The following is a 46,291-nucleotide window of genomic DNA, read 5'->3' as shown; positions in this document are numbered from 1 at the left end:
TCCAGCAGTGGACACACCCCGCGAGGCGGTCCGTCGAGTAGAAGGTCAGACACCCTCCCGCGCCACACCACCATTCTCAATGTCGAGTAGCCCCGCCAGGGGCGTATCGAGACCCGCCGTCACCAGCAGGGCGGGTCTGCAGACTCAGGTGCAGACGGTGATGGATCTCGATACGCCCGCTGCGCGGGCTACTCGATCAGCATGGTTTTTCCATACCTATGAGGTGATCTTTCCTAGGAGACCCGGCGTGAGCAGCCGCGCCTCCACCGAGGTGCTGGCGACGTGGATCTCGATACGCCCGCGAGGCGGGCTCCTCGATCAGCATGCAGTGACCGCTCCGCGGGCTACTCGGTCTGCATGATGTGCCCGCTCCGCGGGCTGCGCGATCAGGCGCCGGCCGCCTACTGCTCACGACGGCCCTCTCCGTCGGGCTGCTCGCCCTGCGCGCCGGCCGACCGCTTCCGGCGGGACGACCGCGGACTCCTCCGGCTCACGCGGCTCGTCCTCCCGGCGGCTCAGCCAGCCGGGTCCGTCCCGGCGCAGCCGCTCGACGTCCGCGCTCGGCGACACGGGCGCGCGCCGCCGCCGCCGGACGAGACCGATCTGCTTGACGACGCCCACGACGACTCCGGTGCCGAAGAACGGCAGCCCGATCCCCGCCACCAGCCACAGCGGAGCGTGCCGGCGGCCCCCGCCGACGACCGCGGCCGGGTCCCAGCCCACGTCCGCGGCGAGCACGACGATCATCGCCACGAACACGCTGCTGAGCACGGCCAGCGTCCACGGCCGGGCGAGGAGCAGCGCCTGCGCGCGCTCCCACATCCTCCGCCTTGCCATTCCGCGAGCCTAGGCGCCGGTCTGCCGCGCCGGCGATGCCGTCGGGTGGTACCTCTGGACACGATCTCGGCCGTGCGGGAAGCTGGGGGCGATCGTGAGACCCGGCCCCCGTCTCGTCCGACTCTCGGGCGATCGCGCGCACGCGCCGCTCGAGAGGTGGAATCCGCCCTCCGGTCTCATGACCCGCCACAGACCGGTTGCGTCGCCTGGATTCCGCGGGTCGGGGTCGGGCCCGGCCTCGCCCCCTCCCCCGGGCGCCGCCTACGACCTCGGACTCGCGGACCGCGATGGGATCGCGCGCCACGCGCCTGGGGGGAGCGGGTCGAGGTGGAGGCTCGACGTGCCGGCCCGGTCGGCGCTCGTCCGCTCGAACTCGACGGTCCGCGCCGGGTCGATCCCGGCCGGCGTGTCGATGACGTAGCTCGCGAGGACGAGGCTCTCTCTGCAGCCGATCCCCTCCGGATCCGACTGCAGCCTCATCTCGACGCGCAAGCGGTCCGGAGCGAGTACCTCCAGCAGGACCGGCTCGTTCAGGCACTGCCCGCTCCCTCCCGTGGTGATCACGAACGAGCGGCCGTCGTCCCGCCACTGGATCGGCAGCGCCGTCGTCGGATCCTCGATGGGGCCCCAGTAGCCGTGGCGGTAGGTCGCGCCGTTCGGTGAGAACGTCGGGTCGACGGCGGGTGCGGAGGCGGCCGGGGTCGCCGCGGACCACACCTCGGCGTAGTCCGCGAGCACCCACAGCCCGACGCCGAGCGCGACGATCGACGCCACGATGCGCAGAGCCTTCCTCTTTCCGCGATGAGAAGGGGGACGTCGCATCGGGTGACGAGGAGGAGTCATCGGGCTCGGACCCGTCGCCAGAACTCGGCCTCCCAGGCGGCGGGGTCCTGGTCGTAGTCGTCCGCGGCCGCCCGGTACCGGTCGTACGCACGGCGCGCGCGTGCTTCGTTCCACTCCCGGATCGCGACGTCGTTGAGGAGCTGCCCGCCGAAGTGCACGATCTCGTCGCGGTATCCGCCCATCGCGTCCAGCATCCAGTCGCTGTGGTCGGCGGCCGGCGCTCGGGTGCGCAGGTAGTCGGTCCATCATGCGTCGAGCTGGGCTCGATGCGGATCCACCGGGCGGTCGTGAGAAGGGGGCTGCTCCATGGCGGGAACCCTACGACTCCGTCCGGAGCCGCCCGAGGGCTGTCGCATCCCGGTGAGACGAAAGCGGCGCCTCGGACGTTGCCAGTGAGAGTGTTCAGCGGGGCGGGCGGGGTGGGTGTCCCTCTCGGTCGGGGTATGGAGCGGGTCAGCTCTTCGAGCCGGTCAGCGCGAGCGTGCCGCCGAGGCCGATCATCATCACGCCGCCGGTGCCGGTGAGGGTCGACATCCGCTTCGGGGACGACGCGAACCACGAGCGCGCGGTGCCCGCGGCCAGGGCCCAGACGCTGTCGCAGATCAGCGCGAGGGCCTGGAAGGTGAAGCCGAGCAGCAGCAGCTGCGCCCAGACGGGGCCGGCGGCCGGGTCCACGAACTGGGGGAGGACTGCGACGAAGAAGGCGACCGTCTTGGGGTTCGTCAGGCCGACGACGAAGCCCTGGCGCAGGAGGGTCCACGACGACGCCGGGGCGGTGGCGGCCGTGCCGGCGCGCGCGTGGCGGTGGCGGATCGCCTGCACGCCGAGCCACACCAGGTACACGGCTCCTGCGAGCTTGAGGACGGTGAAGGCGACGACCGAGGCTGCGACGACGGCGCCCACCCCGAAGGCCACGGCGAGGATGGCCGGCATGATGCCGAGCGCGTTCCCGAGCAGACTCAGCACCCCTGCCCGGCGGCCGTAGGCGATCGACCGGCTGATCGTGAAGAGGACGCTCGGCCCGGGGATCACGATCAGGGCCACCGACGCGAGCGCGAACGCCAGGAAGTGCTCGGGGGAGATCATGCCGGAACAGTAGCGCCGCGCCGTCCCGAACGGGGATCGGCCGCGTCAGTGCTCGCCGAGGTCGTCGCCCGGCTCGACGTCCGCCAGCCGGAAGGGGCCCTCGTGGAGAGGGCCGCGGCTCCACATCGCGACCGTGGCCCAGCCGAGGTCGGCGTGGGCGACGCTCCCCTCGGGGATGCTGCGGGTGAACAGGGCGTAGTCGACGCCGTCGAGGGGGAGCGCGGTGACGTCCCAGGCGTCCCGGTCGCGGGCGAGAGCCTGCGCTCGATCCTCCGTCGCCCTCATCGCGGCGCGCGCCTCGTGCGTCGGCAGGTCGGTGGGCAGCACGTCCAGGAGCAGGGAGCCGACGGCCAGGCTCGCGGTCGCGACCGAGTCAGTCACCGTCCCGTGGACGGAGCCCCGAGGTCCCAGCCGGGTGCCGGTGCGCCGCATCGTGCGGATCGTGAAGCGGTGCTCCGCCGTTCCCCGGTCGACGGCGATCAGCACCTCGTCGAGCGGACCGTCGTCGGTGCGGCCCAGACCCGTGACCGTCCACGGCTCCGAGATCGGCGGGAGGAGAGTCAGCATTCTGCCATCCAACTCGGCAGCCGTCGTCCTGCCAAGGCCGTGGCGCGCATCGAGGACCCGTTGCGGAGAGTGCAGGTCCGCAGGTCCCCTGTGGGGGCGTACTCCGGCTCGTGAATTGCGCTCGGGCTCGCTGGAAATGCGCGGAACGACGTGCCGGAGGGCGGATCGCGTGCCCGAGGTGGTGGCGGTTGTGCTTCGGCTCGTGGAGTGCGCTCGGGCTCGTGGGATTCGGTCGGATCGACGTGCCGGAGGGCGGATCGCGTGCCCGAGGTGGTGGCGGTTGTGCTTCGGCTCGTGGAGTGCGCTCGGGCTCGTGGGATTCGGTCGGATCGACGTGCCGGAGGGCGGATCGCGTGCCCGAGGTGGTGGCGGTTGTGCTTCGGCTCGTGGAGTGCGCTCGGGCTCGTGGGATTCGGTCGGATCGACGTGCCGGAGGGCGGATCGCGTGCCCGAGGTGGTGGCGGTTGTGCTTCGGCTCGTGGAGTGCGCTCGGGCTCGTGGGATTCGCGCGGAACGACGTGCCAGAGGGCGGATCGCGTGCCCGAGGTAGTGGGCGGGTGCGCTCCGGCTCGTGTAATGCGCTCGGGCTCGCTCAAAACGCCTGGAACGACGAGCCGGAGGGGATTCCACGAGCCGGAGGTGCGCCGCCGGGAGCGCCGTCGGGTCAGCCCCGCTCGACCAGCGCCCGCAGCGCGTCGCGGACGAAGCGGGCGCCGGTCGCCCCGCCGTAGTGCGCGGCGAAGCGCTCGTCGGCGACGTACATCTCGCCGAGGCCGAGCAGGTACTCGTCGCTCGGGGCGCCGGACGCGTCGCGGGGTGTGCCCGGCACGTCGGCGAGCCATGCGCGCTGCCGCTCGGCGAGCGCGAGCGCCTCCTCGCCGGCCGGGTCCGCGCCGCTCGCCGCCGCGGCGGTCCAGGCGCCGGCGAGGTCCGCCTGCCGCCGGAGCCACTGCTCCCGCTCCTCCGCGGTCATCGAGCGCCACCAGCGGTCGCCGTCGGCGTAGGCCGGCGCGCCCCAGCGGCGCTCCACCTCCTCGCGATGCTCCGCGTGGTCGAACCCGTCGAACATCTCCTCGGCCATCGGCCCGTTCCCTTCTCTCATCGCCGAGACGGTCCCGGCGACCGCGCGGATGCGGCGCTCGAGCCGCCGGCGCTCCTCCCGCAGCACGTCGAGGTGCCGCTCGAGGGCGACCGCCGGCTCGGTGTCGCGGCGCAGGATCCGCCCGATCTCGGACAGCCCGACACCGAGGTCGCGCAGCAGCAGGATCCGCTGCAGCGTCACCAGCGCGGCCGCGTCGTAGTAGCGGTACCCGTTCGCGCCCAGCCGGCTCGGCGGCAGCAGCCCCTCGGCGCCGTAGTGCCGCAGCGTCCGGCTGGTCGTGCCGGCCAGCCGCGCCACCTCGTGCGCGGACCACTCCTGCTCCACCGAGTCCTCCCTCTCCGCCTCCCGGAACGTCCGGGTGGATGAAGGCGACGGTAATGGTTGACGGCGCGTCAGAGTCAAGGCCGGAAGTGCCCGATCTCGCCGTCCGGTGGAGGGGGATCCGCCCGCTGTTCACCCGGCGGCTCTACTCTCCCGACCGTGGCGATGACGAGGACCGTGCCCGTCCGGTCCGAGAGGCGGCGGTCGATCCTGCTGGCCGTGCTCGCGGTGGCGGTCGGTGTCCTGCTGATGACCCATGCGGCGGTGCAGGGGATCGGCGCGGCGAGCTTCTGGGCGCCCTGCTGGTCCGAGGGGTTCGAGAGCGCGGCGTGCGACTTCCTGCAGTACGAGGCGCCCTCGCCGGCGTGGCTCCTGCCGTACTGGGTGTGGTTCGTGGAGGTGCTGCTCGCGCTCGCCGTCATCGCCGCCTCCGTCGCGGCGGGGAGGCGTCTCGGCACCGCGGGCCTCGCGTTGGTCGCGGTGCTGGCGTCGAGTGCGCTGATCGACTCCGTCTTCGCCCCGATGGTCAACGGCGGTCACACCTCGGCGGACGACCCGCCGGGCTTCGGGCTGATCGGCGCCGCCTTCCTCGCCGTCGCGGGAGCGCTGATGCTCCGCGTCGCGACCCCGTACCGCCGACCGCTCCGCTGACCTCTCCGCTGGCGAGGGGTCCGCGTCCTCCGCTCCGCCCTCGTGCGGGTCCGAGCCCACGGAACGCGAGGGTCGGTTCGTACAGTGGAGGCATGAGTGTGATGAAGGAGACGGGCACCGCGCGGCGGACCGGACGCGGGTGGACACGGGCGTCGCTCGTGCTGGGTGTTCTCGCCGTCGTGTCGTACGCGATCGGATACCTGGCGGTGGCCCATGTCTGGCGGGGCGATCCCCTGGTGATCGGGATCGCGACCACGCTGCAGTACGTCCTCCCGCTGGCCGGCGTCGTCGTCGGCCACGTGGCGCGACGACGCGAGGGTCCTCGCCGCGAGTCGACGGTGGGGCTGGTGCTGTCCTACCTCCTGCTGGCCGTCGCGGTGGTGCCGGTCGTCATCGGGACGTTCGGGCTGCTGGCGCGCTGAGGCTGAGCGGGAGGGGTGCCCCGGCGATGCCGGGCCACCAGCCGGAATCGCGCGGTGCCGTCGCCGTCGAAAGCTTCGGGGACGGCAGGGTCGAGCTGCTCCGCCGGCGAGGGGAGTCGTGCGGGAGCGGCTGTCGTCGCCGAAGGGCCGGTGCAGCCGTTCGGATACGATCGAGCACCGTGCCTCGCCGTTCTCCCGCCGCCCTCAGCGCGAGCATCCGCGCGGCGGGGGAGCGGCTGTTCCGGGAGCGCGGCTACTCGCGGGTCACCGTCCGCGAGATCGCGGCGGAGGCGCAGGTGGATCCCGCCGTCGTCGTCCGCCGGTTCGGGTCGAAGGAGGCGCTGTTCCTCGACGTGATGCAGGTGAGCATCCAGGACCGCCCGGAGCTGGACGTGCCGCTGCGGGACTTCGGGCGCAGCTTCGTCGCCTCCCTGCTCGCGGACGAGCGCGACACGCAGGCCGTGTTCCTCGCGCTGGTGCGCGGGGGGAGCGAGCCCGCGATCGGCGCCCGGCTGCACGCCGTGCACGAGGAGGCGTTCGTGGCTCCGCTGCGGGCCCGCATGACGGGGCCGGACGCGGACCTGCGCGCACGCCTGGCCGCGGCGCTCGTCGGCGGACTGCTGCACTCGATGTGGGTGGTCGGCGACGAGGTGCTCCTCGCCACCGACCACGAGCAGATCGTCGAGCGCTACGGCGACGCGCTGCAGGGCCTGCTCACTCCCGCGGACCGGTCCGGCACGCCGGCGTCCGCCTGACTACTGCACGGACCAGCCGCCGTCGCTGGGCAGGATCGCCCCGTTGATGTTCACGCCGTCGTCGCTGAGCAGGAAGGTGATCGACGCCGCCAGCTGCTCCGCGGAGGCGACGGAGGGGATCGCGCTCTGGAACGGGGCGAGCCGGGCGCTGCCGGTCTCGGAGACGTTCGGCGGGAACGGGATGCCGGTGGCGACGCCGCCGGGCGCGACGGCGTTCACGCGGATCCCGCTGCCCGCGTACATGAACGCGGCGCTCCTGGTGAGACCGACGACGCCGTGCTTGGAGACCGTGTAGGCGTTGCCGGACGCGTTGCCGCGCAGGCCTGCCTCGGAGGCGACGTTGACGATCGATCCGGCTGCGGCCGCGAGCATCGCGGGGAGCACGGCTCGGGAGAGCTTGAAGCCGCCGGTGAGGTTGATGGCGATCACCCGGTCCCACACCGCGTCCGACGTCTCGTGGGCGGGGGAGAAGTCGTCGTTGATCCCCGCGATGTTGGCGAGGCCGTCGATCCGCTCGCCGGCCGCCGCGACGATCGCGTCGATGTCGTCCTGCTTCGTGATGTCGCCGGCGACGGGCACGATCTCGGCGTCCGGCAGCGAGGCCGCGAACTCCTGGAGCCGCTCGGCCGAGATGTCCACGGCGACGACCCGGCCGCCCTCGCGGGCGATGCGGGAGGCGGTGGCGCGGCCGATCCCGGACGCCGCGCCGGTCACGATCACGGTCCTCCCCGCGAAGCGGCCGGGGGTGACGCTCTCGCGCCAGCCCGTGCTCTCCACGGCCTCGGGCACGACGCCGCCGTTCGCCCGCAGAACCAGATCGTCGACGACGCTCTGCGGGAGCTGCCCCTGACTCAGCGCGACCAGCTGCTGCAGCGGCAGCGAGCGCACCGGCGCCAGCTTCGCCTCGTCGAAGCCGCCGGCGGCGCCGCCGAGCACGTCGCGGATGAGCGCGGAGCCTTCGGGGTGGTTCAGCCATTCCCCGATCGAGCTCTGGGCGGTGAGTGGGGCGGTCGTGGACATGCGTCCTCCTTCAGGGTGGTCGAGCAGTGAAGTCAACTTAGTTGACTTCACGCGTCCCGGCCACTGCTCGCCCCGGCCGCTGCTTCTGAGGGCGCCGTGACGACCCGGCGGCGGCGTGGGCGAATCGCACAGGACACCGCTAAAGGTGCTAATCGGAGACTGTTCTTAGTAGCTTTCGACGGCTCTCCCGCCGGCCGCCGTCCCCTCGTCGACGCGCGCCGGGCCCCGCCGTGGGCCCGCATCTGGTTCCATGGACGTGCGCGTGCGTCCGTCCGGTCGCACTGCTCCTCCCGTGAAAGGTCGTCGGATCCGTGGTCTCCCAGGTCGTGCTCGTGGACGATCTCACCGGTGCGCCCATCGCCGCCGGGCGCGGCGGGACGGTGTCCTTCTCCGTCGGGGACGACGCGTACGAGATCGACCTGTCGGCGGCGAACATCGGGCACCTGCACCGCGCGCTCGCGCCGTTCGTGGACGCGGCCCGGCCGCTGTCCGAGGCGCCGGCCCGCTCCCGGGTGACGTCGATCGCCGCGAGCGCCGGGCGCAAGAGCCCCGAGATGCTCGCCGCGATCCGGCACTGGGCGCGGCGGCACGGCTACGAGGTTCCGCGCTCCGGCCGGGTGCCCGCGGACGTGCAGGCCGCGTACGACGCGGCGCACTGACGCGGCGCACTGACGCGGCGCACTGACGCGGACGCGTCCGGCGCCTGAGGAGCCTGCTTCACTGGCGACGGTGGATCTCGATACGCCCCCCCTGCGGGGCTGCTCGACCAGCATGTCTGCGGGCGTCTCTTCCAAGGAGATCCACCCCCGCCGGAGCCCGGGCGCGAGCGGCACGTTCATCAGCCGGGAGCAGGCGCTGCCCTTCCGCTGAGCCGGCCACCTCGGCGGCGGTGGTCGCCCTTCGACCCGCCCCGGGTGTACGGTCGTCGCATCTGAGGTAAAACGCAGGCCGGTCCGGTCTGCAGGCGCACGCGGCATCGAGAGATCCGCCACTTCTTCCCTGTGAAGGAGTGCGCCCATGGTGCTCGACACCCCCCGATCCGCCCCGCGAGACACGGCTCCCCGCCGCTTGCGCGACGCCTGGATCGCCCTCGCCGGCCTCTCGGCCGTCTTCCTCTTCGAGATGCTCGACAACTCGGTCCTGAACGTCGCCCTGCCGACGCTCGGTCGCGAGCTGCACGCGTCGACCGCGGGCCTGCAGTGGGTGACCGGCGCCTACTCGGTCGCGTTCGGCGGCCTCATGCTCCTCTTCGGCGCGATCGCCGACCGCTTCGGACGCCGCAGGGTGATGCTCGCCGGCCTGGTGCTGCTCGCCGCCGCGAGCCTGACGACCGCGGCCGTGACGACGACGGAGCAGCTCATCGCCGTCCGCGCCGTGATGGGGATCGCGGCGGCGATGACGACGCCCGGATCGATGGCGCTCGCCTTCCGCTTGTTCGGGACCGACGAGCTCCGGGTCCGGGCGCTGACCGTCGTCTCGACCGCCGGGCTCGTCGGCCTCGCGATCGGCCCCACCGCCGGTGGTCTCGTGCTGGCGGTCGCGCCGTGGCAGGTGCTCCTGCTGGCGAACGTGCCGATCGCGGTGCTCGCGCTGATCGGCATCCGCCTGGGCGTGCCGGCCGATGCCCCGGGCGAGCTGCACCGCGACCCGATCGACGTCGTCGGCGCGCTGCTCGGCACGGTGACGATCGCGGCCGCCCTCGTCGCGCCGACGCTGTTCGTGGGCACCGGGTCCGTGGGCGCCGACGGCGCCGGGTCCGGGCCGTGGGCGCCGTGGGTGGTCGTGGCGACAGCGGCCCTCGCGGGAGCGGGTTTCGTGCTCCGCCAGCGCAGCGCCCGGCACCCGCTGCTGGACCTGCACCTCGTGGCCCTGCCGCTCGTCTCCAGCGGACTGGCGTTCAAGGCCGCGACCGGTCTCGCCGTCGGCGGGCTCTCCTACCTGGTCACAATCCAGCTGCAGCTCGCCTGGGGCTGGAGCCCGGCCGCCGCGGCGCTCGGCCTGCTCCCGCAGGTCGTGGTCCTCCTCGCCGGCGGTCGCTTCGTCGGCCCCTTCGTCACGCGCGTCGGCCTCGAGCGCGCCGCCGCGATGAGCGCGGGCGCCGTGGTCGCCGGGCTCGCGGTGTTCGGGCTGCTCGGCCGCCTCGGCTACGGCTGGGTGCTGGTCGCCCTCGTGCTCGTCGCGGCGGGGATGCGCGTGGTCGGCGTCGTCGCCGGGACGAACGTGCTCCGCGGGCTCCCGGCCGAGCGCACGTCCGTCGGCGCGGCCCTCGTGGACACGGCGAGCGAGCTCGCGACCGCGGTCGGCATCGCCGCCGGCGGCACGATCCTCAGCGCGCTCGTCGCCGGCAGCATCACGAGCGCCCGGGCGACGGCGGCCGGGGCCGAGCAGCTCTCCGGCGCGGTCGGCGTCGCCGGGCTCGTCCTGGCCGGCCTCGCTGCGGCGCTCGTCGCCCTCGGCGTCCTCCGGGCGCGCACGTCGCCGTCGGAGCGGTGACGTCGATGCCGAGCACGACGCCGGCCGGCACTCCCCGCGGAGCGCCGGCCGGCGTCGGTGCCGTTCCTGACCGGTCGGGTCAGCGCTGGACGAGCGGGATCGCGATGTCGGTGACGTCCGCGCCGATCGTGCCGAGGCGGGTGGCCGTGCCGTTGAGCACGCCCACCTCGTAGAGCGAGCCGTTCACCGCGGCCAGGCCGATCGAGCCGATCGAGCCGCCGTTGCGCAGGACGGAGTAGATGTCGAAGCCGGTGACACCCGCGGCGTCGACGCCGAGCTTCCCGGTCGGCGCCAGCGTGCCGGCGTTGGCGGGGGACTGGATCGCGATCTGGTCGAGCGCCGTGTCGAGGACGAAGAGGGTCGTCGCCGTGTTCGGGTCGAGATCGTTGTTCGTGTACGCGGCCCCGTTGACGCCGGTCGCGACGGCGGGCGCGGCGTAGCTCAGCGCGCCGTCGGCCACGGTCGCGGCACCCGGGGTCGCGAACGGCTGGCGGAGGTTCTGGCCGGTGTCGCTGATCACGCGGAGGGCGTTGGCGGCGGGGTTGAAGTCGACGCCGAAGGCGGTGCCGCTCAGCGCCACGGTGAGGCGGGTGACCGGGGTGGCCACGCCGGTGGTCGCGTCGATGGAGTAGACGCCGGCGCTCGCCGCGGTGTTCCCGACGCCGTAGAGCTTGCCGTCCTGGACGCGGTAGTCGATGCCGATGAGCGCGGTGTCGCCGCCGGTCAGACCGGTGACGGCGACGCTGCCGGAGACCGTGCCGGGCTTGAGGGGGTTGAACTGCACGAGCGACGTGCCCTCGTCGGCGAGACCGACGACGCGCAGCTTGGCGGCCACCGAGCGGGCGGCGCTGACCAGAGCGCTGCTGGCATCGCTGGTCGCGGCGGCGGGAGCGACAGTGCTCGCGCCGGCCAGCATGGGGGCGACGGCCATCACGCTCGCGACGGCGACAGCGGTGATGCCGACTTTCAAGGTCCTGCTCATCATGAACTCCTCGAGACTTCCGGTCGCCGCAGATCGGCGACTCGAAGAGGGGTACTGCGCGGCCCCCGCGAGCGTTCATCCGCGCCGCGAGATTCTTCGCGGATCGGTGTGCGGGAGGTCGGGTCGCGGGCCGGAGGGCGCGCTCGGGCTCGCGGAACGGGCTCGGGCTCGCTGGCTTCGCGCGGAACGGCGTGCCGGAGGTCGAATCACGTGCCGGAGGTGGCGGCAGGCGCGCTCGGGCTCGCGGAACGGGCCTGGGCTCGCTTGATTCGCGCGGAACGGCGTGCCGGAGGTCGAATCGCGTGCCGGAGGTGGCGGCAGACGTGCTTGGGCTCGTGGAACGGGCCTGGGCTCGCTTGATTCGCGTGGGATGGCGAGCCGGGGTTCGGATCGCGTGCCGGAGGTGGCGGCAGGCGCGCTCGGGCTCGCGGAACGGGCCCGGGCTCGCTGGCTTCGCGCGGAACGGCGTGCCGGAGGTCGAATCACGTGCCGGAGGTGGTGGCGGGCGTGCTTCGGGTCGCGGGACAGGCCTGGGCTCGCCGTAATCGCTCGGGTGAATGCGTGCTGATCGAGTAGCCCGCGGAGCGGGCGTATCGAGATCCGTCAGCGTCAGAAGGGGAGTCTGCAGACACGCCCTGCTGATCGACGGCGGGTCTCGATACGCCCCCGCGGGGCTGCTCGACCAGCATGTGTGCGGGTGTCTCTTCCAAGTAGATCCACCAGCGTCAGAAGGGGAGTCTGAAGACCGCCCTGCTGATCGCGGCGGGTCTCGATACGCCCCTGCGGGGCTGCTCGACCACCATGAGGCAGCGTGCGGGCTGCGATCGTCAGTCGGCTGGCGCGTCGGCCTTGTAGACCTTCCGGAAGGCGTCCTTGCGGGCGATCCTGCCGCCGCGGAACTCGTAGATGTCGCAGCCGCGGGTGACCTGGGGCTCGCCGTCGGGGCCGGTCCCGGTGAAGGACCAGGTGGCCGCGCCGCGCGTGCCGGCGATGAGGGGCTCGCCCTCGTCGTGCCGCTCCTGGCCGGTGTCGAAGGCGAGCATCAGCGCGAAGCCCTCGCGGACCTGCTCCTTCCCGGACCAGGTCCGGCCGGGCTCGGGACCGACGGACGCGCCGTAGACGCAGTCGTCCGTGACGTGGCTCATCAGCGCCTCGAGGTCGTGGCGGGACCAGGCGTCGCTGAACGCCGCCAGCACCTCGGGCGTCATCTCGCTCGTGGGGTGATCGGTCGACAGGGAATCGCTCATCGGTGAACTCCGGTCCTTCGAGTCGTGGACCGTCATCGGTCGCTCTGCGACAGTGGCAGGGTCCGGAGGGAGGAGGCAACGTCCTCTAGCGGTCATGTCCGGAATCGGACGATCGGCGGTCGGCGAGGGGCGGTCGTCCTCCGGCGGGCCGGTGACGTGGCGGCCGTCGGAGACCGCGGCGCGATCACTGCAGGACGAGTCCGACCAGCGGGGGCAGGATCAGCGTCGCCAGGCCCACGAGGACGCCGTGCGCCCCGACGCCCAGGGCGATCGCGGCGAGGATCCGCGGGCGTCCCTGCCGGACCACGCCGGCGACGCCGAGCCCGGTGGTGGCGGCGGCGAGGAGCAGCTGAACGAGGGCGATGCCCGTGAACAGCGCGCCGATGCTCGTCGCGTCGATGCCGTTGCCGTAGGCGAGCACCGGTAGCGCGGTGGTGACCCCGGCGAGCAGGATCTGCGTCAGCGTCTGGAGGACCGCGAGCAGGAAGCCGATCAGCCCGACCGTGTTGCGAGGACGCCCCGGCGCGTCAGTGCGTGTCATCGTCGAAGCGTAGGGCGGAGCGGGCTCACGGGTCGATCCCCGAGGGCGAGGGCTGGTGCTCCCGGCCGCAGTCCCCCGATGCGGCCGAGAGCACCTCGGCACCGACGTCCGCGTCGGTCTGCCCCGCGGCGTCGCCGGAGCCCCCACTCCTCGACCGCCCCTCCACAGTAGGTTTCCGACGCGCTATTCGCCATCTGTCGTTTTGCGTCAGCGGGCCACTACCGCTCCTCCCTTCGTGCCCGCACACTGGGAGGAGGCTCGCGGAGAGCAGGCACGGTGAAGCGGCCTCCGGCGGGGCCGTGCTGCGAAGGAGCGTCCGATGATCGTGCGAGGTCCGCGATGAAGCCCGGTCGTGCGTGCGCTCTCGGCGGGGTGGCCGTCCTCCTCGCCGTCGGGATCGCGGGCTGCACGGCGTCGAGTCCGGAGGGCACCGCTCCGGACGGCACCGCTGCCGGCGGCACCGCGTCCGCCGGCCCCGTTCCGAGCGGCACCGCGAGCGCGACGACCACGCCCTCGGCGGTCGCCGAGGAGTGCGCGCTCGCCGCCACGTCCACCTTCGAGGTGCAGGACACGGTGACGGTGATCGTGGAGCTGACCGACGCGGGCACCGGCACCTGCGTGCTGCAGGGCACTCCGGAGGTGACCTTCCTCGACGACGCCGGCTCCCCGGTGGACACCGTGGTCCAGGCGAGTTCCGGCGAGCAGTTCTCGGGGGAGCCGGTCACGGTCGAGCCGGGCGGGCACGCCTACCTCACGTTCCTCACCGACACCACCGGCTCGTGCCCGCCGACGGCCGCGACCGTCATGGTGCTCGCGGTCCCCGGCGCTCCGGGCACCACGCAGGTCGATCTCGGCTCGACGTCCTTCTGCCCGACCGCGGTCGACCTCCCGCCGCTGTCCTACCCCGTGACGCTGCAGCCCACGACGCTGGCCTGACCGCCGCCCGCGGCCGGCGTCAGACCGCGGCGAGGACCGCGCGGGCCGTCACCGCGTCGGTGACCAGCGCGTTGATCAGGGAGCCGCGGACCGCGCCGAGGATGCTCGGGGCCTTGTCGACGCCGACGGCGACGCCGACCGCGTGGGGGAGGGCGGCGAGGTCGGCGCGGGAGACGCGGACCATGCGCTCGCTGCCGGGGAACTCGACGGCCGAGCCGTCGGCGCGGAAGAAGTTGAGACAGACGTCGCCGGCGGCCTCGTCGAAGAGGTGCCGGTCGCTGGGCAGGCCGGAGGAGAGCTCGTGGCGGGTGGCGGTCGGGGCGCCGATGCCGAGGAGGGCGCCCTTGGCGCTGCTCCAGAGGTCCATCACCTGGAGGAACGCGGGGTCGGCCTCGAGGCCGGAGCGCATCGCCGGGCTGGGCAGGGCCTGCGCGAAGAGGAAGCTGGAGCGGGCGCCGGTCGCGGCGGCGGCCATCCGGGTGATCTCGTTGGTCTGGAACCAGGACTGCGGCTCGGCCTGGCCGCCGACGGCGGGGACGATCGTCACTCCGGGCAGCGGCGGCAGCATCCCCGAGCTGGCCAGGTCGTGCACGGTGCGGCCGAGCGACATCAGCAGGGCGTCGCCGACGCCGAGCTGCATGTCGGCAAGGGCGGCGGCGACCGGGACGGCGAGGTCGCGGCCGAGGGTGGCCGCGTGCGTCACGGGGGCGAGGTGCACGGCGTTCAGGCCGAGTGCCTCGCGGAGGGCGTCGGCGAGGCCGGTGTTCTCGTCGACGAAGGGGTCGATCACGCTGATCTGGACGAGGCCCAGGCGCCGGGCCTCGGCGATGAGGCGGCTGACCGTCGGCCGCGAGACGTCGAGCCGCGCGGCGATCTCGACCTGCGTCGCGTCCTCGAGGTAGTACATCCGCGCCGCCTGGTAGACGACGTCGAGGGGGAACCTGACGGTGTCGGAGCGCCGGGGGGCGCTGGGCGGCGGAGTCACGTGCGTCATTGTGCCCTCTTCCTCGGCGTCGTGCAGGTCCCCTCCCCCTCCGCGAGATGCCACTTGTGAGCGCGACACGCCGTGGAAGGCGTACGCAAGTGGCATCTCGCGGAGAGGGGAGAGACGGGCGGGTTACTCGGAGAGGGTGAAGGGCGCCGTCATCTTGTCGACGTTGTCCTTCGTGATGAGGATGCAGTCGAAGGCCTGCTTCTCCTCCGAGGCGCCGGTCTCGCCTGTGCGAATGAAGGAGTCGGCCTGCTGGACGGCCTCCTTCGCGAAGGTCGCGACGGGCTGGAGCACGGTGTACTGCAGCTCGCCGGCCTTGATGGCGTCGACCGCGTCGGGCGAGCCGTCGAAGCCGCCGACCTTGACCTGCTCGAGCTTGCCGGCCTCCTTCAGCGCCGCGATCGCGCCGAGCGCCATCTCGTCGTTGCCGGAGATGACGCCGGTGACGTCCGGGTTGGCCTGCAGGATCGACTGCATCTTGTCGTGGCCCTCGGTCCGGTTCCAGTTGCCGACCTGGTTCGCGACCTCGACGAGGCCCGGGTACTGCGAGATCACCGTCGCGTAGCCGTTGGAGCGGGTCTGCGCGTTGTTGTCGGAGGGGGATCCGAACAGCTCCGCATAGTTCGCGGTGTCGCCGACGTCGGCCACCCACTGCTGCGCGCCGAGGGCCGCGCCCTGGGCGTTGTTGGAGACGAGCTGCGCCTTCGCGAGGCCGGTCTCGTTGATCTCGGCGTTGACCAGGATCACGGGGATGCCCGCCGCGTCGGCCTTCTTCACGGCGCCGACCGAGCCGGAGGCGTTGGCCGGGTCGAGGATGATCGCGACCGACTTGTTGGTGATCGCGGTGTCGATCAGGGTGCTCTCGGTGTTGGTGTCGCCCTTCGAGGCGCCCACGTTGGCCGTGTAGCCGAGCGCCTCGGCCTCGGCCGACGCGACGTCGCCCTCGGTCTGCCAGTAGGGGTTGGCCGGGTCGTTGACGATGATCGAGATGAGGCCGCCCTCGGAGGCGCCGGGGGTGCCGGCGGCCTCTCCCGCGGTCCCCGCGTCGGAGGAGCATCCGGACAGGACGAGGGTGAGCCCCGCGCCCGCGGCGAGCACCGTTGCCAGCTTGCGGTTCATTGGTCTGTTCCTTTCACTGTGGTCCGATCGGCGGTGGCCGACCGAGGTCTTCTCTCGGGAGGCCGGCCTAGGCGGCCGGAGCACCCGATGTCTGGGGGACGGGCGCCGGAGCGCCCGCGTCGGAGGTGGGCCGCGGGCCGGAGCCGCCGCCGCCCTTGCGCGGCTTGCCGCGGTACTGCACCGCGTTCAGCAGGACCGCGAAGACGATCACCGCGCCGGTGAAGACGGTCTGCCAGTACGACGAGACGCCGATGATGACGAGGCCGTCGGAGAGGAAGCCGATGACGAACGCGCCGAGCAGCGTGCCGCGGACGGTGCCGACTCCGCCGGTGAGGGCCGCGCCGCCGATGACGACGGCGGCGATCGCGGTGAGCTCGTAGGAGCTGCCGGCGGTGGGGCTGGCGCTGGTGAGCTCGGAGGAGAGGATGAGGCCGGCGATCGAGGCGAACAGGCCCGAGAGCACGTAGACGCGGACCTTGACCCGCTTGACCGGAACGCCGGAGAGCTCCGAGGCGCGCTCGTTGCCGCCCGAGGCGTACAGCCAGCGGCCGAACACGGTGCGGTTGAGCAGGAGGCTGACCACGATCGCGACGACGATCATGATCACGACGCCGATCGGCAGGCCGAGCAGGCGGTTGAAGCCGAGCCAGTCGAAGCCGGTGTTGCCGAGCTCGGGCTGCCCCGCGAGGTCGTTGTAGGTGAGGCCGTTGGTCATCAGCAGCCCGACGCCGCGGACGACGTAGAGCATGCCGAGGGTCGCGACGAACGGGGCGACCTTGAACCGGGCGACCAGGATCCCGTTGATCAGGCCGATCAGGGCGCCGGCCGCGCAGGAGAGCACGACCACGACCCAGAGCGCGGGGTAGAGGGTGCTCCCGCCGATCTGCACGCCCTGCATCAGGAAGCCGGCGATCACTCCCGAGAAGCCCAGCGTCGAGCCGACCGAGAGGTCGATGCCGCCGTTGAGGATGACCAGCAGCATGCCGATCGCGAGGATCGCGTAGACCGCCACGTGCGAGGACATCGTGAGGATGTTGCCGACGGTGAAGTAGTTGGGCGAGAGGATCGAGAACACGACGATGATCGCGATCAGCGCGAAGAACGCGCGCCCCTGCAGCAGCAGGCGGCCGAGGTCGAAACCGTCCTTGAAGAGCGCGGGGCGTCGCTGCCCGGTCGCGGTGGAGGTCATTGAGGGCTTCCGTTCCGTAGTGGTCACGAGATCACGGCCTCACCGGAGGCGGCCATGATGTCTTCTTTGGAGACGTCCGAGCCGAACTCGGCCGCGATCCGGCCTCGGCTCAGCACGATGATGCGGTGGGCGATGCTGAGGCACTCGCCGACCTCGGAGGTCGTGTAGACGACGGCCAGGCCGTCGCGGGCGCGCTCGGAGAGCAGTCGGAAGACCTCGGCCTTGGCGCCGATGTCGATGCCGCGGCTGGGCTCGTCGAGCAGGATCACGTCCGGCCGCGTGGCCAGCATCTTGCCGATGACGACCTTCTGCTGGTTGCCGCCGGAGAGCGAGCCGATCATCGCCTCGCCGCCCGCCGTCTTCACGTGCACGGTGCGGATCGAGTCGGTGACGAGGTCGACCTCGCGGCGGGGGGAGAGGAACAGCCCCTTCACGAAGGAGCCGATGCTCGCGAGCGAGAGGTTCCGGCCGACGGTCATGGTCTGCACCAGGCCGTCGCGCTGGCGGTCCTCGGGGACGAGGCCGAGGCCCGCGCCGATCCGCTCGGCGATCGACATCCCGGCCAGGTCGCGGCCGCTCTTCGAGATCGTGCCGGCGGTGACGGCGGTGCGGCCGGCGATCGCCTCGAGCAGCTCGGTGCGGCCGGCGCCCATCAGCCCGTAGAGGCAGACGATCTCGCCCTCGCGGACGTCGAGGTCGATGCGGTCGACCACGTCGCGGCCGGGGATCGACGGATCCGCGACGCTGACGCCGCGCACCGAGAGGGCGACGTCGCCGAACGGGTAGCCGGTGGGCGGGGAGCCGAGGTCGAAGCCCTCGCCGACCATCGCGCGGACGACCCAGGCGAGGTCGATGTCGGCGGCGACGGCGGTCGCGGTGACCGAGCCGTCGCGGAGGACGACGGCGTGGTCGGTGATCTCCAGCGCCTCCTCCAGGTGGTGCGAGATGTAGACGATGGAGACGCCGCGGGCGGTGAGGTCGTGGATGACGGTGAAGAGCACCTCGACCTCGGCGGCGCTGAGCGCGCTGGTCGGCTCGTCCATGATCAGGATCCGCGCGTCGACGGAGAGGGCGCGGGCGATCTCGATCAGCTGCTGCTGGCCGAGCCGCAGGTCGGCGACGAGGGTCAGCGGGTCGATGTCCTCGCCGAGCTCCTCGAGCACCGCGCGGGCCTGGCGCGCCTCCTCGGCGTAGTCGACGCCGGAGGGGCCGGTGATCTCGCGGCCGAGGAAGATGTTGTCGCGCACCGAGAGGTTCGGGGCGAGGCTCAGCTCCTGGTGGATGATCGAGACGCCGTGCTCGCGGGCGTCGACGGTGTCCTCGAAGGCGACCGCGGTGCCGTTCAGCACGATCTCGCCCGAGGTGGGCTGCTCGACCCCGGACAGGATCTTCATCAGCGTCGACTTGCCGGCGCCGTTCTCGCCGAAGAGCGTGGTGACCTGGCCGCGGTGCACCGAGAAGCCGACGCCCTTGAGTGCGCGGGTGGCGCCGTAGGTCTTGACCACGTCGACGGCCTCGAGGACGACCTCGCCGATGCCGGCGACCGGGGCCTCCGCGGTGCTCACTGGACCACCAGCTCGGACGGCGTGACGAGCCAGCCGGCCGGGTTGATCAGCTGGAACGCGCCGGTGACCTGGATCGTCTTCCCCTCGAGCGCCGTGGTGTCGACCGCGCCGAGCACGGTGGTCTTCAGCTGCTCGTTGAGGGCGCTCGCCGCGTCCTGGTAGTCGATCTGGTTGGTGAACTGGCCGAACTCGACGGTGCCGGTGGCGTCGCGGAGGTCGGTGCCGTTGATCGCGGGGCCGGTCTGCACGCGGATCAGGACGTCGCCGGGGACGCCCTCGACGGTCACGGGGTAGATGCCGTTCTGGCCGGCCCCGACGGTGCCGGTGAAGGTGGTGGCGAACTCGGGGCCGGTGCCGCCGGGGACGCCGTACTCGGTCGCGGCGCCCGCGCTGTCGGCGGCGATCGCGGTGGCGAGGGTGGCGGCGTCGACCGCGCGGTCGGCGATGCCCTCCTGGATGACGGGGAAGTTCTCGGCGGCCCAGGACTCGGCCGAGAACTCGGCGGGTCCGGCGCCCAGGTCGGAGTCGGCGCCGACGACCTTGGTGCTGAACGCCATCGCGGCGAGGACGACCACGACGACCGCGGCGAGGATCAGGCGCTTCCGGGAGGCGCCGATCGGGGGCCTGCTCGTGGTGGGAGGGAGTGCACGCGTCATCGCGGTGTCCGTTCGCTGGTCGGGAGTGCTGGTCGTGGTGGTGCTCGTGACGGCGTCCCCGGGGGCGGCTCCGTCGCTGCGGGAGGTGGGCGAACCCGCCTCCGGAGAAGAAATTATGTTCAACACAGAATTTCCGCAAGGGCTGCGACGACATTGGCGGCGGATCGACCAGCCGCCGTCGAGAACAGAAATTCTGTTCTTGACAAGTGTTCTGGACGGGGTAGGTTCGGGAAGGCCGCGACGAAGCGGCCCCGCGAACCCCTCGGAGGCTTCCCATGACCATCACCACTCCTTCCCCGCAGACGGCCGCGCAGACGTCGCAGTCCGGCGGCTCCGACGTGCCCGAGTCCATGCGCGCGGTCGTCGTGCACGGCCCGGAGGACTACCGCCTCGAGACCGTGCCCGTGCCGGTCCCCGCCGCCGGCGAGCTGCTGCTGCGCGTCGACGCGGTCGGCGTCTGCGCGAGCGACCTGAAGTGCTACCACGGCGCCGCCAAGTTCTGGGGCGACGAGAACCGCCCCGCCTGGGCCGAGCGCGACCGGATCGCTGGCCACGAGTTCGTCGGCACCGTCGTGGCCGGCGACGACGCGGCGCTCGCCAAGCGCGGCGTCGCGCTGGGCGACCGCATCGCCTGCGAGCAGATCGTCCCGTGCTGGGAGTGCCGCTACTGCCTGATGGGCGCCTACTGGATGTGCGGACCGCACGACATGTTCGGCTTCAAGGGCTTCGACGGCGCGATGGCCGAGTACGTGCTGGTCCCGACCCGCGCGCTCACCCACCCCGTCAGCCGCGACCTCGCCCCGCAGGTCGCCGCGTTCAGCGAGCCGCTGTCCTGCGCCATGCACGCGGTCGAGCGCGGGAGCATCCAGTTCGACGACGTCGTGGTCATCGCGGGTGCCGGCCCGATCGGCCTCGGTGCGATCGCGGGCACCCGTCAGAAGAACCCGAAGATGGTCATCGCGCTCGACATGAGCGACGAGAAGCTCGCGCTCGCCACCAAGGCCGGCGCCGACCTCGTCATCAACATCACGAAGCAGGACGCGGTCGCCGTCGTCAAGGAGCTCACCGGCGGCTACGGCGCCGACGTCTACATCGAGGCCACCGGCCACCCGTCCGCGGTCTCGCAGGGCCTCAACATCCTGCGCAAGCTCGGCACCTACGTCGAGTACTCCGTCTTCGGCTCGAACGCGTCGGTCGACTGGTCGATCATCAGCGACGACAAGGAGCTCAACGTCCTCGGCGCCCACCTCGGCCCGAACTGCTGGCCGGCCGCGATCAAGCTGCTCGAGAGCGGGATCCTGCCGATGGACGAGATCTGCACGCACCAGTTCCCGCTCGAGCAGTTCCAGGAGGCGCTCGACCTCGTCGCCGACAGCCAGGGCGGCTCGGTCAAGGTCTCGATCGTCCCGTCGCTGACCGAGGCGGTCGTCGCGGCCGACGCTCGGAGCTGAAGGGCATGACGACGATCTACGACGACCCCGACGAGTTCGCCGAGGACCAGCTCGCCGGCTTCCTCTCCCTCTACGCGGACCGCCTGCGCGGCGTGCCGGGCGGAGTGGTCGCGCACCGCACCGCCGGCGCGGAGCCGCAGGTGGCGCTCGTCATCGGCGGCGGCTCCGGGCACTACCCGGCGTTCAGCGGCACGGTCGGCCCGGGCCTCGCGACCGGGGCGGTGGTGGGCAACATCTTCACCTCGCCCTCGGCCGCGCAGGCGTACTCGGTGGCGAAGGCGGCCGATCAGGGCCGCGGAGTGGTGTTCAGCTTCGGGAACTACGCCGGCGACACGATGAACTTCGGCATCGCGGCCGAGCGGCTGCGCAAGGAGGGGATCGACACCCGGATCGTCGTCGTCACGGACGACGTCGCCTCGGCGGAGGAGATCGGGAGGCGCCGCGGGATCGCAGGCGACTTCCCGGTGTTCAAGGCGATGGGAGCGGCTGCCGCCGAGGGGCTGTCCCTCGACGAGGTCGAGCGGGTCGGGAACGCGAGCAATGCGGCGACCCGCACGCTCGGCGTCGCGTTCTCGGGCTGCACGATGCCCGGCGCCGCCGAGCCGCTGTTCAGCGTGCCGGAAGGGCACCTGGGCCTCGGGCTCGGGATCCACGGCGAGCCCGGCATCCGCGACATCGAGCTGCTGCGCGCGGCCGAGCTGGCGGACCTGCTCGTCGACCGGCTGCTGGCGGACGTTCCCGAGGGTGCGGGGGCGGAGGGCGGCACGACGCGCGTCGCCCCGATCCTGAACGGGCTCGGCACCACGAAGTACGAGGAGCTCTTCCTGCTCTGGCGCCACGTCGCGCGCCGGCTGGAGGAGGCCGGGCTGCAGACCGTCGAGCCGGAGGTCGGCGAGCTGGTCACCAGCCTCGACATGGGCGGCGTCTCGCTGACGCTGCAGTGGCTGGACGACGAGCTCGAGCGCTACTGGTGCGCCGACGCCTACACGCCGGCCTACCGCCGGATCGCGGCGCCGGTCGCGGCGCTGCTGGCGCCCTCGGGCGAGGACGCCGCGGCGGGCGAGGAGGAGTCCGCTCCTTCCGCCACCGAGGCGGCCGTGGCGCTGGGCGGGACGGTCCGCGCGGCGCTCGCCCGGATGCACGAGCTGCTGCAGCGCGAGGAGGAGACCCTCGGGCGGATCGACGCGGTGGCGGGCGACGGCGATCACGGCCGCGGGATGCTCAAGGGCATCGGCGCGGCGACCCGGCGCCTCGACCGGATCGAGGAGCGCGCGGGCGGTGCCTGGCTGCTGTCCCGCGCCGGGCAGTCCTGGGCGGAGCAGGCCGGCGGCACCTCCGGAGTGCTCTGGGGTGCGGCGCTCGAGGCGCTCGGCGCCTCGCTGACCGACGGGCGCCATGAGTACTCGGCGGCGGACGTCGCGGCCGGGGTCGACGCCTTCGCGGAGTCGATCGTCGATCTCGGGCGCGCGAGCGAGGGCGACAAGACCATGCTCGACGCGCTGCTGCCGTTCGCGCGCGTGCTGCGCGAGCGGGTGGCGGGCGGCTCGTCGCTGGTCGAGGCGTGGCGGGAGGCGGCGGGCGTCGCCGTCGAGCGCGCCGCGGCGACGGCGGACCTGCGGCCGAAGGTCGGCCGCGCGCGACCCCTGGCCGAGAAGAGCCTGGGCACGCCGGACGCGGGCGCGACGTCGATGGGGATGATCCTGACCGCGGTCGGCGACGTCCTCGCGGAGCGCGCGGGTGCGGATGCCACCACGGAAGCCGCCACGGAAGCCGCCACGGAAGCCGCCACGGAAGCCACTGAAGAAGGAGGAGCGGAATGACCACCACCTATCGGGTCGTCGTCGGATCGGACGACGCGGGCTACGACTACAAGGAGGCGCTGAAGGCCGACCTGATGAAGGACGACCGCGTCTCGCTGGTGACCGACGTCGGCGTCGACGCCGAGAGCCACACCGACTATCCGGACATCGCGGTCACGGCCGCGCGGATGATCGCCGACGGGTCCGCGGATCGCGCGATCCTGATCTGCGGCACGGGCCTGGGCGTCGCGATCGCGGCGAACAAGGTGCCGGGAGTGCGCGCGGTGACGGCGCACGACTCCTACTCGGTGGAGCGGTCGGTGCTGTCGAACAACGCGCAGGTGCTCTGCCTGGGCCAGCGCGTGGTCGGGCTGGAGGTGGCGCGGCGGATGGCACGGGAGTGGCTCGGCTACGAGTTCGACCCGTCGAGCGCGTCGGCGGGCAAGGTCGCGGCGATCTGCGGGTACGACGGGAGCGCGCCGAAGGGCGTGGACGCTCAGGCGTAGGGGGCGGCCCCGCGGCTCCGCTGCGCCAGGCGGTGCACGGTGGCGCGGGTCTCGGGGTAGAGCCGGCGGAAGTCGGCGTACAGCTCGTCGTAGAGCGCGGCGACGGCCGGATCGGGCACGAGGGTCGTCGCCGCGGGGTTCCACTCCTCGATATCGACCTCGGTGACCAGGCCCGCCGCGAGCACGGCCGAGCCGTAGGCCGCGCCGACCGAGACCGTGGGGATCACCTGCTCCAGGCCGCAGACGTCGCTGACGATCTGCGGCCAGAGCTCCGCGGCGACCCCGCCGCCCGCGCCGACGAGTGCCTCGACGCGCACGCCGTGCTCGCGGAGCACCTCGAGGTGGTGCCGGACGGCGAAGGCCGTCGCCTCGAGGACCGCGCGGTAGAGGTCGCCGCGGGTGGACCCGACGCCGAGCCCGGCGATGACGCCGCGCGCGTCGGAGTCGGCGAACGGCGAGCGCTCGCCCGCGAAGTAGGGCAGCACGAGCAGCCCGCCGGCGCCCGGTCCGGACCGCGCGGCCTCGTCGAGCAGCTCGGCCCAGGAGGCGCCGGTCAGCCGGCGCAGCCAGTCGGTCACAGCGCCCGAGGTGGCCATGCCGCCGGCCGCGGTCGGCTCGCCGGGGGCGGCGCCGACCGTCGTCCACATCCCGCCGAGCGGGGTCGGCGCGGCCATCGGCGCGACCAGGAACATCGTCGTGCCGTACTGGAGGAACACCCGGCCCGGTCGCCGGCGGCCGGCGCTGAGGCTCTCGGCCCAGGCGTCGATGGTGCCGAAGACGACCGGCACGCCGGCCGGCAGCCCGGTCGCGGCGGCGGCCTCGGGAGTGATGCGGCCGGCGGTCTCGCCGGGCCAGCCGAGGCGGGGGAGCTCGAGGCCGGGGGCGAGCAGGGCGGCCCACTCGTCGATCCACTCCTCGCGGGCGACGTCGTAGAGCGGCGTGCACTGGCTGGCGGAGTGGTGGTCGAGCACGTACTCGCCGGTGAGCAGCTCGACGATCCGCGAGGACGGCATCGTGAAGCGGGCGGCGCGGCGCCAGAGCTCCGGCTCGTGGCGGGCGACCCAGGCGAGCTTGACGCCCGCGGCCTGCGCCGAGAGCCCGGAGCCGGTGCGGGCGCGCATCGCCTCCTCGCCGCCGAGCAGCGCGGTGACCTCGTCGAGCATCCCGACGCTGCGGGTGTCGACGCCGTAGAGGATCGCGGGGCGGAGCTCGTGGCCGGCCGCGTCGGTGAGGAGCACGCACGGGCCCATGCCGCTGACGCCGACCGCGACGACGACCCCGTGCGGCGCGGCGGCGGTCAGCTCGGCGACGAGGCTGCGGAACTCGGCCCACCAGACGCCGGAGTCCATCTCGACCCAGCCCTGCCGCGGCCGGTCGACCACGTGCGCGCGGGCCGCCTCGGCGACGACCCGCCCGTCGAGGCCGACGAGGATCGCCTTCGTGCTGGACGTGCCGACGTCGACTCCGAGAACCACGTCCACGACTCGTCCTCCTGCTGGGCTGCACCGACCACCGACGCCCTCGAGCTTAGGGCGGCCGCCTGCGGCCCCCGGCGGGGACCTGGAGTGCGCCGCCGAGGCGTCCTCGAACCGTCGAGGCGTCCCGCTGCTCCTGGACGTCTCGACCGTTCGAGGACGCCTCGGCCGGAGGGGGCGTCAGCGGGGCCGGCACTCCAGGCTGAGCCAGAGCTCGAAGCAGGCGCTGCGGGAGAGGGCGGTGGCGCCGATGGAGGCGCGGCCCATGCGGCCGGCGTCGGGGCCGAAGACGTCGAGGAGGAGGTCGCTCGCGGCGTTCGAGACCTCGTTGAGGCGCTCGAAGCCGGGCGGGCAGAGCACGAAGCAGAGGCCCCGCGAGAGGGCGACGACCTCGTCGAGCGAGCCGAGGGCCGCGCGGATCATGCCGAGCGCGTTGACGGCGGTGTAGCGGGCCGCCTCCCGTGCCTGCTCGAGGGTGATGTCGACGCCGACCGCTCCCGGATGCAGCAGCGCACCGTCGCGCGACTCCGGGGTGATGCCGCTGAGCTCGAGCAGGTCGCCGGTGCGGTGGAACGCCCGCAGGGTGCTGCCGCCGTAGCGGCCGCCGTAGGGCGGGTCGAGGTAGTCGGGGATCGCGAGGCCGAGCTCGCGGGCACGCTGCTCGGGGGAGTGCTGCTCGGCGGAGTGCTCAACGGCGGAAGGGCTCATGCCGCCAGCGTATCCGGCGGTAGCCAGAATGGATACAACCTGCGTACGATGGGATCCATTAAAGGGTCGGCGGTACGGCGACCGCGAGAAGGGACCTGCAGATGACGATCGGCTTCACCGGTGGCGCCCCCGCCCGGACGTCCATCGATGTGGCCGCCGAGCGCGCTCGCACCGCCGGAACCGCCGGCCGGCACTACTTCAACGCGGCCGGCGCGGGCCTGATGACCGACTCCGTTCTCGAGACCGTCATCGCGCACCTCCGCCTCGAGCAGCGGATCGGCGGCTACGAGGCCGCGAACCACGTCGCCGACCGGGTCGACGCCGCCTACGGTGCCGCCGCCGCGCTGCTCGGCGCGGACACCGAAGAGATCGCCTTCTTCGACAGCGCGACCAGCGGCCTCCGCGCGATCTTCGACGCCCTCCGCCTCGGCCCCGGCGACACCGTGCTCGCCCCGCGCTCGAGCTACGTCAGCCAGGCGCTGCGGCTGCTCGCGCTCGAGCGCTACGACGGCGTTCGCCTGACGCTCCTCCCCAACGACTCCAGCGGCGGCCTCGACATCGAGGCGCTCGAGAGCGCCCTCGCCACCGCGAGCGGCCGCACCGTGATCAGCGCCGTGCACGTCCCCACCTCCTCCGGACTCGTCGAGCCCGTCGCCGCGATCGGCGCGCTGGCCCGCCGCTACGGCGCGATCACGGTGCTCGACGCGACCCAGTCGGTCGGCCAGCTCGACATCGACGTCCGCGCGATCGGCTGCGACGCCCTCGTCACCACCGGCCGCAAGTTCCTCCGCGGGCCGCGCGGGACCGGGCTGGTCTTCCTCCGCCGCGGCCTGCTCGACGGCATCGGGGCCTGGGCACCCGACGTGCGAGGCTCGCAGTGGACGAGCGAGCAGGAGTGGACGATGGACGGCACGGCGAGAGCCCTCGAGACCTGGGAGTCGTCGGTGGCCCTCCGGCTCGGACTCGGCGAGGCGCTGCGCGAGGCGCACGAGCGCGGCACGGCGGCGACCGAGGCGCACCTGGTGGCGCTCGGCGCCCGGCTGCGCACCGAGCTGTCCGCGATCGGCGGCGTCACCGTGGCGGATCCGCCCGTGTCGCCGTCCGGCATCGTCACGTTCACCGTCGACGGCGTCCCCGGCAGGACCGTCTCGGCGCGCCTGCGCGAGGCGGCCGTCGACTCGCTCGCGGTGCCCGCCTCGCACGCGCAGTGGGACCTCGGTGCGCGCGGGCTCGCGAGCGTCGTCCGGGTGTCGCCGCACGTCTACACCGACGAGTCGGACGTCGAGGCGCTGCTCGCCGCGGTCGAGGGAGTGACAGCATGACGGTCTCCGACGACACCGTGCACGACGCGATCGTCGTCGGCCTCGGGATCCACGGCTCCGCGACCGCCTTCGAGCTCGCCCTGCGCGGGCGCAGCGTGGTGGGGATCGAGCAGTTCGGCCCCGGCCACGTCCGCGGCTCCTCGCACGGCGCCACCCGGATGATCCGCCGCGCCTACCCGAGCCCGGTCTGGAACGACCTGGTCGACCGCGCCTTCCGCGGCTGGGACCGCTGGGCGGCCGCGGCGGGCGCGCCGTTCGTGCACCCGACCGGCGGCCTCTACGCGCACCGCGGTGAGGCGGCGCTGCAGGGCGGGCGCAGCCGGCCGGTCGCGGTGCCCGATACGTCCTTCGCCCCGCCCGCCGACTACGGGGTCGTCCACGACCCCGACGCCGGCGTCGTCGAGGCCGCCCGCGCACTGGCCTTCGCGCAGTCCGCCGCGACCGCTGCCGGCGCCGAGCTGCGCTTCGACGAGGAGGTGCTCGACTGGAGCGTCGGCACCGGCGACAGCGCCGGGATCGTCACCGTCCGCACCTCCGCGGGCGAGCTGCGCGCGCGCCGGCTCGTCGTCTCCGGCGGCGCCTGGGTCGAGCGGCTGCTCCCCGAGACCGCCGGCTTCTTCGAGGTGCAGCGGATCCTCACCCTCACCGTCCCGGCCGGCCAGAGCGTCGCGCAGCCGCCGGCGCTCGGCTGCTTCTCCGCCGATCTGCCGGACGGGCTCGTCTTCGGCCTGCCCGAGGCGGCCGGCTCCGGCGCCAAGATCGGCGTCGACGCGGGCCCCGTCTGGGACCCGGCCGTGCCCGTCGCCCCGCCGACCGCGGCGGAGATCGCGCACCTCGAGGGCCTGCTCCGTCGCTTCGTCCCCGGGATCGAGACCGCCGGCGGCGAGGCCGTCGCCTGCCTCTACACGATGACCCCCGACAAGCGGTTCGTCGTCGGCGCGCTGCCCGGTCGGCCCGAGGTGCTGGTCGCCGCGGCCTGCTCCGGCCACGGCTTCAAGTTCGGCCCCGCGATCGGCGAGGCGCTGGCCGACCTCGTCGACGGCGTCGAGCGCCCCGACCTCGACTTCCTCAGCCCGGACCGGACGGTGACCGCATGACCCTCTCCCCGCCTCCCGCCCGCGTCGCCGTCGCGGCGCCGCACCCCGCCGCACTCGACGCCGCGGCCCGCGCCATCGCCGACGGCGGCGACGCGATCGACGCCGCCCTCGCCGCCGCGACCGCGCTCACCGTCGTCTACCCGCACCAGTGCGGTCTCGGCGGCGACCTGATCGCGCTGGTCCGCCGCCCCGGCGAGGACGTCGTCGCCGTGCTCTCGGCCGGAGCGGCGCCCGCCGGCATCGACGTCGCGGCGCTCTCCCGCGAGGAGCGGATGCCACGGCAGGGTGCGGAGACCGTCACGATCCCCGGCGCGGTCGCCGGCTGGCAGGCGATCGCCGGTCTCGGCGGGCGCCTGGGCCTCGACACCCCGCTCCGCCGGGCCGCGACGCTCGCCGCCGACGGCTTCCCGATCTCCGCCGGCCTCGGCCGCGCGATCGGGCTGCGCCGCGACGAGCTGCTCGCCGACGAGGGCATGCGCGGCGTCTTCGGCGACGGCGACGGCGGGCTCCTCGGCGAGGGCGACCTGCTGGTGCAGCCCGCGCTGGCCGCCTCGCTGACCGAGCTCGTCGACGACCCCGGAGCGTTCTACCGCGGCCGGATCGCCGACTCCCTCGCCGCGCGCCTGGCCGCCCTCGGCGGTGCGCACACCCCCGCCGACTTCGCCGCGCACGAGGCCGAGCTGGTCGAGCCCGCCGTCTCGCGCGAGGGCGGCGTGCGCTGGTGGGTGGCCCCGCCGCCGAGCCAGGGCGTGGTGCTGCTCGGCGTCCTGCCCGAGGCGCTCTCCGGCGACACGGCGCAGCTCGTCGAGGCCGTCCGCGACGCGGCGCTCGTGCGGCAGTCCGCGCTCGGCGACCCGCGCGGCGGAGCGATCGACGTCGCCGCCATGCTCGACCCCCGCTCCCTCTCGCGCGGCTCGCTGCCGCGGGCCGGGCGCGCGCTCGGCGACACGGTCGCGGTCACCGCGGCGGACACCGACGGGACCGTCGTCACGCTGATCCAGAGCGTCTACCAGCTGTTCGGCTCCGGGATCCTCGACCCCGGCACCGGCATCGTCCTGCACAACCGCGGCTCCGCCTTCAGCACCGACCCCGCCCACCCCGGCCGGGTCGGCCCGGGCGTGCGCCCGCCGCACACCCTGCTGCCGGTCATCGCCGAGAGCGGGGACCTCCTGCTCGGCCTCGGCTGCCAGGGCGGCAGCGCCCAGCCGTGGATCCTCGCCCAGCTCGTGCGCGAGCTGCTCGATCCCGCCGCGGATCCGGGAGCCGTGCTCGAGCGGCCGCGCTTCGTCGTCGGGGCGCGGGACCTCGGGCACGAGGAGCTGACGCTCGTGGCGGAGCCGGGGGTTCCCGCTGCGGTCGCTGCTGCGGAGGCACTGGGGCTGCCGGTCGCCGAAGCCTCCGGGCCGATCGACGAGGCCGGGCACGTGCAGCTCGTGCGGCTGCACCGCGATGGGCGGCTGGACTCCGCCAGCGACCCGCGGGCCGACGGCCGCGCGATCGTCGCGGGTGCGGGCTGACCGCTCTCGGCCGTCGCGGCCGGGAACCGCGCCCGCCCCGGCGGACCGGCCCCGTCACTCCGCTCCTCTTCTCCCGCTGAACTCTCCTCTTCTTCCGCACGCCTGACGCCCCGAACCGAAGGACCGCCGCCGCCATGAGCTCCGCCTCCACCGCCACCACCACTCACCCGCACGTGCTCGACCCGCTCGCCGCCGCCGAGATCGCGTCCTTCGTCGCGGCCGTCCGCGCGAGCGACCGCATCGGCGCCCGCCCGCGCTTCTGGGGCATCAGCCTCGACGAGGAGAAGGCCCGCGGCGTCGCGCCCGGCGGCGCGCGCCCCGTGCGCCTGGTCGTGCTCGACCCGGACGCCCGCGCCGCCTGGGAGGTGCGCGGCTGGACGGCCGGCCCCGACAGCCCCGCGATCGTCGAGGTCTGGACCGACGTCGACCACCGCCGCCCCGGCGTCTCCAGCGACGAGGCGCGCCTGATCGCCGAGGCCGCCCGCAACTCCCCGCTCCTGAAGGAGGCGCTCGCCCTCCGCGGCATCACCGACACCTCGCTGGTCTGGGTCGACCCGGAGTCGATCACCGGCTTCGTGCCCGACGACCTCGCCGACCGCCGCCTCAGCTGGGGCACGGTCTGGTACCGCGAGTTCCCCGAGGACAACGGCTACGCCCGCCCGGTCGCCGGCCTCGTGCCGATCCTCGACCTCGACACCCTCGAGGTGATCCGGATCGAGGACCACGGCGTGATCCCGATGGCGAGCGAGACCGGCGTCTACACCGCCGGCACCTGGGGCCCCGACCGCGAGGTGTCGAAGCTCGACATCGTGCAGGCCGACGGCCCGGGCTTCGCGATCGAGGGGCACCGCGTCGAGTGGCAGAACTGGTCGTTCCGGGTCGGCTTCAGCCACCGCGAGGGCCTCGTGCTGCACGAGCTGACCTACCGCGACGGCGACGTCGAGCGCCCGGTGCTGGCGCGCGCCGCCGTCAACGAGATGTACGTGCCGTACCTCGACAGCGACCCGACCGCCTACCGCAAGAACTTCTTCGACTGGGGCGAGTACGGCGCCGGCCCGCTCACCGCGAGCCTCGAGCTCGGCTGCGACTGCCTCGGCGAGATCCGCTACTTCGACGTCGACTACCTCGACGGCCACGGCGAGCCGCAGACCATCGTCAACGGCATCTGCCTGCACGAGGAGGACGACTCGATCCTCTGGAAGCACGTCAACACTCGCACCGGCAGCGCCGAGGTGCGCCGCAGCCGCCGTCTGGTGATCTCCAGCTTCGCGACCGTCGCGAACTACGACTACGGCTTCTACTGGTCGCTGTACCAGGACGGCTCGGTCGAGCTCGAGGTGAAGCTGACCGGGCTGATGTCGGTGAGCGGCATCGCCGACGGCGAGTCGCCGCGCTCGGGGCGGATGGTCGCGCCGAACGTGCAGGCGCCGATCCACCAGCACTACTTCGCCGTCCGCCTCGACACCGCGATCGACGGCCCGCTCAACCGCCTGGTCGAGGTGCACGCCGAGGCCGACCCCGACGAGACGACCAACCCCTACGGCAACGCCTGCCTCGCCGTCGAGACGCCGCTGGCCTCGGAGTCGGTGGCCGCCCGCCGCGCCGACCCGTCGCGCGCGCTGCACTGGCGGATCGAGAGCGAGTCGGCGCAGAACCGCTACGGCGAGGCGACCGCCTACCGCCTCGCGCTGCAGAACACCGCGCAGCTCTACGCCCGCCCGGGCAGCGTCGTCGAGCGGAAGGCGCCGTTCGTCGGGCAGCACCTCTGGGCGAGCGCCTTCGATCCGGAGCAGCGCTTCATCGCCGGCGAGTACCCCAACCAGGGCGAGCTCGGCGACGACGGCGTGCACGTCTGGCAGCAGGCCGACCGCTCGCTCGAGGACGAGCGCCTCGTGCTCTGGCCGGTGCTCGGCGTGCACCACTTCCCGCGCCCGGAGCAGTGGCCGATCATGCCCGTCGACCGGATCAGCCTGCGCCTGGAGCCGGACGGCTTCTTCGACCGGAACCCGTCGCTGGACGTGCCGGCGTCGGAGTCGGCGCACTGCGCGCCGGGGGCCGGGGGATCCGGGTCTGCGGGCGACGCGCACGCGTGCCACACGGACGCCGCGTCCGACGCCCACGCCGGGCACGAGCATGCGGAGCAGCAGCACGGGCACGAGGGCGGCCGCTGATGGCGGGCCTCGCTGAGAACCTGGCCGACAGCTCGGCCGTCGCGCTCGCCGCGGCCGTCGCCTCCCGCGAGGTCTCGGCCGTCGAGGTGATGCGCGCCCACCTGGAGCGGATCGAGGAGCGGAACCCCGCGATCCGCGCCGTCGTCTCGCAGCAGCCCGACTCGGTCTCGCTCGCCGCCGCCGAGGCCGCCGACCGCCGCACCGCCGAGGCGCTGGCGTCCGGCGAGGCGCTGCCGCCGCTGCACGGCCTGCCGACCGCGGTGAAGGACCTGATGGACGTCGCCGGCTTCCCGACGACGAACGGCTCCGCCGCCTTCGCCGACGCCGCGCCCGCCGCGCACGACAGCGTCCTGGCGACGCTGCTCCGCGAGTCCGGCGCCCTGATCATCGGCAAGACCAACACCCCCGAGATGGGCCAGGGCGTGCTGACCTTCAACCCGGTCTTCGGCACCACCGTCAACCCGTGGGACCTCTCGCGGCACGCCGGCGGGTCGAGCGGAGGCGCGGCCGCCGCCCTCGCCGCGCGGATGCTGCCGATCGCCGACGGCTCCGACAGCGGCGGCAGCCTGCGCTACCCGGCCGCGTTCTGCAACGTCGTCGGCGTGCGGCCGAGCCCCGGGCGCGTGGCCAGCGGGCGCACCGGCAACGCCTGGACCCCGCACGGCGTGACCGGGCCCATGGCCCGCGACTCCGCCGACGCCGCCCTCTTCCTCGACGCGCTCTCGGTCGAGAAGAGCGTCTGGCCGCTGTCGTCGCTGCCCGTGCACGCGGCGCGCCCGGTCGCGGTCGACGGCCTGCGGATCGCCTGGAGCGAGGACGCCGGCGGGCTGCCGATCGACCCCGACGTGCGCGCCGTGCACGCCGCGTTCGCCGCGCAGCTGTCCGGGCTCGGTGCCGTGCTCGACGCCGACGAGCCCGACTTCGCGGGCGCCGACGAGGCCTGGGAGACCATCGAGACCTTCGAGTTCTTCCTCGGCGGCCGGCACGCCGTCGACGCGGGCGCCACCGGCTTCCGCCCCGACTACGTCCGCAACGTCGAGCAGGGCCGCGCGACGACCGCGACGCAGCTCGCCGACGCCTACGAGCGCCGCACCCGCCTCTTCCGCGACACCGCCCGCGTCCTCGAGACGCACGACGTGCTGATCCTGCCTGCGACCCCCGTCGTCGCGCCGCCCGCGGAGCTCGAGTGGGTGCCCTCCGTCGACGGCCACGACTTCGACCGCTACTTCACCTGGCAGATGCTCGCCAACCGCGTGACGCTGACCGCCCACCCCGTCGTCGTCACCTCCGCCGGCTTCACCCCCGAGGGCCTCCCCGTCGGCGTCCAGGTCGTCGGCCGCCACGGCCGCGAGGCCCAGCTGCTGGCGGTGACCCGCGCCCTCGAGGAGGCCACCGGCTGGATCGCCCGCGCCCCCTCCACTCTCCACAAGTTGCGATAGTCGCGCGCCACTACCGCGACTTCCGGAGAGTCGCGGGGGGCCGGGCGGCGACTCGCCGCGGCCGGCGAGGGGATCGGCGCGCACGACATCAGCCAGAACGCACCGGCCTCCCCTGACAGCGGAGGCCCTCCGCTCTCAGCTGATGTTGTGCGGGCCACGATCGTCGAGGGAGCGACTGCGGCCGCCGCGTGGGACGATTCGGCGTCTGCGGATGTCGCGCCTCAGAGATCGACGCCGACCCCCGCGAGCTGCTCGACCTGGCGCCAGAGCCTGTCCGCCGCGTCCGCCGGGGGAGCGGCGGTCCGGGCCGGCGGCGCGACGAGGACGGGCGCTCCCCGCAGTCGGCCCCGCGGGGAGACGTACTCCCCGCCCTGCAGCTGCGGATCGGTGAGCGCCCGGACGGCCGACCAGGCGGCGGTGTCCTTGCCCTGCGCCCACGGCGTGTACGGATTGCGCTGGTGAGGTGTCGTCGCGTCGCGGATCCCCGCCCGCTCCGGAGTCTTCGCGTCGACGCCCACTCCGGGTCGCGTGACGATCGACGCGACCGGGACGCCCGCCGCGCGCAGCCGGCGGTCGAGCTCGAAGGCCCAGACCTCGGTCGCCGTCTTGGCCTTCGTGTAGGCGCTGATGCCCACCCGCGGGACCCGGCGCAGGTCGTCGACGCGCGTCGGGAACTGCTGCACGAACCCCGTCGAGGTGTGCACGATCCGGCTCCGGCCGCCGTGCTCGGCCGCGGTGGCCGCGAGTGCGGGCAGCAGCCGCGCGACCAGTCGCGCATTGGCGGCGACGTGCGTGCCGAGCAGCAGCGGCAGCCCGTCGTCGGTGACCGCGCGCGGGTCCATGCTCATCGCGCCGCCGTTGAGCAGGATCCAGTCGAGGCGCGGCAGCGCGGCGAGCTCCGCGGCGGCCCGGTCGACGGAGGCGGACGAGCCGAGCTCGAGCACGACGGTCCGGATCCGGGCTCGCGGGACCACGCCGCGGAGGGTGTCCGCCGCCCGCCGGAGCTTGCCCTCCGAGCGGGACGCCAGGACGACGTCCGCGCCGGCGCCCGCGAGCTGCTCGGCCGCGAAGTAGCCGATCCCCGCCGTCGCGCCGGTCACGACGACGGTGCGCCCGGTCTGGTCGGGAAGTCGGTCGGTGTCCCAGCTCGGGTGCTCGCTCGTCATGCGGTCCTCGTCTCTCGAAGCGGATGATCTATCCGCATCGGACGCTAGCACGAAACGGATGACTCATCCGCTTGCGTAGGATGGGGCGCATGGCAGTCCTCCGATCCGACGCCGCGCGGAGCCGCGCGCGCATCCTCGAGGTCGCGCGCACCCACGACCGCAGCACGCTCCGGCTGAACGAGGTCGCCCGCGAGGCCGGGGTCGGCGTCGCCACCGTCTACCGGCACTTCCCGACCGTCCACGCCCTCGTCGAGGCCCTCTCCGCCGACACCCTCGACGCGATGCTCGCCGTCTCGCGCCGTGCCGCCGCCCTGCCCGACCCCGGCGCCGCCCTCGCCGTCTACCTTCGCGAGGCGCTCGACCTCCAGCTGTCCGACGGCGGTCTTCAGGCGGTGCTGCTCTCGCCGGAGGACGAGGCCGAGTCCGTCCGCGCGGCCAAGCGCGAGATCTTCGAGTCCTTCGCGACCGTGCTCGCGGCGGCGCGCACCGCGGGCGCCGTCCGCCCCGACCTCACGATCGATCACCTCGAGCACCTCGTCTGCGGCATCGAGCACGCCGTCCGCCTCGGCTCTCCCGGCGACCGGGCGGTGCTGCTCGACGTGCTGCTCGACGGCCTGCGGCCGCGTCGCCTCCCGTCGGCGATCCTCGGTCGACCTCGCTAGGATCCGAGCATCACGACTGGTCGTCATCCCCGATGAGGGGAGGCGGCCAGTTCTCTCTGACATGGCGGCCCGGCGGCGAAGCGACGCGATCGAGATCGCGCGGGTCTTCGCGCTCAGGCGATCGGCCGGCGCGCGGCGACCTCCGCGGCCTGCGCGACTCCGGACCGCCACGGCACCCCGTGCCCCGGCAGCAGCACGTCCGCCCCGGTCGCCGCCAGCACCTCGAGCGACGCGAGCGAGACCGCCGTGTCCGCGGTCGCCGCCCGGGCGACCAGGTGCGGACCTGTCCGTGCCGAGTACGGGTCGAGCGTCACCAGGGCGTCGCCGCCGATCACCGCCCCGCGCTCGGGCAGGTGCAGCGAGACGTGCCCGTCGGTGTGCCCGGGGGTCGCCAGCACGACGGGCGAACCGGGCACGTCGAGCGCGGCACCCGGCTCCAGCGGCGTCGTGCCGGTGAGCGGAGGGACCCGCAGCGCTCCCGCCCGCGCCATCGCGCCCAGCACCGGAACGGCCGACGGGTGGCGCAGCGGGTACAGCAGCGGCGTGCGCTGCCGGCGGTAGGAGTAGGGGTGCGCGGCGAGCCGGGCGTCGGCGGAGTGCAGCCACACCGGCACGCCGCGCTCGCGCAGCCGCCGCGCGAAGCCGAGGTGGTCGAAGTGCGCGTGCGTGAGCACCAGCGCGTCGATGTCGCCGAGCCCGCGGCCGAGGACGTTCAGCGTCCGGAGGAGGTGCGGCCAGGTCCCGGGCAGTCCCGCGTCGACGACGGTCAGCCGCCTCCCCTCCTCCAGCAGGAACACGTTGGTGAAGGCGTGCTCGATCCGGTGCACCCCCTCGACCTCGTGCCGGTGAAGGCTCGGGCCCCCGCGCCGCCGCCCGCCCGTGTACGCGCTCATGCCGCCTCCTGCTCGTCCGCACCCGAGCGCTCACCCGGGTCCGACGACGGTAGGCCGCCCCGCCCCGCGAGCATCAGGGCGTTGACAGCCCCTGCCGATGGAGTAGCCCGCGCGGCGGGCGCATCGAGATCACCGGCGCCGGGAGGACCCGGGACCCCGGGCGCACGACGCGCCAGGGGCGGCGTCGTCCTGGCCATCGGCTCGACAGTGGTCGGCGTGCGATCTATGATCGACCGTGCAGACCCCCCCGCACACGTGGATAAGGGGGTCTCGCTGTTTAAGTCCGCCTCCCGCGGCACCTGCTACACCTCGCACGGCGCCCTCGACGGATCACGCTCGCTCAGGTGATCGCTGTACCAGCTCCACGCGAACCGGTTGCGGGGGTGCCGCTCGATGTGGGCGTACGCGGACCAGGCGACGAGGTCCGCCATCTGAACGAGCTGGGACGCGCGGGAGTCCAGATGGATCGCATCCTCGATGACTCGGCGTTCCGAGAGCTTCAGGTTCCGATGGGTCGACCGATAGCTCGGGTCACTGCCGTTCCCGTCCATCACGATGATGCCGAGGGACTGCTCGGCGGCGAGCTCTCGTTCCACCCGGGTGACGAGCGCCGCGTAGGTGTCCTGCCGCGTGCGGGCGATGTCCTGCGCCCGGCCTCTCCGCCAGACGGCTCCCACCCGGAGTCCTTCGATCGATCGGAGGGTCTGCAGGCACTCGACGGCGACCTCGCGGCCGAAGTCCTTCCAGTACTCCGCGCCCGAGTGGACGTGCCTCTCCGGGATCCGCTTCGAGATGCGGCCCCGCCCGTTGACGTACTCGGTCGTGTGCAGCTCCTGCACGAGGGGGATCCCGAACTCCCGCCACAGCCGCTTGCGCAGGTCGAGCCAGGTGCGGAGGACTCCGGCCCAGTGGTCGGGAGCGAACTCGATCCAGCCGTAGACGACGAGCCCCGAGGCGGGATGGCCCGAGTCGTCCACGTACATCATCCGATCGAGACGCCCAGGCATCACGCAACCCTAGGCAGCCCCATCGCTTCGGCGGCCCCGAGGCGGGAGCGTCGGCGCCGGATGTCGGGAGGGGGACGGAGCGGGCTGACGCGATCCGTGGCGCGGGATGTGGTCGACTCGGAGGAGGCACGATCCCGCGCGCGCTGCGCGGATCGCCGGACGGGGGAGCCGTGACGGAGTCGACGCGCACCGGGGGTGCGCCCGGGACCGCCCTGCTGCTGCGGGGGGACGGGCGGTACGCCGATCCGTGGCATCCGTTCGAGGAGACGGCGGCGGCGCTCGCCGGGCTGCTCGCGGCGCGCGGGTGCGAGGTGGCGGTGCGGGGCGACGTCGACCGGGCGCTCGCCGAGCTCGGGGCCGGGCGGGTGCAGCTGCCGGGGCTGCTCGTCGTCGACGTCGGGCAGCCGCGGGACGGCGGGGCGAGTCCGCGGCCCGAGGGCGCGGCGGCGCTCGCGCTGCTCGACCGGGCGGCGGTGCCGGTGCTCGGGGTGCACGTCAGCGCGACGAGCTTCGGCGACTCGCCGGAGTGGGCGGCGCTCCTCGGCGGGCGCTGGGTGCGGGGGAGGACGATGCATCCGGAGTACGGACGCGCGAGCGTCGCGATCGAGGCCGGCCATCCGATCAGCGACGGACTGGACGACTTCGAGGTGGACGACGAGCGGTACTCCTGGCTCGAGGTCGCGCCGGCCGCGCGGATCCTGGCGACGCACGAGCACGACGGCGAGCGGCACCCGATCGCCTGGGCGCTCACGCGCGAGGGCGGCGGCCGGACCGTGTACGACGCACTCGGGCACGACGCGGCGTCCTACTCCTCGGCGGGGTACCTGCGGCTGCTCGGGCGGGCGCTCGACTGGCTCGGGGTGTGAGCCCCGGAACCCGCCGGCCGGCCCGCCCGCATCAGCGCCCGCCCGCCTCCTCGTCCGCGAGGCGCTGCAGGAAGCGCTCGGACGCCGCCGACATCTCGGCCGGCACCTCGAGCGCGGTGAGGTACTCGACGACGGACGCCATCTCGTGGCTGCGCCGGACGGCGTGCTTGCGGCTCCCGGTCTCGTAGCGGTCGATCTTCGCCTCGACGTCGCCCGAGAGCTGGGCGGCGATCTGCTCGCGCACCCACGGCTCGCAGCCGGCGGCGCGGCCCGCCGTGACGGCCTCGACGACGACCGCGGCGAGGCTCTTCATCAGCACGCTCCGGAGCAGCTTGCGCGAGGTGGCGACGCCGGCCGGGCCGTCGATCCGCTCGACCTCCGCCCCGAGCGCGGAGAGCCAGGCCGCCACGTCGCCCGCCGCGGCGCCGCTGACGATCGTCTCGGTCCGCGCGCCCTTGGCCGGCACCGGGCCGAGGATCGCGACGTCGGCGAAGCGGGCGCCCGCGGCGTCGATCATCCGCTCGACCGCCTCCATCGTCGCCGGGGAGGCGGTGGTGAAGTCGGCGGAGACGGCGCCCGGCCCGCTCGTCACCGCCCTGACCGCCCCGACGATCGAGGCCGCAGAGGATCACGGGGCGCACTCGCGCGGCGGTGCCCGAGCGACTGTCAACCCACGTTCCTCCGCTGCCGCTCCGGGCGTAGCGTGCGCGCATGATCGATCGCATTGCAGAGATCTGGGGCACCCGCACGCCGTACGCGCAGGGGGAGAGGTGGCCGGTGCGCGTGGACTCGGTGCTCGCCGAAGGGGTGGCCGAGGAGGACGTCGACCGCTGGGTGCAGTCGGCGTGCGTGCTCTGCAGCAACGGCTGCGGCACCGACATCGCGGTCAAGGACGGGCGGATGGTCGGAGTGCGCGGCCGCTCCGTCGACATCGTGAATCATGGGCGGCTCGGACCGAAGGGCCTCTTCGGCAGCTGGCAGGGCGTCGCGAACGGCGACCGGCTGACCCGGCCGCTGATCCGCGAGGGGGACCGCCTGGTCGAGACGGACTGGGACACCGCGATGTCGCGGATCGTCGAGCGCAGCCGGGCGCTGCTGGCGGAGAAGGGGCCGCTCTCGCACGGCTTCTACACCAGCGGGCAGCTGTTCCTCGAGGAGTACTACGCGCTGGGGATCATCGGGAAGGCCGGGATCGGCACCCCGCACATGGACGGGAACACCCGGCTCTGCACCGCGACGGCGGCGGCGGCGATGAAGGAGAGCTTCGGCTCGGACGGGCAGCCCGGCAGCTACGCCGACATCGACGAGTGCGACGCGATGCTGCTCTTCGGGCACAACATGGCCGAGACGCAGACGGTGCTCTGGATGCGGGTGCTGGACCGGCTCGCCGGCCCGAACCCGCCCCTCGTGGTCTGCGTGGACCCGCGGGAGACCGAGGTCGCCCGGCACGCGACGGTGCATCTGGCCGTGCAGCCGGGCACGAATCTGGCGCTGATGAACGGACTGGTGCGCGAGCTGATCGTCACCGGAGGGGTCGACGAGGAGTACGTGGCGGCGCACACGGTCGGCTTCGACGAGTTGCGCGCGGCGGTGGAGCCGTGGACGCCCGAGGAGGTCGCGCGCGTCTGCGAGGTGGACGCGGACGACGTGCGCCGGGCCGCGGCGATCTTCCGCGAGTCGCCGCGCGTCCTGTCGACGGTGCTGCAGGGGTTCTACCAGTCGAGCCAGGCGACCGCGGCGGCGTGCCAGGTCAACAACCTGCACCTGCTGACCGGGAAGATCGGCCGGCCGGGTTCCGGGATCCTGCAGATGAACGGGCAGCCGACCGCGCAGAACACCCGCGAGACCGGGGCGGACGGCGACCTGCCGGGCTTCCGGAACTGGGAGAACCCGGAGCACATCCGCGAGCTGGCAGAGCTGTGGGGCGTGCATCCCGACCGGATCCCGCACTGGTCGCCGCCGACGCACGCGATGCAGATCTTCCGCTACGTCGAGCAGGGGTCGATCCCGTTCCTCTGGGTCCAGGCGACGAATCCGCTCGTCTCGATGCCGCAGGCGGGGCGGATCCGCGAGGTCCTCACGACACCGGGGCTGTTCCTGGTGGTGCAGGACCTGTACCTCACCGAGACCGCCCGGCTCGCCGACGTGGTGCTGCCCGCCGCGGGGTGGGGCGAGAAGCAGGGCTGCTTCACCAACGTCAACCGCACGGTCCACCTCTCCGACAAGGCCGTCGAACCGCCGGGGGAGGCGCGCAGCGACCTCGACATCCTGCTCGACTACTCACGGCGGATGGACTTCCGGCGCGACGACGGATCGCCGCTGCTGGACTGGAGCGGACCGGAGGACGGCTTCCGCGCCTGGCAGGAGTGCACGCGCGGCCGGCTCTGCGACTACACCGGGATCAGCTACGAGCGGCTGCGCGGCGGCAGCGGGATCCCGTGGCCGTGCAACGACGAGCACCCGGACGGCACCGTCCGGCTCTACGGCGACGGGGTCTTCCCGACCGCGGTCGATCGCGCCGAGACCTTCGGCCACGACCTGCTGACCGGCGCCTCGACCACCCCCGAGGCCTACCGCGCGAGGCGGCTGGACGGTCGGGCGATCCTGAAGGCGGCGCCGTACCGGCCGGCGCACGAGCTGCCGAGCGAGGAGTATCCGCTGCGGCTGACGACCGGGCGCACGGCGTACCAGTTCCACACCCGCACGAAGACGGCCCGGGCGCCGCAGCTGAATCGGGCGGCGCCGTCGGCATGGGTCGAGCTGTCGCGCGCGGACGCCCGGCGGGCGGGCGTCGCCGAGGGGGACGTGGTGCGCGTGGTCTCTGCGCGCGGCGAGATCGTCGTGCCCGCGCGGGTCGGCGACGTGCGCGAGGGCTGCGTCTTCGCTCCCTTCCACTACGGCTACTGGCAGGAGGAGCGGAGCGGACCCGGCGAGACGCCGACCGCCGCGAACGAGCTCACCCGGACGGAGTGGGACCCGGTCTCGAAGCAGCCGCTCTTCAAGGTCGCGGCCGTGCGCATCGAGAAGGTCGCTGACGGCAGGGGGCCCGCGCCCGCGCCGACCACGACCGCGTCCCGGCCGGCCGACCCCGAGGGCGTCCCGCCGACCCGCGGCGGCGAGGCCCGGGAGCTGATCCGACCGACCGCTCCGCCCGAGCTGGCGACGGCGGAGGAGCGCTCGTGAACGTCGACCTCTACCTCGGCCTCCTCCACTCCGGCGAGCGGGTCCTCGCGCAGTCGTTCCGCCTGGTCGCGGAGCACCACGGCGACGAGCCCGACGTGCACGGGATCTGCCTCACACTCGCCGAGCAGTGCGACGATCACGCGCACCGCCTCGCTCCGATGCTCGACCGGTACGGCGAGCGACCGGACGGCGAGCCCGCGCGGTTCCACGCCGACGCGCTGACCGAGGGGCGCACCGGACCGGTGGGGCTGCTCCGCGACCTGCAGGATCTGCACCTGCTCGCGTCGCTCGTCGACGTCACCGGGACCGTGCTCCGTCAGGCCGCGCTCGCCCTCCGCGACGAGGAGCTGCTCGCCCTGCTCGAGGACCACCGCGCCGAGACCGCGATCCAGGAGGCGTGGCTGCTGACCCGGATCAAGCAGGCGGCACCGCAGGCGCTGCTGGTCGCGACGTGAGCGGCCCGCGCCCGATCGCGCGCCTGCGCCGACGCCGGACCGGGGCCGCGGTGTACGCGGCCGTGCTGTGCCTGGTCGTGCTGGCGCTCAGCGCCGCGATCGGCCTCGCGCTTCGGCAGCCGTGGCTCTTCCCGAGTCTCGGGCCGACGATCATGCTCTTCTTCGAGTCCCCGGAGCAGCCCGCATCGCGACCCGTGAACGCCCTGGTCGGGCACGGTGTCGGCCTGCTGGCCGGCGTCGCCTGCTTCCATCTGCTGGGGCCCGGCGGGGGAGCGTCCGTCCCGGAGGCGGGGATCACGGTGCCGTACCTGCTCGCCGGCGCGGTGTCGGTCGCGGTGACCACTCTCGTCCTGTCGCTGCTGCAGCTCCCGCATCCGCCCGCCGGCGCGACGACGCTGATCGTCAGCCTCGGGATCCTCACCCAGCCCGCGCAGCTGGCCGCGATGGCCTGCGCCGTGGTCGCGGTCACCGCTGCGGGGTGGGGCCTGAACGCGGTGCTGCTGGGGCGGGACGGGGTCGATCCGCCGGGATCGCGGACTACCGCAGCACGGCCGTGACCGGAGCGCTCGTCGTCGTGTTGCCGGCGGAATCGGTCGCCCGGGCGGTGAGCAGGAAGGTGCCGTGCGGACAGGACCTCTCAGCCGGCGACCCGCTACCGCGTGTTCCCGACCCTCGGCTCGGAACCGCCCGCGCATCCGCGACCGCACCGATGCCCTGACCGGCAGCCGTCCGGTCGAGCCGGGAGATGACGCGGCCGGCCCCGGCTGTGAAGTCCGGTCAGTGGAACGGGCAGCGTGCGGGTGCGTCGGCGGATCGCACGTCGCCTCCTGAGGTCGGCATGGTCGGCAGTCGACGTCGGTTCACGCTCAGACCGCTGCCCAGGATCCGAAGCCGTGGGTCGCTGAGCGCGGCGATCGCCGTCGCGAGGCCGGCGATGGCCGGCTTCTCCCCGGGGCAGCGATGGCCGGTGGCGACGTCCGCTCCGCCGTGCGGGATGAAGACGGAGACGGACTCGTAGTCGTCGATGCCGACGAAGCGCTCGGGATCGAAGACGTCGGCGCGGGGCCAGGACTGCTCGTCCGTGTCGGTGCCCAGGATGTCCAGGAGCACTCGTCCTCCGGCGGGCAGTCGGGCGCCGTCGAGTTCGACGTCCGTGATCGCCCAGCCGGGCAGCATCGGCACGAAGGGCGCCGTTCGCCGGATCTCCTGCGCGAACGCGGTCGCGAGCCGGCCCGCCCTCGGCGCGCCGGACTCCTCCGCCTCGGCGGCGATCCTCTGCCGCCACTCGGGCCGGTCGTGGAGCTCCTTCGCGGCGAAGGCGACGAAGCGGGCGACGGCGATCATCGGCCGGATGCTGTTCTGCAGCTCGATGCCCGCGAGGCGGTCCGGCAGCAGCTCCCCCGACAGATCGCGATGCCACGCCCACTCGTGCAGCGCGGTGCCGGGCGGGGCGGACAGGGCGCCGCCTCTCACCGCTTCGATGAGCCGCTCCGCGTGCCGGTCGGACCACAGCCGGTTCGCGGCGGCGAGGAGGTACTCGGGCGAGTAGGGCGCACCGAACCCGTCGACGATCTGCGCGAGACGTGCGGCCCACCGGGTCTTCGCGCGCCGAGTCCCGGGAAGACCGGCCCAGCTCATGCTCGCCCGGCCGAACGCGCCGACCGCCGCGTCGTAGGCGCTCCGGGTTCCGCCCGCCAGCCACGCCTCCTGCTCGATCCGCCACTCCCGTTCGAGCAGGGGGATCAGCCGCTGGACCTGCGCGTCCTCGTAGGCGACGTCGACGAAGGCGGCCTTGCGGTGCCGGTGCTCGTCGCCGTCGAGGCTGTGCACCGAGCCGTTCCCGAACAGGGTCTGCTGCACGATCGCAGGCATCGCGCCGTGTCGAGCGATGCGGGCGTCGTCGTAGAACAGGTCGACGGCCTCGGCGCCGCGGACCAGGAGCGCGTCGCGTCCCAGCAGACGAAGGGGCACCGCTCGAGCGTCGGGGCGGGCGCGACGCCAGATCCGGGCACCGAAGCCGTAGCCGCGCGTCAGCAGGGACAGGGAGTCGTCGCGGAGGACGGTCGTCTGAGACGTCATGCACCCAGGGTCACTGCCGGGCCGTCTCTCGTCCAAGGGGGTGCCGCTCGCGCCGGAATCGTGCTCGCATGTCCTCGGAGCCGCAGTGAGTCCGGGTGACAGTCCGTCCGGCACACGCGGCCGGCAGCTGGAGGGCGCAGGGCGCGTGTGCCGCTCCAGCGCGGTGATGCGTTCGACGGGACGCCCGGCAGGAGGAGGGGCGCGGATGACGTTCGCGGATCGCAGCAGGAAGGGTGCGGGCTCTCCTCCGGCTCCCGAGCCGGCCTGGCCGCACCAGGTCCCGGTACCGAGATTCCGAGGACCACGTCGGCGCGATCAACGCCTCCAGCACCGCCTCTTACGCGAGCAGCAGACCGACGAGCACTGCACCCGGCCCGTCGCGAAGGCCGTGCCTCCGCCTGGAATGCAGTGGTCGACGGACGTCGACGTGCAACAGGACGCGACTCGGTCCTTCCGTTCGCGTCGAGGGTGCCGACGCTCAGCCCGGCTGATGCACGTGGATGTCGCTGCTCGACGTCACGCCGTTGAACTCGAGATACAGCTGCCCCTCGACGACCGACACGGTCAGCGTGTTGCGGCGCTCGAGTACCGCGACCGCGGCATCCAGGAACCCGTGGTCGAAGCTCTGCACGGTGATCTGCTCGAGCTGGTGGACGCGCTTGCCGGACCACGCCGCGATCACCTTCTCCGGGTTGCGATGCGTGTAGACCGTCGTGCGGTCGGCCAGCCTGCTCCCGAAGTGCAGTCGCTCGGCATCCGGCGCGCCCACCTCGATCCACGTGGTCAACCTGCCGGTGAGATCACGGACCAGCACCGCCGGCTCGGTCGCCGTCGACGAGATCCCCTCGCTGAAGGTGATCCCCTCCACGTATTCGAGGCAGTACGCGAGCACGCGCGTCATCATGAACGCGTCGGTCTCGGAAGGATGCCGAGCGGCCCGCAGCGTGATGTCCTCGTAGACGCCGCGGTCGACATCAGCCAGCTGTATCGCGAAGTTGTACATCACTGCGCCGGCTGCCATGTGTGCGAGCTTATGTCTTCTCGCTCATCGAGGAGCGCGAAGCTTCTCCGGCGCCGTTGGGGCATCGTGTTCGCGCGCCTCCTCGCAGGAACGGCCCGGCAGGAGGCGTTCACTCCGTCGAGAGCGTCTCACTCGCTGACTCGGTCTCGGACCTCGACCGGGTGCTGGGCCTGTGTGCGGCGCACGGTTGGCGGCCGGTCGGTCCGCCCCACCGGATGACCAGCGGCGCCCGAGCGGGTACGCGCATCGTCTACCTCGAGGGTGCGCTCGGCGGCTTCCTCGAACTGATCGCGCCACCGCGACTTCTCTAGCGCGAGCCTGCTCGGTCGCTGACGGAATCTGCGTTCGGCAATCTTGGGAACAAGGAGCTCCCGACTCTCGCAGGGGCCAGCAGGAGGCGGGCGCGAGTCGGAGGGGCTGAGCTGCAGGAGGGCGGCGGCGCGCAATCGCGCGACGCCGCCCCGAGGGATTAGGCGATGTCGGTGATCAGGCGATGGCAGCGCGCAGCGCGGCAGCCGCCGCACCCACGTCGGGCGCGCCGTAGATCGCGCCGCCCGCGACGGCGACCACGGCGCCCGCGCGCTGCACCGACTCGATGGTGGCTGTGCTCACGCCGCCCGCGACCGAGAACGGGACGCCGGAGGCCTCGCCGTCGCGGAGGAGCGTCTCGAAGGTGAAGCCCTCCTCGGCCTGCTCGTCGAGGCCGGCGTGCATCTCGACGAACTCGGCGCCGAGGGCGACGACCTCGCGGGCGCGGGCGGCCTTGTCGGGGACGCCGATCAGGTCGACGACGACGCCCTTGCCGTGCTTCTTGCCGGCGGCGATCGCACCGGCGATGGTGCTGTCGCCGGCGACGCCGAGGACGGTGACGAGGTCGGCGCCGGCCTTGAAGGCCATGTCGGCCTCGAGCTCGCCGGCGTCCATCGTCTTCAGGTCGGCGAAGACCGTCTTGTCGGGGTGGGCCTCCTTGACGGCGGTGATGGCCGAGAGGCCGGCGCTCTTGATCAGCGGGGTGCCGAGCTCGAGGATGTCGACGTGCGGGGCGGCCGCGGCGGCGAGCTCGAGGGCGGCGTCGGTGCTGAGGGTGTCCATGGCGAACTGGAGCTTCACGGGGTGCTTCTTCCTGTCGAGGTGGGGGTGGTGAGGAGGGTGGGGCCGGTCGTCATTCGAGGTTCGCGTGGCGCGGCCAGAGCTCGTCGGCGCTCGCGCCCCCGCGCTTCCAGAGCGCGTGGAACAGGGCGTCGCCGGTGAGCACGACGACCTGCTCGAAGAGCCCGCCGGAGTACTGCGCCGAGGCGGCGCCCGAGCGGTCGAGCTTGTCGGCGGCCGGCACGATCACGACGGCGGAGGCCAGCTCGGCGAGCGGCGACTCGGCGGCGGTGGTGATCGCGGCGACCCGCGCGCCGGCGTCGACGGCCGACTGCGCGGCGCGCACGATGCCGCCGGTGGTGCCGGAGCCGCTCGCGGTGAGCAGCACGTCGCCCTCGCGGATCGCGGGGGTGGTGACGTCGCCGACCACGTGCACGACGAGACCGAGGTGCATCAGCCGCATGGCGGTCATCCGCAGCGCGAGGCCGGAGCGGCCGGCGCCGTGCACGAAGACGCGCTCGGCGTCCGCGAGCAGCTCGGCGACGGGCTCGAGGCGGTCGGTCGTGAGCGCGGCGGTCGCCTTCGAGACCTCGGCGACGATCGCGGCGAGGGCCTGGGCGGGGTCGGTGGTGACGTCGGTGGATGCGGGCATGTGGCCAGCCTGCGCGTGGGGGACACCGGCTCCCACCACCCGATGGAGCGGTTCTGCCTACCCGATCGGGTGGGTGGCGCCGTGCGCGGGTAGGCCGGGTAGGTTCGAGGGATGGAGCCCGCCGAGACCGACGCCGAGACGCCCGCCTCCCGCTCGCTGCTGCAGCAGCACGCCCGCACCGTCGCCGAGCAGGCCGACCGGCACGCGGTGGCGCTGGAGTCGGTGCTCGCCGCCCTGCGCGCCGAGCGCCTGGACGATCGGGCGGCTCGCACCGTCGCGATCGACATCGCGGCGAACGCGCTGGTCGAGCTGCGCACCGCCTCCGACGAGCAGCGCAGCGCCATGCTCGAGCCGGTCGTCGGTGCCTTCGCCCGGTTGCGGCGCGACCTGAGCCCGCTGGTCCGGTTCGG

General features: G+C 73.5%; 45 protein-coding genes (1 of these 45 cut by a window edge). 20 read left to right on the top strand and 25 right to left on the bottom strand.

What is annotated here, in order from left to right; translation table 11 throughout:
• Positions 1-408 precede the first annotated feature (408 nt).
• From EDF22_RS16495 to EDF22_RS16470, 6 genes are all read right to left on the bottom strand, one after another.
• Entirely contained in the window at positions 409-837 is a 429-nt protein-coding gene (locus EDF22_RS16495; protein ID WP_148059218.1) for a hypothetical protein, read from the bottom strand.
• A gap of 261 nt (positions 838-1,098) precedes the next feature.
• The gene (locus EDF22_RS16490; RefSeq protein ID WP_123705932.1) at positions 1,099-1,611 is read right to left on the bottom strand and encodes a hypothetical protein; all 513 of its coding nucleotides are present in this window, start codon (positions 1,609-1,611) and stop codon (positions 1,099-1,101) included.
• A 65-nt stretch (positions 1,612-1,676) separates the two neighbouring features.
• Positions 1,677-1,862 carry a hypothetical protein gene (locus EDF22_RS16485; RefSeq protein ID WP_123705931.1) on the bottom strand — a complete coding sequence of 62 codons (186 nt, stop codon included), beginning with the start codon at positions 1,860-1,862 and terminating at the stop codon, positions 1,677-1,679.
• Between the two features lie 271 nt (positions 1,863-2,133).
• The gene (locus EDF22_RS16480; protein WP_123705930.1) at positions 2,134-2,766 is read right to left on the bottom strand and encodes a LysE family translocator; all 633 of its coding nucleotides are present in this window, start codon (positions 2,764-2,766) and stop codon (positions 2,134-2,136) included.
• Positions 2,767-2,811: 45 nt separating this feature from the next.
• Positions 2,812-3,333 carry a hypothetical protein gene (locus EDF22_RS16475; RefSeq protein ID WP_123705929.1) on the bottom strand — a complete coding sequence of 174 codons (522 nt, stop codon included), beginning with the start codon at positions 3,331-3,333 and terminating at the stop codon, positions 2,812-2,814.
• Between the two features lie 664 nt (positions 3,334-3,997).
• Positions 3,998-4,759 (bottom strand): MerR family transcriptional regulator, encoded by a 762-nt coding sequence (locus EDF22_RS16470; RefSeq protein WP_123705928.1) that lies wholly within the window; start codon positions 4,757-4,759, stop codon positions 3,998-4,000.
• 156 nt (positions 4,760-4,915) lie between these two features.
• On the opposite strand from EDF22_RS16470, the gene EDF22_RS16465 reads away from it, so the two are divergent.
• From EDF22_RS16465 to EDF22_RS16455, 3 genes are all read left to right on the top strand, one after another.
• Positions 4,916-5,407: a hypothetical protein gene (locus EDF22_RS16465; RefSeq protein WP_148059217.1), complete on the top strand. Its 492-nt coding sequence runs from the start codon at positions 4,916-4,918 to the stop codon at positions 5,405-5,407.
• 92 nt (positions 5,408-5,499) lie between these two features.
• On the top strand, positions 5,500-5,829 hold the full coding sequence (locus EDF22_RS16460) for a hypothetical protein (protein WP_148059216.1): 330 nt from the start codon (positions 5,500-5,502) through the stop codon (positions 5,827-5,829).
• 179 nt (positions 5,830-6,008) lie between these two features.
• Positions 6,009-6,584 carry a TetR/AcrR family transcriptional regulator gene (locus tag EDF22_RS16455; RefSeq protein WP_221180957.1) on the top strand — a complete coding sequence of 192 codons (576 nt, stop codon included), beginning with the start codon at positions 6,009-6,011 and terminating at the stop codon, positions 6,582-6,584.
• Here EDF22_RS16455 and EDF22_RS16450 read toward each other — a convergent pair whose 3' ends face one another.
• A complete protein-coding gene (locus tag EDF22_RS16450) occupies positions 6,585-7,604 on the bottom strand; it encodes an SDR family NAD(P)-dependent oxidoreductase (RefSeq protein WP_123705924.1) in 1,020 nt (339 codons plus the stop codon).
• A 311-nt stretch (positions 7,605-7,915) separates the two neighbouring features.
• Here EDF22_RS16450 and EDF22_RS16445 point away from each other — a divergent pair, with 311 nt between their 5' ends.
• Positions 7,916-8,263, top strand: coding sequence for an Lsr2 family protein (locus tag EDF22_RS16445; RefSeq protein ID WP_123447396.1), 348 nt, complete (start codon positions 7,916-7,918; stop codon positions 8,261-8,263).
• 358 nt (positions 8,264-8,621) lie between these two features.
• A complete protein-coding gene (locus EDF22_RS16440; protein ID WP_123705923.1) occupies positions 8,622-10,097 on the top strand; it encodes an MFS transporter in 1,476 nt (491 codons plus the stop codon).
• A 79-nt stretch (positions 10,098-10,176) separates the two neighbouring features.
• On the opposite strand, the gene EDF22_RS16435 is transcribed toward EDF22_RS16440, so the two are convergent.
• The 3 genes from EDF22_RS16435 to EDF22_RS16425 all read right to left on the bottom strand — a co-directional run bounded on the left by EDF22_RS16435 (position 10,177) and on the right by EDF22_RS16425 (position 12,867).
• The gene (locus EDF22_RS16435) at positions 10,177-11,079 is read right to left on the bottom strand and encodes a DUF4394 domain-containing protein (protein ID WP_221180956.1); all 903 of its coding nucleotides are present in this window, start codon (positions 11,077-11,079) and stop codon (positions 10,177-10,179) included.
• An 827-nt stretch (positions 11,080-11,906) separates the two neighbouring features.
• Complete coding sequence (locus EDF22_RS16430) at positions 11,907-12,326, bottom strand: nuclear transport factor 2 family protein (RefSeq protein ID WP_185039020.1); 420 nt, start codon at positions 12,324-12,326, stop codon at positions 11,907-11,909.
• Positions 12,327-12,510: 184 nt separating this feature from the next.
• Positions 12,511-12,867: a hypothetical protein gene (locus EDF22_RS16425; protein ID WP_123705921.1), complete on the bottom strand. Its 357-nt coding sequence runs from the start codon at positions 12,865-12,867 to the stop codon at positions 12,511-12,513.
• A 339-nt stretch (positions 12,868-13,206) separates the two neighbouring features.
• Here EDF22_RS16425 and EDF22_RS16420 point away from each other — a divergent pair, with 339 nt between their 5' ends.
• Positions 13,207-13,803, top strand: coding sequence for a DUF4232 domain-containing protein (locus EDF22_RS16420; RefSeq protein WP_123705920.1), 597 nt, complete (start codon positions 13,207-13,209; stop codon positions 13,801-13,803).
• A 19-nt stretch (positions 13,804-13,822) separates the two neighbouring features.
• On the opposite strand, the gene EDF22_RS16415 is transcribed toward EDF22_RS16420, so the two are convergent.
• The 5 genes from EDF22_RS16415 to EDF22_RS16395 all read right to left on the bottom strand — a co-directional run bounded on the left by EDF22_RS16415 (position 13,823) and on the right by EDF22_RS16395 (position 19,323).
• Positions 13,823-14,788, bottom strand: a complete 966-nt coding sequence (locus EDF22_RS16415; RefSeq protein WP_208110619.1) for a sugar-binding transcriptional regulator — start codon at positions 14,786-14,788, stop codon at positions 13,823-13,825.
• Positions 14,789-14,920: 132 nt separating this feature from the next.
• Positions 14,921-15,913 (bottom strand): D-ribose ABC transporter substrate-binding protein, encoded by a 993-nt coding sequence (locus tag EDF22_RS16410; RefSeq protein WP_123447404.1) that lies wholly within the window; start codon positions 15,911-15,913, stop codon positions 14,921-14,923.
• A gap of 67 nt (positions 15,914-15,980) precedes the next feature.
• Positions 15,981-17,102, bottom strand: coding sequence for an ABC transporter permease (locus EDF22_RS16405; protein WP_123705919.1), 1,122 nt, complete (start codon positions 17,100-17,102; stop codon positions 15,981-15,983).
• A 23-nt stretch (positions 17,103-17,125) separates the two neighbouring features.
• Complete coding sequence (locus EDF22_RS16400) at positions 17,126-18,667, bottom strand: sugar ABC transporter ATP-binding protein (RefSeq protein WP_123705918.1); 1,542 nt, start codon at positions 18,665-18,667, stop codon at positions 17,126-17,128.
• Complete coding sequence (locus EDF22_RS16395; RefSeq protein WP_123705917.1) at positions 18,664-19,323, bottom strand: DUF2291 family protein; 660 nt, start codon at positions 19,321-19,323, stop codon at positions 18,664-18,666. Before EDF22_RS16395 ends, EDF22_RS16400 begins: the two co-directional genes overlap by 4 nt.
• A 275-nt stretch (positions 19,324-19,598) precedes the next feature.
• On the opposite strand from EDF22_RS16395, the gene EDF22_RS16390 reads away from it, so the two are divergent.
• The 3 genes from EDF22_RS16390 to EDF22_RS16380 are packed head-to-tail and all read left to right on the top strand — an operon-like array spanning position 19,599 to position 23,079.
• On the top strand, positions 19,599-20,774 hold the full coding sequence (locus tag EDF22_RS16390) for a zinc-binding dehydrogenase (RefSeq protein WP_123705916.1): 1,176 nt from the start codon (positions 19,599-19,601) through the stop codon (positions 20,772-20,774).
• A 5-nt stretch (positions 20,775-20,779) separates the two neighbouring features.
• Positions 20,780-22,594, top strand: a complete 1,815-nt coding sequence (locus EDF22_RS16385) for a dihydroxyacetone kinase family protein (RefSeq protein ID WP_123705915.1) — start codon at positions 20,780-20,782, stop codon at positions 22,592-22,594.
• On the top strand, positions 22,591-23,079 hold the full coding sequence (locus EDF22_RS16380; protein WP_123705914.1) for a ribose-5-phosphate isomerase: 489 nt from the start codon (positions 22,591-22,593) through the stop codon (positions 23,077-23,079). Before EDF22_RS16385 ends, EDF22_RS16380 begins: the two co-directional genes overlap by 4 nt.
• Here EDF22_RS16380 and EDF22_RS16375 read toward each other — a convergent pair.
• Complete coding sequence (locus tag EDF22_RS16375; protein WP_123705913.1) at positions 23,070-24,560, bottom strand: FGGY-family carbohydrate kinase; 1,491 nt, start codon at positions 24,558-24,560, stop codon at positions 23,070-23,072. The two genes, EDF22_RS16380 and EDF22_RS16375, sit on opposite strands and share 10 nt — an antisense overlap.
• A 174-nt stretch (positions 24,561-24,734) precedes the next feature.
• On the bottom strand, positions 24,735-25,262 hold the full coding sequence (locus EDF22_RS20940) for a RidA family protein (RefSeq protein ID WP_185039017.1): 528 nt from the start codon (positions 25,260-25,262) through the stop codon (positions 24,735-24,737).
• 101 nt (positions 25,263-25,363) lie between these two features.
• On the opposite strand from EDF22_RS20940, the gene EDF22_RS21130 reads away from it, so the two are divergent.
• The 5 genes from EDF22_RS21130 to EDF22_RS16350 all read left to right on the top strand — a co-directional run bounded on the left by EDF22_RS21130 (position 25,364) and on the right by EDF22_RS16350 (position 32,808).
• Positions 25,364-26,584 (top strand): aminotransferase class V-fold PLP-dependent enzyme, encoded by a 1,221-nt coding sequence (locus EDF22_RS21130; protein ID WP_221180955.1) that lies wholly within the window; start codon positions 25,364-25,366, stop codon positions 26,582-26,584.
• Positions 26,581-27,681 (top strand): FAD-dependent oxidoreductase, encoded by a 1,101-nt coding sequence (locus EDF22_RS21125; protein WP_221180954.1) that lies wholly within the window; start codon positions 26,581-26,583, stop codon positions 27,679-27,681. Before EDF22_RS21130 ends, EDF22_RS21125 begins: the two co-directional genes overlap by 4 nt.
• The gene (locus EDF22_RS16360; RefSeq protein WP_123705912.1) at positions 27,678-29,198 is read left to right on the top strand and encodes a gamma-glutamyltransferase; all 1,521 of its coding nucleotides are present in this window, start codon (positions 27,678-27,680) and stop codon (positions 29,196-29,198) included. Before EDF22_RS21125 ends, EDF22_RS16360 begins: the two co-directional genes overlap by 4 nt.
• 134 nt (positions 29,199-29,332) lie before the next feature.
• On the top strand, positions 29,333-31,369 hold the full coding sequence (locus EDF22_RS16355; protein ID WP_123705911.1) for a primary-amine oxidase: 2,037 nt from the start codon (positions 29,333-29,335) through the stop codon (positions 31,367-31,369).
• Positions 31,369-32,808: an amidase gene (locus EDF22_RS16350; RefSeq protein ID WP_123705910.1), complete on the top strand. Its 1,440-nt coding sequence runs from the start codon at positions 31,369-31,371 to the stop codon at positions 32,806-32,808. Before EDF22_RS16355 ends, EDF22_RS16350 begins: the two co-directional genes overlap by 1 nt.
• Before the next feature lie 221 nt (positions 32,809-33,029).
• On the opposite strand, the gene EDF22_RS16345 is transcribed toward EDF22_RS16350, so the two are convergent.
• Positions 33,030-33,974, bottom strand: a complete 945-nt coding sequence (locus EDF22_RS16345) for an SDR family NAD(P)-dependent oxidoreductase (protein ID WP_123705909.1) — start codon at positions 33,972-33,974, stop codon at positions 33,030-33,032.
• A gap of 89 nt (positions 33,975-34,063) precedes the next feature.
• Between EDF22_RS16345 and EDF22_RS16340 the strand changes: the two genes are divergently transcribed.
• On the top strand, positions 34,064-34,636 hold the full coding sequence (locus EDF22_RS16340; protein ID WP_123705908.1) for a TetR/AcrR family transcriptional regulator: 573 nt from the start codon (positions 34,064-34,066) through the stop codon (positions 34,634-34,636).
• Between the two features lie 113 nt (positions 34,637-34,749).
• Here the strand turns inward: EDF22_RS16340 and EDF22_RS16335 are convergent, their stop codons facing one another.
• The gene (locus tag EDF22_RS16335) at positions 34,750-35,529 is read right to left on the bottom strand and encodes an MBL fold metallo-hydrolase (protein ID WP_123705907.1); all 780 of its coding nucleotides are present in this window, start codon (positions 35,527-35,529) and stop codon (positions 34,750-34,752) included.
• A gap of 302 nt (positions 35,530-35,831) precedes the next feature.
• Complete coding sequence (locus tag EDF22_RS16330; RefSeq protein WP_123705906.1) at positions 35,832-36,536, bottom strand: DUF3800 domain-containing protein; 705 nt, start codon at positions 36,534-36,536, stop codon at positions 35,832-35,834.
• 170 nt (positions 36,537-36,706) lie between these two features.
• On the opposite strand from EDF22_RS16330, the gene EDF22_RS16325 reads away from it, so the two are divergent.
• Positions 36,707-37,402 carry a ThuA domain-containing protein gene (locus EDF22_RS16325; protein ID WP_166674018.1) on the top strand — a complete coding sequence of 232 codons (696 nt, stop codon included), beginning with the start codon at positions 36,707-36,709 and terminating at the stop codon, positions 37,400-37,402.
• Between the two features lie 31 nt (positions 37,403-37,433).
• Here the strand turns inward: EDF22_RS16325 and EDF22_RS16320 are convergent, their stop codons facing one another.
• Positions 37,434-37,994: an NAD(P)-dependent oxidoreductase gene (locus EDF22_RS16320; protein ID WP_208323016.1), complete on the bottom strand. Its 561-nt coding sequence runs from the start codon at positions 37,992-37,994 to the stop codon at positions 37,434-37,436.
• Positions 37,995-38,113: 119 nt separating this feature from the next.
• Here EDF22_RS16320 and EDF22_RS16315 point away from each other — a divergent pair, with 119 nt between their 5' ends.
• The 3 genes from EDF22_RS16315 to EDF22_RS16305 are packed head-to-tail and all read left to right on the top strand — an operon-like array spanning position 38,114 to position 41,597.
• Positions 38,114-40,585: a molybdopterin oxidoreductase family protein gene (locus EDF22_RS16315; protein ID WP_123705904.1), complete on the top strand. Its 2,472-nt coding sequence runs from the start codon at positions 38,114-38,116 to the stop codon at positions 40,583-40,585.
• Entirely contained in the window at positions 40,582-41,040 is a 459-nt protein-coding gene (locus tag EDF22_RS16310; RefSeq protein ID WP_123705903.1) for a hypothetical protein, read from the top strand. Before EDF22_RS16315 ends, EDF22_RS16310 begins: the two co-directional genes overlap by 4 nt.
• Positions 41,037-41,597, top strand: coding sequence for an HPP family protein (locus tag EDF22_RS16305; protein ID WP_123705902.1), 561 nt, complete (start codon positions 41,037-41,039; stop codon positions 41,595-41,597). Before EDF22_RS16310 ends, EDF22_RS16305 begins: the two co-directional genes overlap by 4 nt.
• A 220-nt stretch (positions 41,598-41,817) precedes the next feature.
• Here the strand turns inward: EDF22_RS16305 and EDF22_RS16300 are convergent, their stop codons facing one another.
• The 4 genes from EDF22_RS16300 to hxlB all read right to left on the bottom strand — a co-directional run bounded on the left by EDF22_RS16300 (position 41,818) and on the right by hxlB (position 45,881).
• Entirely contained in the window at positions 41,818-43,119 is a 1,302-nt protein-coding gene (locus EDF22_RS16300; protein WP_123705901.1) for a cytochrome P450, read from the bottom strand.
• A gap of 478 nt (positions 43,120-43,597) precedes the next feature.
• Positions 43,598-44,140 (bottom strand): YaeQ family protein, encoded by a 543-nt coding sequence (locus EDF22_RS16295; RefSeq protein ID WP_123705900.1) that lies wholly within the window; start codon positions 44,138-44,140, stop codon positions 43,598-43,600.
• A 486-nt stretch (positions 44,141-44,626) separates the two neighbouring features.
• A complete protein-coding gene (gene hxlA / locus EDF22_RS16290) occupies positions 44,627-45,250 on the bottom strand; it encodes a 3-hexulose-6-phosphate synthase (protein ID WP_123705899.1) in 624 nt (207 codons plus the stop codon).
• 52 nt (positions 45,251-45,302) lie between these two features.
• Positions 45,303-45,881, bottom strand: coding sequence for a 6-phospho-3-hexuloisomerase (gene hxlB, locus EDF22_RS16285; protein ID WP_123705898.1), 579 nt, complete (start codon positions 45,879-45,881; stop codon positions 45,303-45,305).
• 111 nt (positions 45,882-45,992) lie between these two features.
• Here hxlB and EDF22_RS16280 point away from each other — a divergent pair, with 111 nt between their 5' ends.
• On the top strand, positions 45,993-46,291 hold the 5' portion of the coding sequence (locus EDF22_RS16280; protein ID WP_123705897.1) for a response regulator transcription factor family protein. Its footprint extends 529 nt past the window's final position; 299 of the gene's 828 nt are visible here — the first part of the coding sequence; the start codon lies at positions 45,993-45,995; the stop codon falls past the right edge of the window.

The sequence above is a fragment of the Rathayibacter sp. PhB127 genome (genome assembly GCF_003751665.1).
Classification (GTDB): Bacteria; Actinomycetota; Actinomycetes; order Actinomycetales; family Microbacteriaceae; genus Rathayibacter; species Rathayibacter festucae.
Note: the sequence above shows the minus strand (reverse complement) of the source record. Positions and strands in the feature narration are given on the sequence as shown.

Coding starts and splice junctions, on each gene's coding strand:
- EDF22_RS16495 (WP_148059218.1), bottom strand. CDS start 837: ATGGCAAGGCGGAGGATGTGGGAGCGCGCGCAGGCGCTGCTCCTCGCC.
- EDF22_RS16485 (WP_123705931.1), bottom strand. CDS start 1,862: ATGGGCGGATACCGCGACGAGATCGTGCACTTCGGCGGGCAGCTCCTC.
- EDF22_RS16480 (WP_123705930.1), bottom strand. CDS start 2,766: ATGATCTCCCCCGAGCACTTCCTGGCGTTCGCGCTCGCGTCGGTGGCC.
- EDF22_RS16475 (WP_123705929.1), bottom strand. CDS start 3,333: ATGCTGACTCTCCTCCCGCCGATCTCGGAGCCGTGGACGGTCACGGGT.
- EDF22_RS16460 (WP_148059216.1), top strand. CDS start 5,500: ATGAGTGTGATGAAGGAGACGGGCACCGCGCGGCGGACCGGACGCGGG.
- EDF22_RS16450 (WP_123705924.1), bottom strand. CDS start 7,604: ATGTCCACGACCGCCCCACTCACCGCCCAGAGCTCGATCGGGGAATGG.
- EDF22_RS16440 (WP_123705923.1), top strand. CDS start 8,622: ATGGTGCTCGACACCCCCCGATCCGCCCCGCGAGACACGGCTCCCCGC.
- EDF22_RS16435 (WP_221180956.1), bottom strand. CDS start 11,079: ATGAGCAGGACCTTGAAAGTCGGCATCACCGCTGTCGCCGTCGCGAGC.
- EDF22_RS16430 (WP_185039020.1), bottom strand. CDS start 12,326: ATGAGCGATTCCCTGTCGACCGATCACCCCACGAGCGAGATGACGCCC.
- EDF22_RS16425 (WP_123705921.1), bottom strand. CDS start 12,867: ATGACACGCACTGACGCGCCGGGGCGTCCTCGCAACACGGTCGGGCTG.
- EDF22_RS16420 (WP_123705920.1), top strand. CDS start 13,207: ATGAAGCCCGGTCGTGCGTGCGCTCTCGGCGGGGTGGCCGTCCTCCTC.
- EDF22_RS16410 (WP_123447404.1), bottom strand. CDS start 15,913: ATGAACCGCAAGCTGGCAACGGTGCTCGCCGCGGGCGCGGGGCTCACC.
- EDF22_RS16405 (WP_123705919.1), bottom strand. CDS start 17,102: ATGACCTCCACCGCGACCGGGCAGCGACGCCCCGCGCTCTTCAAGGAC.
- EDF22_RS16395 (WP_123705917.1), bottom strand. CDS start 19,323: ATGACGCGTGCACTCCCTCCCACCACGAGCAGGCCCCCGATCGGCGCC.
- EDF22_RS16390 (WP_123705916.1), top strand. CDS start 19,599: ATGACCATCACCACTCCTTCCCCGCAGACGGCCGCGCAGACGTCGCAG.
- EDF22_RS16385 (WP_123705915.1), top strand. CDS start 20,780: ATGACGACGATCTACGACGACCCCGACGAGTTCGCCGAGGACCAGCTC.
- EDF22_RS16380 (WP_123705914.1), top strand. CDS start 22,591: ATGACCACCACCTATCGGGTCGTCGTCGGATCGGACGACGCGGGCTAC.
- EDF22_RS20940 (WP_185039017.1), bottom strand. CDS start 25,262: ATGAGCCCTTCCGCCGTTGAGCACTCCGCCGAGCAGCACTCCCCCGAG.
- EDF22_RS21130 (WP_221180955.1), top strand. CDS start 25,364: ATGACGATCGGCTTCACCGGTGGCGCCCCCGCCCGGACGTCCATCGAT.
- EDF22_RS21125 (WP_221180954.1), top strand. CDS start 26,581: ATGACGGTCTCCGACGACACCGTGCACGACGCGATCGTCGTCGGCCTC.
- EDF22_RS16360 (WP_123705912.1), top strand. CDS start 27,678: ATGACCCTCTCCCCGCCTCCCGCCCGCGTCGCCGTCGCGGCGCCGCAC.
- EDF22_RS16355 (WP_123705911.1), top strand. CDS start 29,333: ATGAGCTCCGCCTCCACCGCCACCACCACTCACCCGCACGTGCTCGAC.
- EDF22_RS16350 (WP_123705910.1), top strand. CDS start 31,369: ATGGCGGGCCTCGCTGAGAACCTGGCCGACAGCTCGGCCGTCGCGCTC.
- EDF22_RS16345 (WP_123705909.1), bottom strand. CDS start 33,974: ATGACGAGCGAGCACCCGAGCTGGGACACCGACCGACTTCCCGACCAG.
- EDF22_RS16340 (WP_123705908.1), top strand. CDS start 34,064: ATGGCAGTCCTCCGATCCGACGCCGCGCGGAGCCGCGCGCGCATCCTC.
- EDF22_RS16335 (WP_123705907.1), bottom strand. CDS start 35,529: ATGAGCGCGTACACGGGCGGGCGGCGGCGCGGGGGCCCGAGCCTTCAC.
- EDF22_RS16330 (WP_123705906.1), bottom strand. CDS start 36,536: ATGCCTGGGCGTCTCGATCGGATGATGTACGTGGACGACTCGGGCCAT.
- EDF22_RS16315 (WP_123705904.1), top strand. CDS start 38,114: ATGATCGATCGCATTGCAGAGATCTGGGGCACCCGCACGCCGTACGCG.
- EDF22_RS16300 (WP_123705901.1), bottom strand. CDS start 43,119: ATGACGTCTCAGACGACCGTCCTCCGCGACGACTCCCTGTCCCTGCTG.
- EDF22_RS16295 (WP_123705900.1), bottom strand. CDS start 44,140: ATGGCAGCCGGCGCAGTGATGTACAACTTCGCGATACAGCTGGCTGAT.
- hxlB (WP_123705898.1), bottom strand. CDS start 45,881: ATGCCCGCATCCACCGACGTCACCACCGACCCCGCCCAGGCCCTCGCC.